Source organism: Paenibacillus sp. FSL R5-0527 (assembly GCF_038008055.1).
Lineage (GTDB): Bacteria > Bacillota > Bacilli > Paenibacillales > Paenibacillaceae > Fontibacillus > Fontibacillus macerans.
This window is the reverse complement of record NZ_JBBOYI010000001.1, coordinates 1464386-1522056: the sequence shown is the minus strand read 5'-3', so window position 1 is coordinate 1522056 and position 57671 is coordinate 1464386. Positions and strand designations below refer to the sequence as shown.

The following is a 57671-nucleotide window of genomic DNA, read 5'->3' as shown; positions in this document are numbered from 1 at the left end:
GCTTTGGCCCGTTGAACGTGGGACATTTGACTGCCGCCGAGCGACGTATGATACATATTCATAATGCCGAGCAGATGCCGGAACAGCTCATCCTTCAGCCTTCCGTCTTCCGGCTGTTCCTGGAGCCAGGGCTGGAGGCGCACCTTCTCCTCCCGGCCGACGGCGCGGAGCGTCCGCTCCAGCCAGCGATGTCCGATGGCCGCGGCCGAATGAAGGCAGGCCCGGAACGATTCGGGCGTGCACTCCGGGTCCGCCGCAAGCGTATCGGCCAATTCCTGCGTCCACGCTTTTAAGGCCATCCGGTCATGGTCCAGCAAAATCATCCCCAGGGCAGTTTCCTCCTCCTGGGTCAATACCGTTTTTCCGCCTTTCCGTCCCGCCAAATCGGCATAATCAAACATCGTCCCCGGCAGCAAATCATGGTATCTGAACGCGGCGGCTGCCGTGACGTAACTCCGATGCGCCTGCTCCTCCCCCGCCACCGTCTCTCCCGCGGCCACCCGCAGCCGGCACTTGAGCAAGCCTTCAATCCGCTCGAAGGCGCCTTTAAACCGCTTGGCCCCGGAAGGCTCACCGGCGGTAAGCGGGACGGCGCAGACGATGAATTCCCGGTAGATCAGCACCGCGGCGCCAGGGATCAAATCCTCCAGCATGTTCTGCACGGCAAACCGGAGCAGTCCGCCGGCCGCTCCGTTCGTCCCCCAGCCGTCGGCGCACAGAAGCAGCACCTGCCAGCGGTCCGCTTGTTTTGCCGCCCTTCTTCCTCCTGCTTCCGCATCTCCGGCGGCAAACGCTTCCCCGGCTAACGGCTCGCCCTCAACGATCCACTTAAGCAGCAGCCGCTGCCGCTCTTCGCGGGCCAGCCGCAATGCCCGCGAATCTTCGGCGCGGCGCTCCGCGATCCGCTGCTTGGCCTGCAGCACCGTCTTGATGATCTCCTCCGGCTTGCTCGTTTTGAGCAAGTAGTCGCCGACCCCTTGGCGGATCGCCTGCTGAGTATAGGCAAAATCCCCATAACCGGACAGGATGACAACCTCCAGCGCGGGGAGCATCCGTTTCGCTTCCTCGGCCAGTTGGAGTCCATTTTTGCCGCTCATGCGGATATCCGTCATCAGAATATCCGGCTTCTCCTCCCGGATACGCTTCAGCGCTTCTTCGGCCGAAGCCGCCGGAGCCAGCAGCGTCAGCCCTAGCTCGTTCCAGGCGATAACGCTCGCCAGTCCGGTCCGGATAATGACCTCGTCGTCAACGATCAACAATTTCATGGCGATACCTCCATGATCGGAATAGAGAACGAAACCTCCGTCCCCTCGCCTTCCCGGCTGTCCACTTCCAGCCCCGAGTCCCGGCCGTAATGCAGCAGCAGCCTTTCGTGCACATTGCCGAGCCCGTATCCGGCGTTGGGGACGGCTTCTCCCGGATCGTCCCGCACGGGATCGGGATCGGGATCAGGATTAGCCTCACTCCGAGCCCTCTGCCCCCCATCGTAACCAGCCTCCTCCCGAGTCTCCCGCACAGCAGGAGCAGCAGCTCCGCTACGAGTCTCCAGGCCCCCGCCGGCAGCTGCTCCTCGGACCGCAGCGCCAGTTGCTCCTTGGGCCACAGCGGCAACTGCTCCTTGGGCCACAGCGGCAGCTGCTCTTTCACGAGTCTCCCGAACCGCAGCGGGAACAGCTTCCCCCCGAGTCCGCAGCTCCAGCATCCGGCGCACCTCGGCCAGCCGCTCCGAGGTCATGCCGGGTCCGTCATCCAGGACCGCCACTTTCATCCGCCTTCCCTCCCGCTGGATCAGAACGGTGATCGTTCCAGGACCTTCGCGTTTCTGGATGCCGTGGATCAGCGCATTTTCCACCAGAGGCTGCAGCAGCAGCTTCAGCATCCATTTGTCCAGCAGCCCTTCATCAACGATATAGTCGACGGTAAATTTGTCGGGAAAACGGATCGACTGCACCCGCGCGTAATTCCGGATATGCGCCAGTTCCTGCTCCACCGGGCAGTACTCCTTGCCTTGATTCAGGCTGATCCGCAAAAAGTCGCTAAGCCCCTCGACCATCTCGGCTATCCGCTTCTCGTCCGCCATCAGGGCGATCCAATGGATCGAGGACAAGGTGTTGTACAAAAAATGCGGGTTGATCTGCGCTTGAAGCGCCCGCAGATCGGCCTCCTTCTTGCGCGCTTCGCCGCGGATGACCTCCCGCTTAAGCCGTTCGATGTGCGCGCCAAGCATATTGTAGCTTCGGCCGAGCCGGCCGATTTCATCGTCCGTGCCAACCGTAAAACGCGGCAGCGGCCGCTCCGGATCGATCCGCGACAGATGACGGGTCAAAACGCGCAGCGGCAGCGTGATCCGGCGCACCGTCAGCCAGATCAGCGCAGCGCAGACCGCCACGGACACCCCTACGACAGCGGCCGTCAGCGTCAGAATGTAGCGGTTTTCGGCGCGGTACTGCTCATACGGCACCGTCCCAAGCAAAATCCAGCCAGTGAGCGGCTCCCGGCGGTACAGGACGGTCGACTTTCCCCTACCTTCGCCGTATATGACGCTGCCGCTCCCGTTCTGCTGCCGGCCGGCGTCTTCCGTCAGCAGTGCGAGCAGGCCGGGCGCATAGGCGGCCAACGGCCGGCCCAGCCGCGACTTGTCGGCGGAGGAGAGAATGGTTCCCTCCGCGCTGATCAGTTCAATCCTGCCCGCCCCCTGGCCGAAATCCGGCTCATTCCAATTCCGCGATAATTCCCGCTCATCCAGGCTGATCGCCAGCCATCCGAGACGGCGGAAATCGTAGATGCTGCGGATCGGCCGAAACAAGGTAATGACCTGCGTATCCCCGGCATAATCGCGAATCCGGTAAACGTCCGACCACCTTTTTCCGCCGGCGGCGATAGCTTCCTTAGCAGCCGCTGGAAGCTCGCTTTCGTACCAAGTGGCCGTGGACAAACCGGCGTCAAACCGCTCCGGATAAACGGCGATGTTGGCGATATAATGCTTGGAGGCGGCCAGGTTCGTCATGCGCCCGACAAGCGCCGTCCGCTCGGCTTCCATATCCTCGTTTCTGCTTAGATAGGCCTGTAAATCGCGCTCCCCGATCAGGAAGATCGACAGCGTCTCGATGTCCTCCAGCATAAACCGCAGGTTAGCGTCCATCTGCTTCAGCATGTCGCTGCCCGTCAGCTTGGTTTTTTCCTCGGTGATGTTGGAGGAGATCAGAAAGGCAAACAGACCAAGCGCCAGCATCGGCACGATCATAGACCCCGCGATCACTACCGACAGCCGCCGCTGCAGCGATGAAGTCAGCCAACCTCGCATGATGCCCCTCCCCTTCTCTCTAAGGTGATATGGAAACCGTCTATTGACGCTCTTCCTGCAAAACAGCCCACGTCCTGCAAGCGGGGGGGCTTGAGACGTTAGTGGGGGCTTGGGACTTTAATGGAAGTAAACACGCTAGAGCTTGGATAATAAGTACACAAAGTACCGCTATTCTGAAGCCGATGATCCTCGTCCCAGTTGACCGCCGTTCCAGACGATATCCGTTCCAGTTAATCCTCGTTCCAGTTGACCGCCATTTCCGGACGATCGCTCGCCCCAGCAGCCGACTGTCAAACCAAACGCCGCTCTCCATGTAGTTAAACTATCGATGTTGAACTATTGATTTGCACGGATCAGGGCAGCCGTACGAAATGTTCTTACCTGCCCCCTATCCTTTCACCGCGCCGGCGGTCATCCCCTTCATCATCTGCTCCTGGAACAGCAAATAAAGCGCGATCGTCGGCAGCACGGACAGCGTCATCGCCGCCAGCGTCAAGCCGTAATCCGTTTGGTAGCCGTCCGCGAAGTTGGCGATGGCCAGCGGCAGCGTTTTGAGCGCCGTTTTGTTGATAAACACGAGAGCGAACGAGAAATCGTTCCAAGCGTGCAAAAAGCTGATGATCGTGACCGTGGCCAGCGCCGGCACCGACATCGGCAGCATGATGCGGAAAAACAGACCCCACAGCCCGGTCCCGTCGATAAACCCGGCCTCCTCCAGCTCGCGCGGCACGCTCGTCAAATACGCCGTCAACACGAAAATCGCCGTCGGCAGCGCAAAAGCGGTATAGGGCAATATCAACGCCCAGTAGGTGTTCAGCAGCGACATCTGCTTCATCAGGATAAACAGCGGCACCAGCGTGCTGTGAATCGGGATCAGCATGCCGACTACGAAAAAGGCGAGCACCCCGCCCTTCCAGCGAAACTGGAAGCGGGCCAGCACAAAGGAAGTCAGCGCCGCGATAAACAGCGTAAGCGCCAAAGATCCGGCCGACACCATCAGCGAATTGCCGAAGGCCGCTCCCAGCCGCGAGCTTTCCCACGCCCGCAAAAAATTGTCCCCGCGCCACACCTCGGGCAGCCCGAAGGGACGGGCATAAAAATCCGCATTCGTTTTAAAGGCGCTGATCACCAGCCAAAAAAACGGGTACAACGTTAAAATGCCATAGATCGTCAGTCCCGTCCATAGAATTCCATTCCTTATTTTTCGCAGAACGCCATGTCCGTCTCGCGGCGGCGCTTCTGCGGATATCGGCGTAGCCGTGTGCATCCCTGAATCCTCCCTTCTTGATTACGCCGTGCTTTCACAGCGTGTTCTCACGCCGCGCTTTTCCTACGGCTCGTCAGCCATTGGCTCGTTCCGATCAGCAGCAAACTGATCACCATAATCGTCGTCGAGATCGCGCTGCCGAAGCCGTAGCGGTAGGTCGAAAACGTCGAGTTGTACATATACGTCGCCAGCAGCTCGGTGGCGTGGGCCGGCCCGCCTTTCGTCATGATGTATACGAGGTCAAACGACTTCAGGCTCCCGGAAATGCACAGGACGACCGCGACCTGAACCGTGTTTTTGATCATCGGCAGCGAAATGGCCCACAGTTTGCGCACCCCGGACACCCCGTCGATTTTGGCCGCGTCGTGGATTTCCCCGGGGATATTTTGCAAAGCGGATATGAAAATGATCAAATACAGGCCCACAAAACTCCAGATCAGCGGCGGCAAAAGTGAATAGATCGCAATATTCCCGTCCGACAGCCACTGCAGCTTCCAGTTCTCCAGTCCAAGCGCATCCAGCAAAAAATTAAGAATCCCGATTTGCGGATGGTAAATGTACTGCCAAATCATCCCGATCACCACCGTCGAAAGCACCATCGGCAGAAAAACGGCCGAGCGCAAGAACCGCTGCACCCCGTTCTCCTTATGCAGCAGCACCGCCAACGCCAGTGCCAGCGGGATTTGCCCGAACACCGAAGCAAGCACGAAAATAATGTTGTTTTTCAGCGCCCGCCAAAACACGGGGTCCCGCAAAATTTCCGCATAATTGCCGAGCCCATTGTATTTCGCCTCGCCGATGCCCGACCAGTTGAAAAAGCCGTAATACGCCGACCAGACGACCGGTACAAACACGAACAGCGCATAGAGAATCACGGCGGGCGCCAGGCCCGTGAAGATAAAACGCCTGCTGCGCAGCGCATTCATAAGTCTCACTTCCCCTTGATTAAAATAACCCCCTCCCCTCAAGGGGAAGGGGTCTAAGTTTAGTTCGCCGCTACGGCAGCCTGCGTATCCTGGATTTTACGGGCGATTGTCTCCGGATTGCCGCCCATCAGCAGCTCCTGCAGCCCGTTGTTGACCACCTCGACCGTGGCCGAGCCGAGCTTGGAATCATAGACCGGCACAATTTTGATCCCCTGTACCAAGTCGTACAGCTCCACGAACAGCGGGTGCGCTTTGCTCTTGTCCAGCTCGATGTTGTAGCTGACCAGGGTGCTGCTGTCCAGCGTCGCCTTTTGTCCGTCCGGCCCGGCCAGCGCGTAAAACAGCTTCATCGCGGCTTCCTTTTTGCCGCCATCCAGCTTTTTGCTGACGCCAAGACCCGTTCCCACGACGCCGGAGGTCGTAGCCGGATCGCCTTTGCCGCCCGCAATCGCCGGAACGATCGTGATATGCGTGTTGTCCAGCACCTCAGGCGGCGCGTTGTTGACCAGGTTGGCCAGCGCCCAGCCGCCGTTAACGACCATCGCCGCGTTGCCCTGGAAGTACAGCTGCATCATCTGCGTTTCGTCCAGACTGTTGAAGCCTTCCTGGAACGCGTTGATTTCCCCAAGCTTCTGGAATGTTTTAAGCGCCTCGATGAATTCAGGGTCGGTAAACTTGGCCCCATCCTGCTCCACCGCTTTCAGGAACCAGTCCGTCCCCGTAATCCGATCCGCCACCGTGCTGAAAAACGTCGACTGCGCCACCCAGTTCGCTTTGTTGCCCAGCGCGATCGGAATCACGCCGTTGTCGTTAAACGTTTGGATCGCCGCCTCCAGCTCCTCCCATGTTTCCGGCACCTTGACGTTGTATTTTTTGAACAGTGTATCATTGTAAAAAATAAAAGAGCTCGGCGCCAGGTTCATCGGTACGGAGTAGATTTTGCCGTCCACGGTGTAACCGTCCAAGGCGTTCGGGATGAAGCCGTTTTTCCAGTCCGGGTTGGCGTTCAGTTCGTCATCGATCGGCTGCAGCAGATCGCCTTTGACGAACTCCTTCGTCATGGCGTCCGGCCACATCACGAACAAGTCGGGCATTTCGTCGGCCGCCGCCACCGTGCGCAGCCGGGTTTTCAGCCCGTCGGTCGGCAGCCCTTCGTCGACCACCTCGATGTCCGGGTTTTGCGCCCGGAAATCTTCAATGATTTTCCGCATCGCTACCGCCTTGGCGTCCTGCCCGGTCCAGTTATGCCAGATCGAGATGCTCACCTTCTCCCCGCCATTCCCGCCGCCATTCCCGCTGCCGCTCCCGGCGGTTTCGCCTCCTCCGCCGCACCCGGCCAGCAAAAGCGCCAGCATGGCGGTGCTGCATATCATAGCGATCCATTTTTGGGTTAGTCTCTTTTTCATATCCGGTAATTCCCCCCTCGTTTTATGCTTAACCCCATTGTAATGTTAGCGCTGTCAATTTTGTAAGGTGACGATTCGCGGCATGAGGGGTGAAAAATTTCGGATGAGGCCCCGCGCGATTGGAGCGATTGATGTGCGGTTTCAACCCGCTGTTAGAGTCAGGTTCTTATCGATCAATCCAAGCAACTGTTGTAAGGCAACCAGCCAATCGTGTGTGCCGACTTCTTCGCACAGCAAATAAAACAAGCCACTGAAGGAACGTGCGTTGTACTTTACCTGGTTTGTGCCTTGTGTCCCTGCCTACTGCCTGCCTTTGCACGATTATTCCTTTCGTTCAGGGAGCAGGGGGGGGCTAAAGCAAGCCATGGGTTCCAAAAAAAGAAGTGGAAAAAACAAACAATGATAAGGAAAAAATGAGGCGGTTCAGGTGAGATTTTTGGCTTGATAAGAGAACGTACGTTTGGTATAATGAAATAAACGGAACTTATGTTCGTATATTCTTGATTCGGGGGCGAGTAAACATGGAGGTCAATACGGGAACGGAACTTCAGCCATTCAGCAGCCGTTTTAACAGCGAGCAGGACTGCATGGAGGCGCTGATCGCGATGAAGTGGCCAAACGGCTTCGTCTGCCCGCGCTGCGCTCACACCCGGTGCAGTCGCCTGACTTCCCGGCACATCCCCTTATTCGAGTGCGGAAAGTGCAAGCATCAAACATCGCCTTTGGTCGGCACGATTTTTGAAGGAACGCATCTCCCCCTGGTGAAGTGGTTTCAGGCGCTGGAGTTGTTCTTGCTCCCTGACGGCATCTCGGCGCTGCGGCTGCGCCAGGTGATCCGGGTCGCCTACAAGACCGCGTGGTCGATGCTGCAAAAAATACGTCATGCCGTGGGGGAGTTCGATGCCCGAGAGCTGCTCTCCGGAGACGTGAAGGTGAACAGCGATCAGTATGGTCGTAATCCGTCCCGGTGTCAGCTTTCGCATCCGTACGCCTCGGCGGTCGTAGCCGGCTGCACGGTCACGGAGTCGGGCGAGCCGGAGCAGGTCAAAATCCGCCTGGTGCCGCATAAGCGGGGAGGCGAAAAAAGGGCGAACCGTCACGAACTCGATGCGTTCATCAACGGGCACGTGGATGTCCATACATCGGCGGTACAGTTGTTCCCTCAGGCCTTTCGGCTTTATACGCCTTTGCGGAAAGTGGTGAGAGAGGCGTGGGAATCGCTGAAGGGTACGTATGGAGCCTTGGGACTGAAGCATCTGCAGGCGTACCTAAACGAATACACCGTACGCCGTCGGCTGCGCCTGCCCGGAGCGGCAGAAACGATGCGGCAGAAGTTGCTGCGCATGTGTGTGGCGATTCCGGCGATCCCTTACCGCCGGCTGATCGCGCGCCAACCGAACCAGCCCCTTGGGGCAGCAGCCTGATCGGGACGCTGGAACGGTGGGGGGAGTTTGATGCAGATCAACTTAATGGGTTCTTGATCTTCTGTCTTGCTCTCTTGTCCGGGTTGTTTCACCTCCCCTAAACCTGATTCCTTCTCCTAAGCCCGTCTAAATTATCTCGAACCTATCTGCTTCTCCACCAAATATTTTTTCTCCCAAGCTTATCTTTCTCTCTGCTTCCTGATTAAACGGGATAATCGTGCAAAGCGCCCGGACAGCGAGCGTTGATCTGACACCCACCCCATTTCCCTGTCCTCAAGCTTTCGGGCGCCCTTCCGCGTTTCTTGCCGCGATCGGTTTTCGGCTTGACTGGCAAGCAAGGATTATAAGGTTGGGCCAGACACCTCTTCTGTCCGCCTATCTTAATTCTTTGAACACCTTCAGTTCAGGGACTCAAGCTGATTTTTGCTCCCCGAAAGTTGAGTTATTAATTCTAAGGTAAAAAAACGAGGCCGCCCAAACGCAGTTCAACACTGCGCCGGGACAGCCCCGCCTTCGAATTAAGGTAGCTGAGTTCTTCCCCTTAAGGATTGCTGGGTTCTTCCCACTAAGGGTTGCCAAGATCCTCCCCATGGGACGCGATGACTTTTTTGTACCAATAAAAGCTTTTTTTGCGGACCCGCTCCAGAGTTCCGTTCCCCTCGTCGTCCTGATCCACGTAGATGAATCCGTATCTTTTTCGCATCTCGGAGGTGGAGGCGGAAACCAGGTCAATGCAGCCCCAACTGGTGTAGCCCCATAGCTCCACCCCATCCTTGATCGCTTCGCCCATCTGCTCGATATGGCGGGCAAAATATTCGATCCGGTAATCATCCCGGATGCTGCCGTCCGCTTCGATTCGGTCGACCGCGCCAAGCCCGTTTTCCACGACGAACAGCGGAATCCGGTAACGATCGTACATCTCCTTCAAAACGAAACGCAAGCCAACCGGGTCGATCTGCCAGCCCCACTCCGAGGATTCCAGATAAGGGTTGGCCAGCCCGGACGACAGATTGCCCGCCGCCTGCCCCGCCCCGCCGCGCACCGCGCCTTCGGGATTGGCGCTGGTCGTGACCGACATGTAATAGCTGAACGCCAGATAATCGACCAGATTGTCCCGCAGGATGACCTCGTCCCCGGGTTGCATCTCAATCGCCACGCCGTGTTCCTCCCAGTACCGCTTGATGAACGACGGGTAAGCGCCACGCACCTGTACATCCGTACAAAACTGCGCCATCTGGTTCTCCTCCTGGGCTTTCAGGATATCCAGCGGGTGGCAGGTGTAGGGATAAATCAGCTTGCGCGCCAGCATGCAGCCGATTTTCGCCTCCCCGTCCAATTCACGGCAGCGTTTGACCGCCAGCGCGCTGGCCACAAACTGATGATGCAGCGCCTGAAAGGCCAATTGCTTCGGATTAACTTCACCTTCCACAAGCACGCCGGCTCCCAAAAAAGGCGCCTTCAAGGTACAGTTAATCTCATTAAAAGTCAGCCAATATTTAACCTTGCCTTTGTAGCGCGTAAACAAAACCTCCGCGTAGCGGACGAAAAGTCCGATCAGTTCCCGGGAAGCCCAGCCGTTGTAGCGCCGCACCAGCTCAACCGGCATCTCGTAATGAGAGATCGTCACCAAAGGCTCGATCCCGTGCTTCAACAGCTCGTCAAACACCCGGTCGTAAAACGCCAGCCCCGCTTCGTTGGGCGCCTCATCGTCCCCGTTCGGAAAAATCCGCGGCCAGGAGATCGACAAGCGGAACACTTTAAATTCCATCTCCGCCAACAGCGCGATATCTTCCTTATACCGGTGGTAAAAATCGATCCCCCGCCGTTTGGGGTAGTTACCCTCCGTATCCGCGATCGCTTCCTCCAGCCGGGCGCGGGTCATGCCAAGCAGTTCCTCCAGGCTGCCGCGCTCCTCCGGCGGAACATAACGGACGACATCGGCGGTCGACAGCCCTTTTCCGGCTACGTTATAAGCACCTTCGACCTGATTGGCCGCAACCGCCCCGCCCCACAAAAAATGTTTCGGAAAAACACTCGCCATAAACGAACCTCACCGCCTTATCATCTAAAAGTTCTAAGCCTGCACCTAAAAGTTCTAAGCCTGCACCGCCGCCTGCTCTCGCTCCTTCGCCTCGGCCGCTTGCTCATCGGCCAGCGCCTCGGCATCGGCCTTTTTAAAGAACGGATAGTACATCGCCACGCTGATCGCGATCAGCACGATTTGGAACAAGCCGACGCGCCAGCCGCCGGTCATCCAGCCGTTGAAAATGATCGGAATGCCCAGCGGAACCTGTACCCCGTTGAGGACGGGCAAGATGCCCAAAGCGGTCAGCAGAATGGCCAGTCCGCTCGTAATGATCGGTGTCACGATAAACGGAATCATCAGGCGCAGGTTCAGCACCAGCGGCAGCCCGAAAATAACCGGCTCGTTTACGCCGATAAAGCTCGGCACGATCGCCAGCCGGCCCAGCGTTTTATAACGTTTGGACTTGGCGAACAGCATCGAAATAATCAACCCAAGCGTGGCCCCGGCCCCGCCGACCAGCACATACACGGGAAAAAACGGCGAGCCGACGATATTCGTGCCTTCCAGCCCCTGCTGGTACGCCTGAAGATTTTCCAGACCAAGCGTTACCCAGATCGGACCAACGACCGAGTAGACGACCAGAGTTCCGTGCACGCCGAAAAACCACAGCAGATGGATGACGAACACGCAGACGAGCATTGCCCACCAAGTGCCGCCGAGGCTGGTTAACGGAACCTGAATGATGTTGAACACAAACTCATGCATATTCCCGTAAGGAGTCGACCGGAAAATAGCCGCCAGAACAAGCAGGATGATTGCTATCAAGAATCCGGGGGTTAGCGCCGCAAACGATTTTTCCACGGTTGGCGGAACGCCCTTCGGCATTTTGATGTAGAACTTTTTCTCCAATACAAAAACGTACACTGTACCCACCAGCAGGGCGACGATAATGGCAACGAACAGCCCTTTCGCCCCCAGCCAGGAGTAGCCAATCGCAGCCGTCGCCCCGTCATCCAGCAGGCCCTTCGGGGTTACGAGCAGAAATCCCATCAGAGCCAGAATTCCCGCCGAAAAGCCCTGCTGTTTCTTTTGCGTGGCAAAATTGTACGCAATCGAAAACGTGGCATAAAGCGCGATCAAATCGGTCGTCACCGTCATCGGCATCGAGGTATACGTTTTCAGTCCGCTGCTTTCCAGAAAAGCCTGATACGCCTCGATCTTGAGCGCATTGATCAGAGAAAATATCGCGCCCAGGATGAGGATCGGCATCAGGGCCATCAGCCCGTTGGAGATCGAGCTGATGTAAATGTTCTTCTGCACTTTGTTGCTGATTTTTTGAATTTTAACTCTCCATTCAGCGCCCCCCGCCATTCTATTTGACTCCCTTCTCCATCAATTCGAAGGCCGTGGCCAGCACTTTCTCCCCATTCATCATGCCGTAATCGGCCATATCGATGGTCGTCACCGGGATTTGCGGATAAGCTTCGGCCAGCTCCGCTTCGGCATGGCCCATTTGCGGCCCGAGCATAATGATGTCAAACGGCGCCTGCGCGTCGATGTCGCTTTCGGCCACGGCGTCGATCAACACTTCGATGCTTTGGGCCCGCGCCGCCTCCTTCATCCGTTCTACCAGCATGCTTGTCGAGAATCCTCCGGCACAGGCAAGCAAAATCTTTTTCATCACTAATTCACCGTTCCTTTCATTTGTTGTTGCAGCGCCAGGCGCGCTTTGATTTCTTCGATCAGCTCCACAATCAGCTCACGCACGGTGAGCGCGTTCATCAAATGGTCCTGTGCGTGGATCATCAGCATGGTCACTTCCGCTTTTTCTCCGCGCCCTTCGGCCTGAATCAGCTTGGTTTGGACTTTGTGCGCGTCCTTGAGCTTTTCCTTCGCCTGCTTGACCAGCTCTTCGGCTTCTTCCAGCTTTCCTTCGCGCGCGATCCGGACCGCTTTTAAGCTTAGACTTCTGGCTTCGCCGCTGCTGGCGATGATTTGCATAACCGTTTGTTCGTATTCCATATGGTTTCTACCGCTCCTATAATAAATTTTCTATAAGGGTAATGAATTGGTCGTAACTGCTGACGTGCAGCAATTTATCGCGAATATCCTCTTTTTCCATGATCAACAGCAGCAGCTTGCTGATCTCCCGGTGCAGAAACAATTGCCCGGGGCGCAAATTAATCAGAAAAATGATCTGCACCGGCTTGTCTTCGTAAACGATGGGCTTCTCGAGCAGGGTGACGTTAATACAGTCCTTGATCGCGCTCATCCGCATCGGATGGGGACCGGCCACGCCGTTTTTGTAGATCGTCGTAAATTTGTGCTCCCTGAACAGGACCTGCTCCGTGAAATCGGGAGCCGAGTATCCCGCGGAAACCACCTCTTCGCAGCGCCGCTGCAGCAGCTCCAGGTATTCGTCCTGTCCCGACAGATGGAACAATTCCCGATGAAAAAGCTCCTTAAAATCCTTCAGTTTATACGATGCATGCACGGGCTGGATTTGCAGGGAGATCGTTTCCTTGATCCGCTGGATTTCCTGATCGTCCAGCCACTGCTTGATGTGGATGACCGGTTTTTTCGTAATCTCGCCCTCCAGCGGGATCGTGGTCAGGATCAAGTCGAGCGGCTGGTCCTGCAGTTTGTCCAGCTCCGTGATGGAAGCCGTGATCACCGAAGCTTTGGGAAAAATCGACTCCAACTTCAACCGGATCAGGTGCGCGCTGCCCCCGCCCGAAGAGCACACGACGGCGATCCGCCGGAACTGTTCAAGCCGCTGCTGCTTCATCCGCTCCAGATGGGTAGCGAAATGAAGGGCCACGTAACCCGCCTCGTCCCGGGACATTTTGAAGCCGTATTTCTCCTCGATAATTTCCGCGAACCGGAACGAAATGACGAAGACGTTGGCGTATTCGCTGTACACGTCTTCCACCAGCGGATTTTTCAGCTGGAGATTGTAGTACAGCCGGTTCAGCAGCGGAAACATATGCATCAGCAGCGCTTCGCGCAGCTCCTCGTCCCGGTTGAAATCGGTCAAAAACTCCTCGTCCAGCCTTTGCAGAATGCGGCTCATCCCGGCGCGGAGCTCCGCTTTTTCCTCGTCCCCGATATGCTGGACGATCGTTTTGCCGGACAAATGCAGCGCCAAATACTCGACCTCGTCCTGCGGCAGCGAAATGGCATATTCGCCGGCGATCCAGTCGGCCACTTCCCTGGCGATTTTTTGATACAGCGGCTCGGGGTAACGCGGCATCATCTGGTCGGCGACGATCAGGTTGCGGCGTGAAACCCGGTACAGCAAAATAAACAGATGGGTCACAATGTTATTCAAATAGACATCCGATATATCCAGCCCGTTATCCTTCAGCAGCTTCAGCAGGCGGGTCTTGAGCTTCTTGGCGTCAAAGCGCCGGCGAAACTGCTGGAAATCCTCGGACTGCTTGATCGTCTGCCGGTTGTTTAAAATGAAATGGGAAAAAGCTTTCCGGAAATTCTGCTCATCGCCCTCGATCTTCATGCCGTAATGGGCTTTGCGGCTCAGCTTCAGCCCAAAGACCTCAAGCTGCTGCTCCACTTCCTTCAAATCGGCGATGATCGTTGAGCGGCTGACGCCGATTTCCTCGGCCAGCCGCTCCATCGACTGAAACGAATCGCTTTGGAACAGATATAACAGCAAATACTGCTGCCGCGCCGCCTTGTTGTTCAGATCGACGTTGTTTTCCCGTTGTTTTTTCATTTGCAGCCGGTAGGCCTTAAAGCTCGTTTCGTCCGTAATCTCCAGCCGGTAACCTTGACCGCGGATCATTCGGATGTGAAAGCCGCTTTTCTCGCCGTCTTTGTTCAGACCTCGGATCAGCTCTCTGACCGTCCGTTCCGCCAGTCCGAGCTGATGTGTCAGCTCGCTCATTTTTACCGGGGCCTGACTGCCGGTCAGAAGGTCGACAATCTTGCGTTCCCTCATGATGCAATCCCTCATTTGCGATACTAGTATCTGATGAAGCAACTCAGCTGGTTATAGCTCTATAGTAGGAGATGACCGCGCATATGAACAGTTTGGATTCTGCAATTTGGAGCGGCAAAAATCACAGGATAGCGCTGGCCGCTAACCGGAACAGGCAAGTTCAGTCCCGTACAGCGATCCTTCCAAGACTGGGCCGGCCCGGAAATAGCGTACTTTTTGGGCGTTATTTTGGCATTGTTCCCCTTCTCGCACAAAATAACGGTAAAAAATGTCATCATTCCCCCTGCAGCCCCCAGAGATACCGCTTTTTTACCGCCCACGCCTAAAATAACGACATAAAAGGGCCCTATTTTGCGAAGGACCGACATATCGCGAAAATAACGCCCTTTTGTTCCGCTATTTCCACCGGCTGGTCTAGCCAGTAAAAACTAGTTTAACAAAAAAGGACCCGCCCCAAGGGCAGGTCCAGCAATTCCAGCAGGTCCAACAGGTCCAAATGAGTTCGCGTACAGCTAATCAAACATCACGTATCCATGCTAATGTCGTCCCACGCTTCGTCCCGGTAGCCGATCATCCAAAACAGCGCCCGGCGCCGCTCCATCACGACGCTTTCGCTCAGGCCGCCCGCGGGCTCCCGGCCTTGAATCCGGTCGTTGACGCAGGCCCAGTGCAGCCGGTAGATTTTGTCGGCCTCGTCCAAAATCTCTTCCGGCCGGCGCAGCGACGTCCGCTCCAGAAACTCGGCAAAACCGTCACAGCTGGAAACCGCCTGAATCGCAAAATCGCAGTCGCATGTATGGTCCGGAAAATCGAGCGAATCCACCATCCCAAGCGCCCACAAAAGCGCCCAATAGGCCTCATATTGCCAGGTCAGGTTGACCGCAGCCTGACGGGCAGGCTCCGCTTGCTCCAGCAGGTCTCTCTCCAATTCGGTCAATTCATCCGCCCCCCCGAACTGGTCCAACAGGCCGGTCACAAAAGCTTTCGACTCTGCCAGATCGCTCTCCTGGGCAACGTCGCACGCATATTGGATAACGATCAGCAGAGCTGCCGCCCGACGGGCGATCTCCTCCCTGGACTTGACCTTAAGCTCGCTTAACGGCGGGAGTTCAGGCAGATGCTCCAAATACGGAATTTGCTTTTCTTTGAGATAAGCCAAATTTCTTTGCTTTCTCTCCGCTCCCTCCGGGGTGGAGCGATCTTCGCCCCGAATTTTTCGCGTGCAGGCTCGCGGACTGAAATCCGCGGCATCGGACCGGCCGTCCGGATACACGATCACCCGGCCGTCCAGGTCCAGCAGCGTACCGTCGGGGATAAACCCGATCCCGTCGACCTTCGCGGCAAGCTTAATGAAGCGTTCCAGGTAGTCCTGGCCGTACTCTTTTTCCGTTTCGATCGCCAGCATCGTGTTGATCACGGAGATTTGGAGCAGCACGCGGCGCTTCAACTCCTCGTCTTCAAACGGAATGCTGTCGTAAAATCCCATCATCCCCGGAATGTTATTATCGAAATAATCCGGATCGGTATCCTCCGAGGCCACGCGAATCGTGATTTTGTTGCTTTTGAACCAGCCTTTCGGCAGGAGCGAAAACTCCGTTTCGCCCGGACCTCCGCCGGTTATTTTAAAGTCGTCCCCAAACGCCTCGTGGATCAGCCCGCCGATATCGCGGATATCGTTCCGGGAGGCAAAAATCGTAAAATAAGGCAAAATGCTTCCTCTCCTTTTACAAAAGCGGCGGTATCGTTCATCACATAAACGGTTTACACGCTAAAATAAAAAAGCGATGCTCCAGGCTCCTGACGTGCCCGTCCCGTTCTACAGCCTCGTGCAGTTCAAGCAACCGTTCAAAGCAGCGGTCCACGGAAAAGCCGGCAAATTCCCATTCGATGATTTTGGCGAAAAAAACAAATGCGCCGACATTCTTAAAGCGCAGCTCCGGGAAGTATTCCCGGCGCTCCAGCACCCCAAACCCGGCCGCTTCCAGTTCGCCTGCGGTTTGGGACAAATTATAGTCCGCCGGAGTCGTCATCGCTCCCTCGCCTAGCAAAAACCGCGACATCTCCCGGTTGTTCATCCCGCCGACCTGCTGGGTGACGAACACGCCGCCCGGCTTGAGGATGCGCCAGACCTCCCGGGTAGAAAACGACTCGTGACGGTTGATCACCAGATCGAACAGACCGTCTTCAAACGGCAAAACGTTATCGTCCTCGACAAGTTTGACTTCGATTCCGCACGCCGGCAGCTTCGTCCGGCACAGCTCATAGTTGGGGAGGTAGCTCTCCGTCGCATATGTCTTGCCCGGCGGCGGCGACAGCGACAGCAGAAACTCTCCGCCGCCCGTGCCCATATCCAGCATGACCGTATCACCGCTCATTCGCGCCTGTACGTTTGCTTTATAATCCCAAGGAAGCTCTTCTTCCTCCATCCGGCCGGCCAGATAGGAGAAATCCCAACCTTGAAAACCTTTCGTTTCTTCCGCTTGCCACAGTTTTCTTAATTCGTTTCGGTTCATTGCGTTCATCGAACAATTGCCCCTCTCTTTTTTTTGAATATAAAAAAACAGAGCGGTGCAGTCGCCTGATAACCCATCAATTAAGCCCGGTGAAGCCGGTTACCAGTTTGTCAACTGCACCGGGCAATTACCGCAGAGCTTACAGCTAATCGTTCAAATCACCTCGCTATATTTAAAATAGTGTCCCCAAGGCCTTACATCTCGCACCTGAATCTAGCTTGACGTCCATCAGCTACCATCTCGTCCCGAGGGCTTGATTTCCAGCTCCGCCTTATAGCCGGCCTCCAGATGGCACGGCCAGGAAGTAAAGTTGATCAACGCATCGTCGGCGTGAGTGAGCTGGTCGATGCCGCCGACCGCTACCGTTTGGCGCAGCGTTTCATCCGCGATCGCCTGCCGGCAGGCCTCGGCATAGCTGCCCGCATTCAGCACGCGATACGGACGCACGGCATCGTTGATTCCGACCTGAAAAGGCGCGACAATGGGAGGAACTTGGGGAGCAACGCCCAAAGCGTTGTGTCTTTCGGCGATCATCACCAGCGCCCCGCTGACCGCCCGGTGCCGATCGGACGGCTCCGTGGCGGCGAGCACCTCGTCGAGAACGGGCCCTAGCGCGGGCGCGATCTGCAGCTTGGAAAATGCAGTGCCGAACCATTTGGAATACGGCCAGTATCGCCGCTCCTGCAAAAAGCACATCTCCATCATGAGCCGGACAAGCCGGTAAGCAATCAATGCCGAACCGCGGACATCGCCGGCCTCAACCGTTCTGCCGAGCAAAGGCTCCGCATTGCCGATGAGATGCCACTGCGCGGCCATCATCCACAGCCAAACGTCGTCAGGGTACTGGGAGAACCGCCGCCGCATTTCGGTGAGCTCGCCCAAATCATCCCGGAACACCTCGCCGGCGGTGAACTGCAGCAAATGCTGCTGCGGCATCGCCAGCCATTTTTCAGGGGTAAGTTCCGTGTGCCGCTCTATGCGCAGCTGGGATAACAGCCAATCGTCCAAAGTCGTCACTTCAACGTGATGCCTGACCGTCCCGGTTTGCCACGAATAAAAACGGACGGGATACCCCTTAAATTCGTCCGGCAAACCGCTCTCTAAGGCTTGCGCCGCCTCACGAAGCCGCGCAGCGCCGACAAAGAGCTGCAGCCGCGGGCCCCAACTGTGATCGGTAGAGCGCGGCTGGTCGTAGCCCATCACCTCCGAACCCTCCCCAAGCAAAGCCGCCGCATGCGGAAAATGGACCAGTTTCCCGACTACATCGGTATAAAACGCGCGTGACAGTTCAATTCCCGGAATAAAAGTATTCAAAATTACCCGATTCCTCCTTGGTATTACGGGGAATCGCGCAGGTTAACGGGCTATTGGTGCGCCTCCCCCATTTTTGAATATCGCCCGATCCATATAATGGCTTCCCATTGGCAACGCCTCCCAATTGTGTATTGCTTTAATCATACCATGCGCATAATGGGGCGCAATAGTCTTGTCGTACGGGCCGCGGCATAACGATATATGTATTGGCTCTGGCATTGTGCCATCCGCTCTGTTGCCCGCTTGATCGTCTACCGCTCCCGTCCGGCTCTCGCCGTTGTACCGCGACTCCCAAAGATCGGTCACGGTCAACGAACACCTTCCCGCGGCTTTAACGCAGCGCTTGGGCCACGATCCATTCCAGCCACTTCCACGGCAGCAGCGCTTTGCTCCAAATCAGCAGGCGAGAGCCCTGCCCCAGCGCATACCGCAGGCGCGGAACGCGCATGCCTGCGATTCGCCCGATCAGATCGGCCACCTCCTGCGGATCGGGCGTCGTCTCCGCCGCCTTGTGCGAATACCGCAGCACCGCCTCAAGCTGCGCTCGGTAGGGTGATCCGGAATCAATGCGAATCTCGCCGATTCCTTTGCTCCAGATCGGGGTACGGTAAGCCCCCGGCTCCACCAGCACAACCCGGACGCCAAACGGCCGCATTTCATGACGCAGGCTTTCCGAGAAGCCCTCGACGGCGAATTTGGAAGCGGCGTAAGGCGCATAACCGGGAAAACCGGCTAATCCGCTGACGCTGGAGACGTTGACCACCAGCCCCCGCCGCTGCGCGCGCATCACCGGCAGCACCGCCCGCGTCACCGCAATGACTCCGAACAGATTCGTCTCCATCTGGCGCCGCCAGTCTTCCAGCGGCACCTCTTCGACGAAGCCCCCGACGGCCATGCCCGCGTTGTTCACCAGCATGTCCAACCGCCCGTACCGGCGGACGATCTCGTCCACGGCCGGTCCAATCGACGCGTGCTCCGTCACATCGAGACGGACGCAGCGGATCCGCTCCGCCGTCCCCTCGCGGGCCGCCCGCTGCTCAAGCTCATGCCTGCGCTCCAAGTCGCGCATCGCGGCCACGACCCGGTACCCTCCGCGGGCAAGCGTCAGAGCCGTAAGCAGGCCGAATCCGTTGGACGTCCCCGTAATGAGAGCGACCGGCAGGCCGCCGCTTTCCAGGGCGGCACCGTCACCCCGCTCAGCTAGTTGCTCCGCCATAAATCTTTCCCCCTGTCTTGGTCTATCCACCCATTGCTACGAACCGCTAACGTAACACGTTCCGGAAATAAGTGATTATAGCCCGGATACCTTCGAGCTTTCCCGCAAAAGCGCAGGCTTTCGAACCGATACTATCGCATGCCGGAAATTTAACGGTTGTGTCAGCCGCTATTTTGCATAAAATGACCTTTCTAATTTCTAACGGTTGTGAGCGCCGTTTATAGCCTCAATCTGGGTAAAAGTAGCCGGGTTTCAGTAAAATAAGCGCGATGGCAACCGTTAGAGTTTGAAATCGGCGTTTTTGGAGCAAATAGTGGCTGTGGCAACCGTTAGAAATAACAATGTTGGTCAGAAACATTCGATGCAATGCATCGCTGTTGCTCTATTCTCTCCAAATGCCTATTCCGCCGCCGAAACAGCGCCATTTTTTTCACTGAAGATTTTGCTTATGCCGCTGTTTGCATCCGTCCCTACCTACCGTCACTCCCAGTGTCACTCCCAGCGTTACTCCCATCCGCCGCCTTTCGTTCCACCCTACGCAGCTTGGTCGCCCCCGGAACGAAGCGGTACGGGCTAAAGCGGACCTCGGGCAAGTCGCTTTCCAGCCTGCGGCTCAGTTCCTGAAGCTGCCTGCTTACTTCGGCCTCAACGTCGGCGCGAGAACTGTTCGCCGCAAGCTGCAACGAGATATCGAGCTCCCCGCCGGCGAGCTGGACAACCCGGTAATGCTCGATCGCAGCCGAGGCGGCAATCACCGCCCGCGCCACAAAATCCGGAAACACCGCGACCGGTTCCCCCCTACGGCTATGGGGAAAATACAGGATATCGTCACAGCGCCCTTCGATCCGCTCGATGGCGGTGAAGGGGCAGCCGCAGAGGCAGGGCTCCGCCGCTTCGGTCAGCACATCGTTCAGGCGGTAGCGCACGATCGGCTGGGTGGCGCGGGAGAAATCGGTCACGATCGGCACAAAGCGCCGGGTGGCCGGGTCGAGGTATTCTTTTTCAATGTGGATGACATCCTCGTTCAAGTGCAGCGTCCCCCGCTCGCACGTCGCCCCCAAAAAACCTTCGGTACACTGGTAGGCCTGATGAACGGTTTGCCCAAACGTTCTCTCGATAACGTCCCGGTCCAGCGGATCCAGCACTTCGGCGACCGAGATCAGCTTGGACGGCCGCGCCGTCAGTCTGCCCGCCGTGAATTCGTCCGCCAGCATTCTCAGCATGGAGGGCGGAGCGACCCACACCGTCGGCCGGTACGCCTCCATGCGCTCCACCAGTCTGCCGACCGGGTCCAGCAGGTCAAAATACCGGAATTCCAGCTTGCCGCGCCGCACCGATTCGTATAGATTGCTGTTCGCCCGCAGGAAAAAGGCGATCTTCGCCGGCTTCCGCAGCCCTCCGGGCAGCAGCTTTGCAAGCACCGTGCCGGTCCAGGCATCCTGCTCCCGCCCGCTCACCAGAAACAGTCCGCGATTGCCCGACGTTCCGGACGACAGCCCGACAGTGATGCCTTTGATCACAGGGCTGAAATTGCGGGAAGCCTCCCCCGACGCGGCCAATGCCAGCGCTTCCTCCTTCAGGATGCCGGCCGTATTGAGCCGGTCGAAATGCTCCATCATCAGCGCCTTGTCCATCAGGGGAAAGCTTCGCCACGCCGAATCCTCAAGACCGTTCCACCATTCGCGGTAAAAAGCAGAGTTAGCCCGAACCCACCGGATGTGGCGAATCACCCGGCGTTCCTGCCAACGCTCAAGACGGACCCGGCTGCTCCATTTTCGTCTCCGGCGCGTAAGCCAGTAATGATATACGATCCGCAGCGTACCCAAGATGCTCAACGTTCGATCGCCTCCGATCCCCACAACCTGAGCGCCTCGGTACAGTGGCTGGGCACGATCCGGATGTCCGGATACTTCCGGTGCAGCTCCGTCAACCGGTCGAAGCTGCGCCCGTATTCCCGCCTGTCCGACATGATGATCCCCGCCGCCGGATGCGGCCTGCGCCCTTCGCGGAACGCCCGGCTGGACCAGACCGCATCCGCGCAGAGAAAATAGTCGGCCTCCTCCGTACTCGCGAACAGTCCGATCATCCCCTCCGCATGGCCGGAAACTTCCACGGCGATCACGCTGCCGTCCCCGAAGAGGTCGAATCCTTCGGCAAAAGGAAACTCCGGCCCCAAGCGGAATCGCTGCGCACCCGTGTCAATGGGCTCCGATCTTGCGGCGAACCGCTCGGGGTCCGGCAGCAGGCCGGGCAGGAACCCGGCTCTGACGGCGGCCAGGGGACGCAGCGAGCGTACGGCCTCGTAGGCTTTGGGCAAATAAATCAGTTTGGCCTGCGGAAAATCTTTGACGCCCGCGATATGATCGGCATGAAAATGCGTCAAAATCACGTATTTGACCTGTTCCGGCTCCATGCCGAACCTCTCCCGCAGCCAGTTCGCGGCGCTGTCGCGCTCCTCGTACACCACCGGCGTAATATACCGGTACAGCGCATTCGGCAGCCGGGCGGTCTCCTCAAAAAAGCGGAAGCTGTACCCCGTATCCACCATCACCGGCCCGTGCCGCGGATGGACGATGCAGGCAAATCCCGCCGGGAACCGGACCGGGCGCAGCCGCCCGCCGCGCAGGGTCAAAAATTCCGGATGAACGCAGTACCCGGCCGCACCCAAATACAATTGCACCCTGCCCTTTGCGGGGAAGCTTGCTTTAGCCTTGGACGCCTCAGGCGGAGGGCTTGCTTGGGCCTTGGACGCCTCAGGCGGAAGGCTTGCTTTAGCCTTGGACGCCTCAGGCGGAGAGCTTGCTTTAGCCTTAGGCGCCCCAGGCGGGAGGCTTGTCAGGACCCCGGCCGCCTTAGCCGGAGCGCCCGTTTGGATGCTCTTCAACATAACCGTCCCCTCCACCATTCCGCAAAACGCCGCAGCCCTTCGTCCAGGTTGACGCGCGGAGCATAACCGAGCAGCGCGCGCGCAGCCGTAATATCAAGCGTCTGGCTGAGGGCGAGCGTCCCGGCGGTATAACGCGTTAGCAGCGGCTCGCCCAGCGCCGGGATCAGCCGGTGCAGCCCTTCCAGCACCGCGGCCGCTCCGTAGGCTTTCCGGTAGGAAATGACGCGGGTTTTCAGCGGCAGGTCCAGCATGCGGAACAGCGTCTCCACCAGCGCGGCGAATTCCCGCGGCTCGCCGTTCGTAATGTTATAGGCCCGGCCCGCCGCATTTTCGGGGGCGTTCCAGGCGTTCAGCAGCGCGTCCACGGCGTTGTCCACGTAGGTCGCGTCGATCAGCGCCTTCCCCCCGCCGATCAGCGGTACGCCGGATTTGCCGCTCGCGGCGACGATGCGCGGGAACAGCGCCTGGTCATTGGGGCCGAATACCGCTCTCGGCCGGATAATGACCGACGGCAGCCCCATGGCGTGATACCGCTCCACAACCTGCTCCGCCAGGCGTTTTGTGACGGCATAATGATTCGCTCCTTTCACCGGCAGCGGCTCGGACTCGCGGATGCCCAGGCGGGGGGCGTAATCGAAATACACGCTTGGGGTCGATACATGAATGAAGCGGCGCACTCCCTCTCGCAGGCTGGCCTCGGCGAGTATCCGGGCAGCCTCCACATTGCAGCCGTAAAAGTCGCGGTATTTGCCCCATGGCGAGGATAACGCCGCACAGTGAAAGACCGCATCCTGCCCGGTGCAAGCGGCGGCGGTGCCGCTCTCGTCGCGCAAATCCTGATTGAGGAACCTGATGCCTTCCGCCTCGAGCCGCCGGCCCTGTTCGGGATTGCGTCCGATGCCGGTTACGTCCCAGCCCTCCCGGACCAGCCGCCTGGCCAGATGTCCTCCCAAAAACCCCGTCGCCCCAGTTACCAATGCTTTCATAACGGTTCACCGTTCCATTCTATGTCGTAAGTTAACGCTTCTGTCAGCGTAATCCCCAGTCTGCGGGCACTGCGGAAGGCATCGTATACGACCAGCGCCTGCTCCAGCCACGGCCTTAAGTCATCCGTCCGGAAGACGGCGTCCCGGGTCCCCCGGGCCGCCGCCAGCCAGGAGCGCGGGTCTCCGCGCAGCAGCTCCCGCCATCCGCAGCCAAGCATCGGCAGAGCCAGCATCGCCTTGCTCCCCGGGCGCGGCCGGATGACGGCGCCTTCGGCCGCCAGCTCCCCGGGGCTGAGCAGCGCCCGTTCCAGGCCGATGCCGGGCTCGAACAGATGAATGCCGCTGGTCGCCCGGGGATTGCATTCGATCCCGTAAAGTTTGCCGCCGTTTTGCTCGATCAAGTCGAAACCGATCTGCCCGCTGAATCCTGTTCCGCCCAAAAAGCGGCGAACCCATTCCTGGGCCTCTTCATGCTCCATATATTCAAAATGGACGCTCGCCCCCGTTTTCCCGGTCCGGTAACGACTGCCGTAGGCGGCATGGGCCACGATGCGTCCATCGTGCACAACGCTGTAGGTGCACACCGCCCGGCCGGCAATATAATCCTGCGCCACCCAGGGCGACGCCTCCGACAGCTCGCTTCCTTCCGGAGGCGGCGGCTGTATGCTCCTATGCGGCATAGCCAGGTCGCCCCTTGGGGGCATTGCCCTGTCGCTCCTTAGCGGTATACTCCCACCGCTCCGTGATGGTATAGCCCCGCCGCTCCCTAGCGGCGTTGTCCCGCCAGGACCGCCTGGCCCGCCACGGCCGTCTGACCCGTCGCATTCGCGAAGACCGCGAGGGCGCTCCCCATGCGGCTCCTCCGCCGCTGGGCTCTTCCACGGCCCCGCTCCCGCAGCCGCCGGCAGGATCACGCGGGAGGCGAAGCGCGAATAGGCCGGCTTCAGCACCACGCTCCTGCCTTCCGCAGCAGCAAGGCCCATCGTCGCCTGCCATGCCTCGCGGCTGTTCAGCAGCGTCGTACGCGGGACGGGCAACCCCAGGGAAGCGGCGCGCTGGATAAAGCGGTATTTATGGTGCCATTCGTGCAGCAGCTCCAGCGGCGATACCAGCACACGGCAGCGGATCTTCAACCGCTCTGCCCCGCCGGCGATAACGAAGATCTCTTCGCATAGCGGAATCAACAGGTTGATGTCCCACTGCCCGATCACCGTCTCCAGCGCGGCCAGGTAATCCTGCGGCTGCTGCCGCGGAGGAGGAACGTAAAAGCTCCGCTCCACCGCCGCGGATCGCCGGCACAGGTGATGCCGCGCGCTCTCGGCCGCGAATACCCGGTGCCCGGCGCGATGCAGCAGGCGAGCAAGCTCCAGCGCAATCGGGGCCCGGCCTCCCGTAAGCAAAATCCGCAGCGGCCTAGTAGTCAAGCAGCAGCCCTCCCAGCGACAGGCCTGCCGCCGTCCCCAGCATCAGCTCCCGGTCGCCGCGACGGATGCGCCGCTGCGCAATCGCTTCATGCAGCCCCATCGGAATGGAAGCGGCGATCGTGTTCCCATGGTTCCGCGTATTATCGAAGAAGCGGTCCTCCGCGATGCCCAGTTTCTTGCGCAGTAGGCGCATCGCCATCGCGCTGCCCTGATGCGGAATTACGAGCCGGATATCCTCCAAGCGGGTCCCCGACGGAGCCAGCAGACCGTCCAGAAATTCCGGAAGCAGCTTGGAGGCCATGCGAAAAATCGCCTGCCCGTTCATGCTGAACAGGAACGGCTCGGGGCGATCCGCCGAATATTGCGACGCATGGCGGCGGGTTCCGCCGCCGGCGATCTCCGAGTACCGGGCGCCGCGGCTGTATGTTCTCATGGAGGCGTATATGATCCGCGAGGCCTCCCCGGGTTCGGCCTGGCCGATTACCACGGCGGCCGCCCCGTCGCCGAACAGCGCCGCACTTTCCCTATCGGCCCAATTCAGCCCGGCCGAAGCAATCTCCGTCGCCACCAGCAGCACCCGCCGGTACCGGCCCGAATCGACCAGGTACGACATAACGTCAAGCCCGTTCAGGAAGCTTAGACAGGTGGCGTCCATATCAAAGGCCGGTACCCCCGAGTCCTCCTCGCCCATGGCTTGCTGGATGAAAACGGCCGTGCTGGGCAGCGGCTGCTCCTTCGTGCCGCTCGTGCACACCAGGCAGTCGATGTCGGCGAAGTTAAGCCCGGCGCTTTCCAGCGCCATTTCCGCCGCCCTCGCTCCCATATAGGACGACGTCTCCCCTTCGGCCGCATAGCGGCGCTCGCCAACCCCCGTGATTTTGCCGGTCCATCCGGCCGGAACGCCAAGCAGACGGTCCATCTCCTCATCCGTGACGCGCCGCGAAGGCATGTATTTTCCCGTGCCGAGTATTTTTACTTTTCTAAGCTGCATTTCCCCATCTCCACTTCTTGTTGTCCATAACTTTTGCAAGTCGTCCATACCCCTCGCCCAAACAATAATAGACGAAGCGGTCCGATTCCGGGCAGCCTTGCCTCTAAGATTCAGTCTTGATCCCGGAATGGCCCATCCTGACGAGGGTTCCTCTACCTTCTAGTTGGAAAAATCCAATAGATTGCCGGGAATCGAACGCCACTTTAAACTCTCATTGGAAATATCCAATAGATTTCGCTCAAACCGGCCATTTTGCGCCCTGCCGAACCTCATCTATTGGAAATATCCAGTCAAGTTGATTTAGTTTCTACCAAGTTTCCATTCTATTGGATATTTCCAATCAATCCATTGAATTTATCCAAACCTTTTAAAAACGGCAGGGACAAACACCGGTCTGCCCCTGCCATCGGCCGTATCTTCCCCAATCGTAAACCCGCGTGCCAAAATAGTTCGGCCCAAAAGCCGACAGTTCCGCCCAAGCGCGGGCGAATACGTTCAGCACGTAACTAAAGCCGCTATCGCGACACGATCTCCTTTAATGCCCTATCCAGTGTTTCGTATTTAAAAGTGAACCCTTCCCGCAGCAGCCGTTCCGGCAGGACCCAGCGGCTCTTCAGCACCAGTTCGGTCTCCGTGCGGATAAGCCGCGCCCCGAGCTCCAGCATCCAGCGCGGCGCCGGCAGCCCGATGGGGATGCCCATCGCCCGGCGCAAGCCGGCCATCAACTCCCGATTGGTGACCGGATGCGGCGCGGAAGCGTTAAAGACACCATCCAGCTTGGGATGCTGCTGCAGAAACATCACGATCCGGAACAAATCTTCCATATGAATCCAGCTGAACTGCTGCCGCCCGGAACCTTGCTGCCCGCCGAGCCCGAAGCGGACCAGATTGCGCATCGGCCCCATCACCCCGCCGTCATCCAGCACGATGGCAATGCGGAGCGCAACCCGCCGCGTGGCCGGAAGGTCAAAAGCGAAGAAAGCCTGCTCCCACGCCTTGGCCACATCAACCGAAAATCCCGCGCCGATTTCGCCGCCTTCCTCGGTCATGGGACGGTCTTCCGCATGCCGATAGATCGTTGCCGTACTTGAATTGATCCACAGCGCCGGAGGACGGCGGCACGCCAAAACGCACTCCCCGAGCAAGCGCGTGGTCTCCGTTCTCGACTCCAGGATCAGCCGGCGGTTTTCCGGAGTATAACGGCAGTTTACCGATCTGCCAGCCAGATTGACCAGCAAATCGGCCCCTTCCAGCGCCTGCGTCATTCCCGTCCGGTCATTCCAGGAAATGTGGGAAGCCTGCCTGGAAATCATGCCGATCTCATACCCCATTTCCCTAAACCGGCGCTCGAAAGCCCGGCCGACAAACCCCGTGCCTCCGGCCAGTACCACTTTGGGCATCGTAATCCACTCCTGTCGCGATAAAATGGAAAAGTCCGTGCTATATTCTCGTCATTATACCATGGTTTCGGAGCTGAATTTGCCCAAAGCCGCCAACCGCGCAAAATGGTCCGCCAGACCCATCGGTTCTGCTTTGCCAAACATTGCTAATCATTAAATTTTAAGCGATAATTTAGGCTATCCGAATTACAGCCCAAACGATAACGGAGGGATTTGCCGTGAGCAAATACGGAATGTACGCCAAGTTTACCGCCAAACCCGGGGAGCGCGACAAGCTGGCCGACATCTTGTTGGAAGCCGCCGCCGGGGCCAAGCCGGTCGAGGAATGCGAATTATATATCGTCAACATCTCCGATGCGGAACCGGATACCGTGTGGGTGACGGAAGTCTGGAGCAATAAGGAGGCCCATGACGCCTCACTCCAACAAGAAGCGGCGATAGCGTCCATCCAGCGGGCCATGCCGCTGATCGCCGGCGTGGAATCCATCCAAATCCGCCCTATCGGCGGCAAGGGCATTTAACTCCGAAAAAAGGGGGCGACACGCGAATGGATATTCAACATGATCCGTATATTCGCAGCGATCGGGAGCGTGGGCGCTTGCTCAGGCTGGAGGCGCTCGCGGCGCGGTTTGCGGACCGGGCCGCGGAGCATGACCGGCTTGGCACGTTCCCGCATGAGAACATCGACGATTTGCGCAATTTTGGCTATATGAAGCTGACCGTACCCGAGGCGTTTGGCGGCGACGGCATTTCTTTATATGAAATGGTACAACTGCAGGAACGGCTGGCGATGGGGGACGGCTCCACGGCGCTGGCTGTCGGTTGGCATGCCGGCAAGGTGCTGAACTTGCGGGAAAGCCGCAGTTGGCCTGAACCGCTATGGGCGGAGCTATGCCGGGACATTGTGAAAAAAGGCGTCATGATCAACGCGTTCGCCAGCGAGCCGGCGACCGGAAGCCCGAGCCGCGGCGGCCGGCCCTCGACGACGGCTATAGCGGCGGAGGGCGGCTGGGTGCTGAGCGGCCGGAAAAATTTCAGCACGCTGTCACCCGCGCTCGACCGCTGCATCGTCACCGCTTATTGTGAAACGACCGGTAAAACCGAAGAGTTCCTCGTCATGATGCAGGACGGCGTAACGATTGAGGAAACCTGGGACACCCTCGGCATGCGGGCTACGGGCAGCCATGACATCATCCTCGACCATGTTTTTGTACCGGAAAACCATTTGCTGAAACCCAGCGGCGCTGCAATCGACGATGGCGGCGGATGGCTGCTGCACATTCCGGCCTGCTATATGGGCATTGCCCTGGCCGCGCGGGAATTCGCCCTGCGCTTTGCCGCCTCCTACCGCCCGAACAGCATCAAAGGCCCGATCGCCGAACTGCCGAATATTCGCCAGCTCATCGGCCAGATGGAATTGGAGCAGCGGACGGCCCGGCAGATGCTGTACGCTGCGGCGGACCGTTGGGACCGCCATCCCGAGCTAAGGCCGAAGCTGCGATCCGACCTCGGGCTCGCCAAACTGGCCGCCACCAACGGCGCGATCCGGATCGTCGATCTGGCAATGCGCATCGTCGGCGGAACAAGCTTAGCGAAAAGCCACCCGCTCGAGCGTTACTACCGCGACGTCCGCGCCGGCCTGCACAATCCGCCGATGGACGATGCGGTTATGGCATTGCTGGCGGGCGAGGCGCTGGAGGGGAAGCTGGAACGGAAGGAGTGCTAAAAAATGATTCAACCATGCGTTGTCCGCGGAAAAAAACTGCATGTCGAGATTTTCGGCAAACAGGGCTCGCCCGCAGTACTTTTTTTGCACAGCGGGCCCGGGGAAAGTTGCTACGAATTTGTGTATCACCAAGCGGAGAAGCTTGCGGCAGAACTTTTTGTCATTGCCATCGATCAACGTGGAGTATGCCGTTCCGACAAGATTTTGGAAGACGAGCCTTTTGGCCTTAAGGATCTCATTGACGATTGCGAAAATCTCAGGCAGCAACTCGGCATCAAGCAATGGTCGGTGATCGGCCACTCGTTCGGCGGTTATTTGGCTTTGATCTATGCAGCGGGCCATCCGGACTCTGTTGCGAACGTTATTTTTGAATGTCCCACGTTCGATTTTAAATGGACCGCGCTAAGCCTGCTGACGAAAGCAGCGTCTATTTTCAAAACTCTGGGCGATGCGGAGCGTTCCGAACAATGTTTGCGATTGGCGGCGAGTAACCTTTCCGCGGAGGAGCTTTTTGACCGGTACATTCAGTTTGGAGAAGAACTGGGCGAAAAGAAAGAGCTCATTTACTCCCCATATGAGACGCTGACGGATGATTCTTTGTACACAGAAGAAGAATGGGACGAATTCGGAGAAAGAACGGATATTCACCTCAGCCGTCTAAGGGAAGAAGGGAAAATATTTGAATCTGCAGTTCCGCTCCTGTCCCGGTTGTCAGTTCCATCCCTCCTTATTCTGGGTGAGCACGATCCCGTCACATGCGAGCGTCATATTCGGGCGTATAAGGAAGCCGCGCAAGGCGAGGTCATCATGATGAAGGGCTGCGGGCATACACCGCATAAGGAACAGCCTGCACTATACAGAGATACGATCAGCAAATTCATTCTTACAAAGTCGAAAACCGATCGAGGCAAGAACCACGGAAGGGCGCCCGAAAGCTTGAGGATAGGGAAATGGGGTGGGTGTCAGATCAACGCTCGCTGTCCGGGCGCTTTGCACGATTATCCCGTTTAATCAGGTAGCAGAGAGAAAGACAAACTCGGGAGAAAAAAATATTTGTGGAGAAGCAGATAGGTTCGAGATAATTTAGACGGGCTTAGGAGAAGGAATCAGGTTTAGGGGAGGTGAAACAACCCGGACAAGAGAGCAAGACAGAAGATCAAGAACCCATTAAGTTGATCTGCATCAAACTCCCCCCACCGTTCCAGCGTCCCGATCAGGCTGCTGCCCCAAGGGGCTGGTTCGGTTGGCGCGCGATCAGCCGGCGGTAAGGGATCGCCGGAATCGCCACACACATGCGCAGCAACTTCTGCCGCATCGTTTCTGCCGCTCCGGGCAGGCGCAGCCGACGGCGTACGGTGTATTCGTTTAGGTACGCCTGCAGATGCTTCAGTCCCAAGGCTCCATACGTACCCTTCAGCGATTCCCACGCCTCTCTCACCACTTTCCGCAAGGGCGTATAAAGCCGAAAGGCCTGAGGGAACAACTGTACCGCCGATGTATGGACATCCACGTGCCCGTTGATGAACGCATCGAGTTCGTGACGGTTCGCCCTTTCTTCGCTTCCCCGCTTATGCGGCGCCAGGCGGATTTTGACGTGCTCCGGCTCGCCTGACTCCGTGACCGTGCAGCCGGCTACGACCGCCGAGGCGTACGGATGCGAAAGCTGACACCGGGACGGATTACGACCATACTGATCGCTGTTCACCTTCACGTCTCCGGAAAGCAGCTCCCGGGCATCGAACCCCCCCACGGCATGACGTATTTTTTGCAGCATCGACCATGCGGTCTTGTAGGCGACCCGGATCACCTGGCGCAGCCGCACCGCCGAGATGCCGTCAGGGAGCAGGAACAACTCCAGCGCCTGGAACCACTTCACCAGGGGGAGATGCGTTCCTTCAAAAATCGTGCCGACCAAAGGCGATGTTTGATGCTTGCACTTTCCGCACTCGAACAAAGGGATATGCCGGGAAGTTAGGCGACTGCACCGGGTGTGAGCGCAGCGCGGGCAGACGAAGCCGCTTGGCCACTTCATCGCGATCAGCGCTTCCATACAGTCCTGCTCGCTGTTAAAACGGCTGCTGAATGGCTGAAGTTCCGTTCCCGCATTGGCTTCCATATCCGCTTACCTCCCGAATCAAGAATTCACGAACATAAGTTCCGTTTATTTCATTATACCAAACGTACGTTCTCTTATCAAGCCGAAAATCTCACCTGAACCACCTCATTTTTTCCTTAGCTTTTTTGTGTTTTTTCTTCTCTTTTTTTGGAACCCTTGACTTGCTCTAGCCCCACCCCCTGCTTCCTGCTCCTTAACGAAGGGGATAATCGTGCAAAGGCAGGCAGCAGGCAGGGACACCAAGACACGAACACCAAGACACGAACCCTTTAGACAGCCCCCTCACCTGGCGTCGATTTGTGACACTGCTCGAAACGGCCACGGTGCAAAAGGTAGATAAGCTGACCCCGCCGGATCGTAACGTCTCTACATCGTTGACGCTTCCATAGTTGCTCGACTTGATCACCGAAGCAGCCTAAAAAGCCGGGAATACGCTGTCCACCTCTGATTCAGCGTCAACACCGGCAATGGATTGCTGCTTTATCCGGCTACATCAAGGCTTGTCTGCCGATTTTTTGCTCCGAAATTTGAGTTACTTAGACCTTTAAGCTGCCACCCCCGAGACGTCGCTTTGCCCTTGGCCTTAAGATCCGGCCCCCTAATCCTTAAGCAACTCCCGCAGCATCCCTTCCCGGTTGTTTAAAAATTCCTTCATAACAATGTAATGATCGGTGTCTTCAAGCTTGACCATGCGGATGCCGTCCGCCGTCAACTGGTAGATCGCGCTGTCGGGATAAGCCATTAGAACCGGCGAGTGGGTGGAAATGATAAACTGGGAATGCGTACGGACCAAATCGTGGATGCGCGACAGCATCGCCATTTGCCGGTACGGCGACAGCGCCGCTTCCGGCTCGTCCATGATGTAAAGGCCCCGGCCCCCGAAACGGTTCATAAACGCCGCGAAAAAAGACTCCCCATGCGACATCATATGCAGCGACCTCCCGCCGTAAGACGCGATCACAGAGCCCCCACCCGGTTCACGGTCGAGTGTGTCGATTTCCGTGGCCAGGTTGTAATAGCTCTCCGCGCGAAAAAAGAACCCGTCCCGCGGCCGGACCGCCCCGCGCACCGTGCGGATGTAGCGGTGGAGCTCGGAGTGCGTCTCCGCCGTCGCGAAGTTGAAGTTCAGCGTTCCGCCTTCCGGATTGAAGCCGAGCGCGACCGCCACCGCTTCCAGCAGCGTCGATTTTCCCATCCCGTTTTCACCGACAATGTATGTGACCTTGGGATGGAACTCCAGCTGATCCAGCGAAGCCACCGCGGGAAGGTGAAACGGATACCGCTCAAACGAGGGCACTTCCTCCCGCCGCAAGGCGATTTTTCGTAAATAAGCGTTCATATCCAAAACATTCTCCCCCTCCGTCCGAATGCGCCAGACTCATCCATTTTTCACATTTAATCAACATGCCTGCAACACTATGCCGTTCCATTATAAAACAGATCCGACGGCTAGTGTAACCGCTCCCTTGTCCCGGCAGCTTGTTCGTCCATCATGCGCATGCGCCGTGTCATTGGAAAAATCCAATGAGGATGCCGAATACACAAAACCTGTCAGCGACTACCGTCCCATTACCGGTTCAAGTGTAATCCACAACTAAAAACGCCTGTCCCAAAAACGGCCAAGGCCGCCGGACAGGCGTTGCTGCTATTAGTATGTTACATGAGTTCCCTGGGGTCTTACGGACTCTAAACTTCGACGCCGACGCCCTGCACGAATTGGAATACGGTTTCGAGCTTCTCTTCCGTCAGGTCGCCGCTGTTGTCAAAGACATAAATCGATGAGGACGGGATATCCCAGCCTATCTCCGGCACGAATTGGACGCGGTGTTTGAAGTCGTCCCAGTGCTCCAGCTTCCACGTATCGCGCTCGGTTTGCCGCTCGATGATCCTTTCCTTTTGCGTCTCCATATCCTTTAAAGTGACGACAACGACCTTGACGTCCACCTCGCGTTTGCTTAACCCCGCCGCCTGAAGCACCTCTTCAATCCAAGCTTTGTTTTTAAGCTCCGCCGTAAACGGGGAGATCATAAACACATTTTGGCCCGCAGCCAAATTTTCGATGCAAATGTCCTTGGTCGTGTCATACTCCAAATCACGAAGATGATGTTTGTAAAAATCAGAGTCCCGGTCGTTAACGTCCAGCCCGTTCATCTCCAGTATCTTTTCGACGAAACGTCCGCCGACCGTATCGCGGTCCAAAAAAGCCGCCGGCATGCGAAACGCCAGCTTGCGGGCCACCGTCGTTTTCCCCGTTCCGGCGACGCCCACAAAAAAAACCAACTTCTGCATGATGTAGCGATCCTCCTTAAGTGTCTGCCTATTGCCTAATCCCATTGTACTATACAATTTTGAATCGGCACACCTGCAGTTGGACGGGGCATGACGGGCGACTTGCAACGGTCTGCCCGCAAGGCAAGGCATCCGAGTGAAACGCCAGCGGGCAAGACAAACGGGGAAGGCCAGCGAACAAACCAACGACGGACAAACCAACGGACAAGACCAGCGGGCAAGGCCAACGCAACAGCGAGGAGAGCCTTACTTCTTGTTGCCGGGCTCCCTTTACGCTTCAGCGTCGTTGCCGACGATCCGGAGCAGTTCGTCCCCTTCGCGAATCTCTCCCTGCCGAAGCGGGAGCACATCGGAATAATCGAACGTATTGGTGACGATTACCGGGGTAACCGTATGGTAGCCGGCCTCGCGGATCTTGTCCAAGTCGAATTCCAGCAGCAGTTGGCCGGCCGCTACACGATCGCCTTCTTTGATATACGAAGTGTAGTATTGACCATCCAGCTTGACCGTATCGATCCCGACATGGACCAGAATTTCCGCGCCGTTATCCGAGACGACCGCCAAAGCGTGCTTCTTCTTGAACGCCACGGTGACGGTTCCGTCAAACGGAGCAACGACCCGGCCCGCGGCCGGCTCGATGGCCACGCCCTTGCCCATCGCCTCCGCGGCGAAGGCCGGATCGGGTACCTCCGACAAAGGAACCACCGTACCGCCTAACGGGCTAAGCGCCATGTCGCTGGGTTTATCGGAAGCTGGGCCTTGTTCCTGATCCCGGGCCGGTTCGGCCGAAGCGCCGGCTTTGCCTTTGTCTTCTTCTTCAACCGGGTCTTTGAAGCCCAGCACATAAGCCAATACTGCGGACAGCAGGAACGAAGTCGTAATCCCGATGATCAACCCCGGGAAGCCTTGGCCGCCCGGTCCGTAGAAAATCGGCAAAGTCAATAGGCCTGGCGCGCCGGAAGCAAATGCCTGGGTACCGGCCTGGCCGATGATAGCTCCCCCGACGGCGCCGCCGATCAGCCCCGCGATAAACGGACGCTTCAGCGGCAGGGTTACCCCGTACACCGCCGGTTCGGTAATGCCGAACAGCGCGGAAAGCGTAGCCGAACCGGCCAGCGCCTTCAGCTTTTTGTTTTTCGTTCTCAGCATAACCCCGAGAGCAGCGCCCGTTTGCGCAAAAACGGAAGCGGAAGCGGCCGGCTTGATGCCGTCTTTGCCGTAAACCGCGATGTTGTTGATGAACACCGGGATCAGGCCCCAGTGTACGCCGAAAATAACGAGCAACTGCCAGGATGCCCCCAGGATGGCGCCGGCGATCAGCGGGCTGAACGCGAAGGCTACCAACAGTCCGTCGGCGATGGCGTTGCCGACATACACGCCAAACGGTCCGAACACGATCAAGGTCAGCGGAACCATAACGACGAGTGAAATCAGCGGCGTCACGAAGTTTTTGACGCTCTCATGAATCACGCGGTTGCAGAACTTCTCCAGCTTGCTCATCACGATTACCGCTAAAATAATCGGAATGACGGTCGACGAATAGCTCATCATGATCACCGGGATGCCGAAGAAATGCGTCTCCGTTCCTTCCGTTTTCAACTGGATGATCTGCGGATAGAGCAGCGCTCCGGCTATCGCCAAGGCCGTAAACATATTGCCGCCGAACTTTCTGGCCGTTGTAACCGCGAGCATCGCCGGCAGGAAATAGAACAGGCTGTCCGCCGCCGCATAAAGGATGATGTAGGTCGTATCCGTCGTCTGCAGCCAGCCGAAATTGCTGGCGATCAGCAGCAGCCCTTTGAGGATACCGGCTCCCGCCATGACCCCAAGCAGCGGAGCGAAAATGCTGGAAATGACGTCAATCACGGCTCCAAAGCCTTTTTTGCCGCCCTTCGTTGTCTCCTCGGGCTTGGCGTCGCTCAAAATCTTGGAAACCCGGCCGATGGCGTTGTAAACCTCGGGCACCCGGTTTCCGATGACCACCTGGAACTGCCCTCCGCTTTCCTTGACCGTGATGATCCCGTCGGTCTTCTCCAGCTTGGCTTTGTCCGCTTTCGATGTGTCCTTCAGGGTAAAACGCAGTCTCGTCGCACAGTGGACGAGCGAAACGACATTTTTTTCGCCGCCTACGCCCTGAACAATTTCTTTAGCTAAATTCTCGTAATTCATGCTGTGCACCCCCACTATTTTGAATAAAAGCAATAATTTGGTGATTTTTGGCAAATAAAAAACCTAAGCCTTGAAAAATAGTAGACCGCAATGTCTCGCTATTTTTCACGACTTAGGTTTTGCCTGCATCACCAGTAACAATCCCATTAAGATGCTGATATGGTTTTGATGGCTCTATAATATACCGCTTTCTTCTCTTTGTCAACGCTTTATTAACGGTTTACGACCCGTTCGATATGCACCGTCAAATAAAGCATTTCCTCGTTGGTTAATTTGTGGCTGTACTCTTTTTCCACGAACTTTTTGATTTTCTCGGCGCATAACGCGGCCTCCCTATGCTTCTCCTTGATCAAATCGAACAGATTGTCATAGTTTTCCTTATAGTGCGTTCCCTTGAGCACCCGCTGGGCAAAAAACTTCAGATGCGTAATAAAACGCAAATAGCTCAGCGAATCCTCTTCAAATTCCGTCCCGAAATGATATTTGACGATATTGATAATCTGCTGGATGAACTTGGTGATGTCCATCGTGGTGCCGACTTCTTCGTTCATCTCCGCATTGACGATATGAATGGCGATAAAGGCCGCTTCGTCCTCCGGAAGGTCGATGCCCAGCTTAAGCTTGATCCGCTCCAGCGTCTTCAGGCCAATGCGGAATTCTTCCTTGTACAGCTGCTTGATCTCCCACAGCAGGGCGTTTTTGATCTCTAACCCCTGCTGATGCCGTTCCACCGCAAAGTTGACGTGGTCGGTCAAGGACACGTAGATATTTTCGTTCAGCTTCTTGGGGAGGTTCTTCTTGGCATAATCGATAATTTCCTCAACGATGACGATCAGTTCGATGGGCACCTCGCGCAGCAGCATTTTGAAATTATCGGAGGTCTGCTTGTTTTTGAGCGCAAACACCTTCTCGATCCGGCTCTCGTCGACCTTATCGCCGGGCTTCTTTTTAAAGGCGATCCCCCTGCCCATGACCACCAGCTCCGCCCCGTCCTCCTGAAGCACGCTGATGACATTGTTGTTAATGACCTTGGCTATTTTCATATGACCCCCCGTCCTTTATAGCCGGCCGACAGCCGGCTCATGCCCTCTTCGTTATATCATTTTCTCCGGTAAAAACAGAAAAAAACCCGGCACGTCAAAACGAATCAAGATCGCTTCGATCTTGACCTTTGGCGGCTTAGGTTTTGCCTGCAGCGCAGTAACAATCCTAAAAGATCTTTATTCGGCTTGGATTCAACTCAAGTGTAGCTGGCGAACCTTGAATTGTCAACGCTTTCAGCGTAAAAAGGGAAGCCCCGGGCACCCGGGACCTCCGATTTTCCATTTTCAGCAAACCGGCGCGGTTACTCGCCGAGATTTTCACCGTTCGATTGGATGACGTTTTTGTACCAGCCGAAGCTTTTCTTTTTGATCCGCTTCAGCGCGCCTTTGCCTTCATTGTCCCGGTCCACGTAGATGTAGCCGTAGCGTTTTCTCATTTCCCCGGAGGAGGCGCTGACGATGTCGATCGGCCCCCAGCTCGTATAGCCGAGGATCTCGCATCCGTCCTGGATCGCTTCGCCCAGCTCGGCCAGGTGGCGCTTCAGATAGTCGATCCGGTAGTCGTCGTTCACTTCTCCTTCCGGAGTGACCTCGTCGTGCGCGCCAAGCCCGTTCTCCACCACAAACAGCGGCTTCTGGTAACGGTCGTGGAGCTGGTTGGCCGTAATGCGCAGGCCGAGCGGATCGATGGTCCATCCCCACTCGGATTTGTCCAGATAAGGGTTGGCGACGGAACCGAATACATTGCCGCTGGTCATTTTTTTGTTTACTTCGGGATCCGTGCTCGTCGTACGGCTCGAATAGTAGCTGAAGCCGATATAGTCTACGGTATGTTTTTTCAGAAGCTCCGCGTCGCCCGGCTCCATCTCGATAGTCAGGCCGTGATCGCGGAAAAAGCGTTTGGCGTACCCCGGGTATTCACCGCGCGATTGCACATCGATGAAGAAATAGGATTCGCGGTCTTTTTCCATGCCCTGGTACACGTCCTCCGGGTTGCACGTATACGGATAAAAGCTGCCGGCTGCGAGCATGCAGCCGATTTTAGCGTCCGGAATCAGCTCATGGCAGGCTTTGACCGCCAGCGCGCTGGCAACGAGCTGATGGTGCGCCGCCTGATATTGAATTTGCTTGACGTTTTCACCTTCCTTAAAAACGAGGCCCGCGCCCAAAAACGGCAGGTGCAGCAGCATATTGATCTCGTTAAAGGTCATCCAATATTTCACTTTGTCCTTATAGCGTTCCAGCACCGTCTTGGAATATCTTTCGAACAGCTCGACCATTTTGCGGTTTCTCCAGCTGCCGTATTTCTCGATCAAAGCCACCGGCACATCAAAATGGGCCAGGGTGACAACGGGCTGAATGCCGTTTCTCAGCAGTTCGTCGAACAGGTCGTCGTAAAATTTCAAGCCGGCCTCATTCGGTACGGCGTCTTCCCCGGTAGGGAAAATACGCGCCCAGGCAATCGAGACGCGCAGCGCCTTAAAGCCCATCTCCGCGAACAGAGCAATGTCTTCCTTGTAACGATGGTAAAAATCGATCGCTTCGTGGGACGGGTAAAATTCGCCGTCCAGCGGCTTAAACGACGGAACGCTGCCTTTCATGATGCTTCTTCTCTGCTCCCCCGTCGGCAGCAAATCCACCAAGGTAAGGCCCTTGCCGCCCTCCAGATAAGCGCCTTCAGCTTGGTTTGCGGCAATTGCCCCGCCCCATAAAAAGTTGTCCGGGAATCTAAAACCGGTCATGTTCATGCTCCTTTCTTCTTGCTGGCATTGCAGGGACGAACCTGTCGTAACAAAAAAACCCGAACAACCCCGGCCGCACGATCGGTGCGTACTGGAGCGTTCAGGTTATGCCCGAGTGGTAACATCCCCGTGTCATTTTTGATTATGCTTCAACTTTAACAATCATTCGGGGAGGATGTCAACCAAAGAAAGCCGGGTGCGCGGCTTCGGGCCGTGGAACGGAAGGCTAAGACGACTGCTGGCGCAGCTTCGTTTCCCGCACCAGTTCCTTCACGTTCTCCTCCAGTCTTAGCTTTAACTCCTCGGCGATTTCGTATCCGCCCTCTTCCTTACGGACCACTTGCGAGTCGACCGTATACACCCCGCCCAGGATGTAGCGGGCGCCCAGCACGGACAATACCGGCTTTAAAGCGTAATCGATCGTCAGCAGGTGAGCCAGGCTGCCTCCGATGAACAGCGGCAGCACAACCTTGCCGGCCAGCCCCTTTTGCGGGATCAGATCGAGAAAAGTTTTGAGCACGCCCGTATAGGAGGCCTGGTATACCGGGCTGGCCACAATCACCGCGTCCGCCTCGGCCACCATCGCATTCGCCTTGACGATCGCCGCGCTTTCGAATTTGGTATGGATCAAATCTTCCGGCGGCAGCTCGCCCACATTCAAATTCCGGACCTCGAACCCTTCTTTGCCCAGCAGCTCCTCCGTCAGGGAAAGGACAGCCGTCAGCCGGGAGCCCGGCGTGGGACTGCCGTTAATGATCGTAACTTTTGCCATATGGATTCTCTCCTTTATGCAACAGATGGTTTATTTTCAAAATCGGTATACGAACCGCCATCAGACCAAACGGCCTGCCGCATCAAGTGTAATGTGCACTAGGTGTACTGAGTGCTAGGTGTACTGCGCACTAGGCGTACTACGTGCTAGGTATGCTGTGTGCTAGGTGTGCTGCGCACTAGGCGTACTGCGTGCTAGGTGTACTACGTGCTAGGTGTACTGTGGACTATGTGTACTGCCGGGCTATGTGTACTCGCGCTAAGTATACTGCACACTAGGTTTACTGCCGCCATGTGTACTGTCGCACTAAGTGTCCTACCGCACCAGGCGGTCCGTCACACCAAGCCTTCTGTCAAATTCCGATGAACCTGCTAGGTTTAAAAAAATGCTATCAATATTTTAAGAAAAAGTCAATGAAGCCGCTTAGGAGCTGCTGCCGTCTGGGCACATCCCCATGGGCGGTTGCATACGATGAAGCAAAATTACCGTTTTTAGGAAGGGGCCTGTTAGTAATCATGAATCCCGTGTATCCGTATATCGGCAAAAAAACGGTCTGCAAGGAGCAGCCGATCGCTTTTCCGCCGCAGCATCAGGCAAAACAGCCCGGTCTGGAAAGCTTAATGCGTCCGCGGCCGATTTTCGAAAATCCCGAATACCGCGGCAGCGGCAAATTGCGGGGGAAAGTAGCTGTCGTGACCGGCGGCGACAGCGGCATCGGGCGCGCCGTGGCGGTGGCGTTCGCCAAGGAAGGGGCGGACCTCGTCATCCCTTATTTATGGGAAACCTCCGACGCGGAGGAAACGAAAAGGACAATTGAAGCGCTGGGGCGGCGCTGCCTGCTCATTGAAATCGATTTGCGCCGCAAAGCCAACTGTGAGCGGGTGATCCACGAGACAATGCGCCACTTCGGGCGGCTCGATGTCCTGGTGAACAACCACGGTGTTCAGTACCCGCAGCTCAGCATCGCCGACATCTCCGAAGAGCAGCTGTACCATACGTTTCAAACAAACATTTTTTCGTACTTTTTCCTTGTGCAAGCCGCCCTGCCCCATCTCCGGCGCGGCAGCTCGATCATCAATACCGCTTCCATCGTCGCTTACAGAGGACACAAAACACTGATCGATTACTCCGCCACCAAAGGTGCGGTCGTTTCGTTCACCCGTTCCCTGGCCCTTTCCCTGATCGATTTCGGCATCCGCGTCAACGCTGTCGCCCCCGGCCCCATTTGGACGCCGCTCATCGTCTCCAGCTTCTCCGCCGAGGAAGTTGCCACGTTCGGAACGGACACCCCGATCCGCCGCGCCGGGCAGCCGTATGAGCTGGCTCCCGCCTACGTGTACCTGGCCAGCGGCGACTCCTCCTACGTCACCGGCGAAACCGTGCACGTGAACGGCGGCGATATGGTAACAACCTAGATAGAAGGACGCCAAGGGGAGGCGCCGAGAGAGGACGCAAGGGGGGCGCCGAGGGGGCAGCTCGACCAAAATAACGCCCTTTTTGGACCTCTGTCAAGAAAGTGGACACCCTTTAAGTGAAAAATACTAGGCCGTCTTTTTAAAACGTGCAGCAAATTGAACCGGTGACAAATAACCGATCGAACTATGGATTCGTTTGCGGTTGTAGAAGAATTCAATTTACCGAAAGATGGACTCGTATGCTTGCTGCTTGGTCTTGAATCTTGTACGGTAGATGAGTTCTTTCTTCAAGATGCTGTGAAAAGATTCGATACATGCGTTGTCGTAACAGTTCCCTTTACGACTCATGCTGGCCTTCATAAAGAAAGCCTCTAGTTTATCCCGGTAGTCTTTGGATGCATACTGTGAGCCGCGGTCGGAGTGGTGAATCCCCCCCCTGCCCGGCTTCTTTGCTTCGTACGCAGCTTCCAGTGCGTCTAGGACGAGATCTGTCGTCATCCGATCATGAAGACGCCAACCTACAATCTCGCGGGGTACACAGGTCCATTACGCTGGCAAGGTACAGCCGGCCCCCTCGGCACGGAATATAGGTAATGTCCGCTACCCACACCTTGTTTGGCTTAGCCGTGGCAAATTTCTGCTCTAAGATGTTCGGAGCAATAGGTAAGTCGTGGTTGGAGTCGGTTGTCTGCACTTTGTACTTCCGGGAGACGCAAGAACGCAGTCCCAACTCTTTCATGTAGATGCTGACCGTACGCTCTGAGATCTGAATGCCTTCCTCCCATAACTTACGGGTAATTTTCGGACTGCCGTAACACTCATCATTGTCCTGAAAATGGTAGGCAATCCGTTCCAACACCTTTGCCTTCCTCAACTCCCGCTCACTGGGCGCCGCCTTTCTCCACTTATAAAATCCGCTCCGGGACACTTGCATTACTTTGCACATCTTCTCCACTCGAAACTTGGAGCGATGGTCTTCGATGAATTGGAACCTCAGTTCCGTTCTTTGCTGAAGATGTGCAGAGCCTTTTTTAAGATCGCCAGCTCTTCCTGCAAGTCCTCTTTTTCCCGTTCCGACGCCTGCAAACGTTCTTCCAGCTGACGGAGTTTCTCTGTATTCACAATGGGTTCATTTTCAAATGAACGATACTTCGTCATCCAATTCTTCAACGTTCCCACGGGAATGTTCATTTCCTCGGCGATCTCCGGCAAGGTCTTCGTCTGCTCTTGAACATATTTTACGGCTTGCTTTTTAAATTCCTCATTGTATCGTTGACGCTCTCCCACGACGGACACCTCTTTCTTCGTTAAGTCCTATTTTCCACATCACTTAACGTCGTGTCCACTTTTTATTCTAGCTCTATTTTTGCCGTTATTCTGGGTAGGCGATGCCGTGACTTTCCTTTTGCAATATCCAGGTAGGTGATACCGTAACTTTCTTTTGCTATGTCCCAGGTAGGCGATGCTGCGGCTATTCTACTTCAGTCTATCCCGGTTGAGCGATGCTGCGACTTTCTTTTGCTATTTCCGGGGCTACGATTCTACGAGAGCGGCAACAGGCTTCCCGAGTTTTCGCGGTTCTTGGGGAGCCGTTCGACTAATGACAAATGATCTTCCGGAAGGCAAAAAGAGTCAATAGATTCGGCCGCTTACAGCGCTTCGATGATGTCTCCGGCCAGCAAAGAGGCGGGAGATCCAGGCCGGGCGGCAGCGGCGCGTTCGCCGGCGAGGCCGTGCAGGTGCACGCCAAGCGCCGCCGCCTGAACGGCGTCCAGGCCCTGGGCCAGCAGCCCGGCGATGATGCCCGTCAGCACGTCCCCCGATCCCCCGGTGGCCATGCCGGGGTGCCCGGTGACGCCCACGAAGACGCGGCCGTCCGGGGCCGCTACAACGGTGCGCGCTCCCTTCAGCACGAGCGTGACGCCGTGCTCAAGGGCGAAGCGGCGCGCCAGGCCGATGCGGTCCCGCTGCACTTCGGCCGTCGCCAGCCCGGCGAGCCGGGCCATTTCGCCGGGATGCGGCGTCAAAACCGTCGCCGCGTCCCGGCGCTTCCACGCCGCCAGGCCGCCGGCCGCGGCGAGAATGTTGAGGGCGTCCGCGTCCACCACCAGGGGACGCGGAGCGCCCTCCCACAAGGCGCGCAGGAAGGCGTCCTCGCCCGGGAAGCGGCCCAGCCCCGGGCCGACCGCGAGCACATCGCGCGCCGACAGCAGCCGCAGCACTTCGCCCGCTGCGGCTGCGTTCCAGGCGCCGGCGTCGCCGCTAGCGGCCGGCGCCAGCATCAGCTCGGGCACGGCCCCGAGCACATGCGGCAGCAGCGCCGCCGGCAGCGCCCACGTCGCCAGCCCGCAGCCGGCGCGGAGCGCGGCTTTGGCGGCGAGCAGGCCGGCGCCGCTCAGCGGCAGGCTGCCCGCGGCGAGCAGCACGTGCCCGTACGTGCCCTTGTGGCCGTCGGCTGCGCGCCGCAGGCCGGGGTCCACCCCGAGCTCGCCGCGCAGCGTCTCCTCGGTAAGGACAAATCCCGCTGCCTCCACGCCCTGCGGCAGCTCCCGGGGGATGCCGATATAGCGGACGATCACATCCCCTGCCATCTTGGCCCCCGGATACTGCGTCAACCCCGCCTTCAAAAAGGCGAGGCACACCGTAATCCGGGCCCGGATGCACGGGTCGTGCGCTTCGCCCGTATCGGCGTCCAGCCCGCTGGGGATGTCGGCTGCGACGATCGGCAGCCCGCTTTCGTTCGCCTCCCGGATCAGGGAGGCGTAAGCGCCGCGCGGCGCGCCTTTGGCGCCGGTGCCGAGCAGCGCGTCAACGATCCCGGTCACGCCTCGTGAGCGGGCCGACGCCACGGCACCGGGAGCGTACACCGCGCCCGCAAGCCCCAGCGCTTCCGCAATGCGCTGCTGCAGCGCCGCTTCGCCGCCGAGCTTCTCCGGCGCTTCGGCGTACACCAGGCTTACCCTTACGCCCGCATCGGCCAAATGCCGGGCGCACACCAGGCCGTCGCCGCCGTTGTTCCCTTTGCCGACCAGGATCAGCCAATGCTCCGGATACCCGTCCGTCGCGCCCAGCTCGCCAAAGCCTCCGGCGTTAGGGCAAACCGGCCCAAAAGGCGGCTCGCCGCCCTCAAACGCACTTCGTCCATGCCGTACGTCTCCCCGTATGGACCCGCCCACGCGGACATCCGATCGGCCCGCCCGCGCAAGCTGATGAATGGGAGCGTTACCTCCGTCTCCGTGTCTGGCCCCACTCTCGCGGGTGTCCGGTCCAAATGCCTGCAAAGGCTTGTTCGCGCAAATGTCCCATCCGTCTTCGTAAATTCGTTCAGCAGCGGCCTGATCCACGCTCCACTGTCTTGACCATTTCCCGGCTTGTTGCCGGCGCTCCCGACAAAACGCCAGCACCTCTTCGGCGATCGCCCGTCCGGCATTTTCCATTAACGCGGCCGACGGAATTCCCATATGTACAATCGCATGCCGGTCAATCTCCCGCATTTGCTCCGCTGTCACAAATCTCATCCCTGCTCCTCCCTTCACATCCAGCCGCCAAATCCGCGATCAACGGAATTGGCCGCCTTCCCCGAATTTACTGCCTATCGCCGGCGTAACTCTGGCGTAACTCTTTAGCAACATCCTGTTTATGCACAGTTTTTTCCGGTTCGTCTTCTTTCCGCCATCCATCCCGCACGCCAGTGCTCCCCAGCACTCCAATCGCATTCCGATTTCCATACCGCGCTTAAAGCTTTAATCGCATTCGATTTCCATGCAGCGCTTAAAGCTTTAACTAGTTCCTCTCTTAATAAGCTACGGTAAACCTTGCGCCCTGGAACTGCGGGTCTTCGACCTCGTCCAGCAGCGCCACCGCGTAATCCTCGACGGTGATCCGGCTTTGGTCCCGTTCATCCGTGATTAAACGATCCAGGCCGATCCGGAACTGCCCCGTCCGTATGCCGGGTTCAATGACCGCCGGCGGACAAATTACCGTCCAGTCCAGGTCAGAAGCTCGATACAACGCCAGCGCTTCGTTGTGCGCCCGGGCCAGCGGACGGATCTCCTCCGGAAACTCCGGCGTATCCATCAGCCGGACGCCCGGCGCAACCTCAAGGCTTCCCGCGCCTCCAACGGCGATCAGTCTGCGGGCGCCGCCGCGTCTCGTCCCTTCGATCAGGCAGCGCGTCGCCTCCTGCAGCTCATCCTCATCCCCGAAGCGCGGACCGTAAGCGCTGATGACAACATCCTGCCCCTCCGCCGCCTTGGCGATGGAATCAGGCATCAAAATATCCCCTTCCATCACGCTCAGCGTTCCCCGTTTGCCTTTCGCCGCTCCCGTTCCCGTTTCCTGCAGGTCCGCTTCGGCAAGCCGCGACGGATCGCGCACCACCGCCGTCACATCATGACCGCGCCGCAGCGCTTCGCTCAAAATTCTTTTTCCAATCGTGCCCGTGGCCCCAAACAATGCGATATTCATCGGTTATCCATTCCGTCCTCTCTACGCTTGTCGTCAACCCAATTCGGCTGCTCTTATTATAATCATCCCAAAACGGCAGTTCAAAACACCGCCTGCTCCCGGTTCCACCAAATTATGTGGTTCCCCGACATATGGTTCCCCGACCGTTTCCCTGCTGTATAGTGTCCAATAAAGCGGGCCTGCTTTTAGAGAGTCTATTATGGAGACACGTTGGATATTTCCAATAGAATTTGTTGAAACTCCTTTTTCCACGCATCGCTCATTGGAAAAATCCAGTAGATTTCGCTCGAATGCTCCGTTTTGCGCCTTGCCAAGCCTCATCTATTGGAATTATCCAATCAAGCCACTGTATTCGCCATCATGTTTCCATTCTATTGGATATTTCCAATCAGAACGTTGTGTCAGGGTGTCAGGCCGCAGGGAACCTGTCAGCTAACCATGCCGATGTCAGCTAACCTGCCGATGTCAGCTAACCTGCCGATGTCAGCTAACAGCTTGCCGTTCCCAACCGTTTCTGCCTAACCTGAAATGATAGCTTCCGGCTGTTCTTTTCGGCCATATAAGAAAAACGCCTATCGACGTACTTTCAAGGGAGCCAGACCGCGTTTAAAGGTAGTTTTTCCCCCGCGATTATAGAATCGTCCAGATCCGCTGAAAATTTATAGACTCTATAATCTTAAAAAAGCTCCCGGCACTTCTGCCAGGAGCTTAACCAGTCTGTTCGCGGGGCCGTTCAACCGGCCGTTCTTGCCATTTCCTTCAGCCCGCTTTGCCGAGCAAAAAACTTGCGATCAAAATGACGAAAACAACCGCCGTGATCAGCACGAAGCGGTAATCTTTTTCCGCCAAAAACACAAACAGCGAAACAAACACGCGGAGCACCGGGGTCAGGATCAGCAGCAGCAGCCCCGCCTGAATGATGGCGGCCGATTTCAAAGCGATCAGCCCGCCCGCGATGTCCCCAAAGCTTGTCGGGTACGTGTCTCCCGGGTAGCCGCTGTCGCCCGTCACCAAAAATAGCAGCAGGCCGGCGATGATCACGGCGGCGGCCACGATGACGCCGATCCGCAGCATTTTGCTGACGACGATCTCCGCTTCGATGGCGCGGTTTTTTTCCGCAGGATGACCTTCGTTCATGTTAACCCCTCCATCCTTGGTAGATCATTTGGCAGGCGATATAAATCATGACCGGAATAAACAGCTTGCGGATCGTTTTGCTTTTCAGCCGCTGCATGATCCGCGACCCTACGGTGGCCCCGACGAGAACGCCCAGCGCCACCGGGGCGGAAATGGTCGGAATGATGTCTCCGCGCAGCAAATAAATGCCCGCGCTGGCCGCCGCCGTAACCCCCATCATAAAGTTGCTGGTGGCCGTGGACACCTTCAGCGGCATTTTCATAAACACGTCCATCGCCATCACCTTGAAGCTGCCGCTGCCGATCCCGAGCAAGCCGGAAACGACGCCCGCCCCGTACATGACCCCGAAGCCTTCATAGACCCGGTCGATGTTGTAGGCTACGCTTTTGCCGATCGCCTTGTCGTAATACTCTCCCTGCAGCCCCAGCTTTTTCGCGACGGGATGAAGCCGGACGCCCTCCGGCACTTCCTCCTTGCCTTTTTTGATCATGGAATAAGCCGAATAAAGCAACAGCAGGGCAAAAATGAAAAATAAAACCCGCGGCGCGATCAACGCCCCGACAAAAGCCCCCGTGATTGCGCCGACGGTCGTGGCGATCTCCAGAAACATGCCGACCCGCAAGTTGGTGATCCGATCGCGCAGGTACGCCACCGCCGAGCCGCTGGACGTGGCGATGACGGATATAATGCTCGCCCCGATCGCATGGTTGATGTCGACGCCAAACAGCAGGGTGAGCGCCGGCGTCACGATAATGCCCCCGCCCAGGCCCAGAATTGAGCCCACGATCCCCGCCAATATGGCGATTAGAAAAATTTCAATAACGATCGTTGTCAAAACTGCATCTCCTTTGCTGATCATTTTTCCGTGACGATTTGCAGAAATGCTGACCACGATGCGCAACGTTGGCGCTAACCGGCGTATGATGCGCGCGGGGAATGGCCGATAAGCAAATTCTGTACTGAGCAGGTCTTTCTTAATATTTTACGCCCGGTTGCCGATCCGCATAAACATGCCGTGCGACTGGGGTGCCGTGTATTCAAAACCGAACTTCCGGTATAAGCGGTCCGCCGGCGGATCGGCGATCAGGCTCACATAGGCCAGCGGCGGCGCGCTTGTCTCCAAGTAACCGACGATTTCCCCCACGATTCTACTTCCCAGCCCTTGCCCCTGGGCATCCGGCCGGACGGCGATATCGACGACCTGCATAAAACAGCCCCCATCACCGATCACCCGTCCCATGCCAACCAATCCTTCCGGATCATACAGCGATACGGCGAACAGTGAGTTCCTTAACCCGACTTCCGCTCCTTCCGCGCTGCGGGGGCTTAATCCCGCTTGCTCCCTGAGCTTGACGTAATCTTGTACGCTCGGTGCGTCCCGGATGACCCGGATCTCCTGGTTCTCCTGGTTCAATTCCATATGTACACTCCTTCCGATAACCGAAAAAAACGCCTGCTCCTATCGTCAGCTACCAAGTATAACACTTTGCTTTTCAGACTTCACCCTCAATTTCCGGGAATTGCCGCTTTTTTGACGAAGCGCCTTGAAATTCGCCATGCTCCTGTGCAATAGTGGAAGGAGGAAAATGGAAAGGGGGATCACGGTGTCCTTTTCGGAGTGGATAGCTTGGTTTCGGCTGCATCAGGGGTCCGCTGTAACCGCCTTCCTGGCGCTCGTGATTTTTCTCTGGTTGTACGGAACCGCCCGCCGCAGAGCGGCGTTTGAAGAACATAAACGGCTCGAGCAGTTGAAAATCAGCCTGGAATTGTACGCGGCCGCGGTGGCGGCGCTGCTGCGCGCTTTGGACAAACCCGCACTCTCGGGAGCGGGAAAACGCTTATTGTTGAACAAATTGCTCTCCTTGCGCGCCGCTCCTTACGCGACGGAAAACGCGCTGGCGCAAATTTCGGTCTACGCCGCCGACGGCGACGCCGCCCGGCTTGAACTGCTGCTGAAGACGCTGGAAAGGGAAAGCGAGCAGTTGATCGCCGAACGGGACAAGCTGCTGCGCCAGATGGAGCAGCCGGGGTGGGGGCAGTGGTTGTGGCGCTATTTTCGCCCTTCGCTGCCGTTTCTATTTGCGGCCGGGTTGTTTTTCACCTTCTTATGGCTGCTGCGGCTGGTGGACGAGTCCTTTCCGGCCCCGGCCGTAGGGGCAGACCGCTGGCGTCTTTGGGCGTCATGGATCCAGCTCGTTTCAACCTGGCTTGCGCTGGTAGTGTTTTATCCGGCAGTGATGAGCCTCCGCCGCCAAAACGAAAGCTCGGCGCTCGCCCGGATTCTTGCCGCGCTGATCGGCTTATTGGCCTTGTTCCATCTGGGCGGATACGTGTTCGCTCCTTATATATTAGGCCTGCAGCTGCTGCTTTTCGGCTGGGGTTATCGCCTGAACGGCCGCAAACCGCGGAAATCGCGCCCGTATGTCGGCCATCCATCGGCGGCTTCCGGCGACGGCAGCGGCGGCAGCGACGGCGGCCACGCGGACGCCAAAAAGGACGACGAATCGCGTGACCGATAAAAGTGTATGGGCAACTCCCGGCGCTCACGGCGTCGGGATGCCGTCAGAATACACCGTCAGAGCCAGGCCGCAAACAAGTTTCCGCGAAATGCAAAAGTGCAGGCGATTTTTGTCAAAACGCCCCGAAATGGTCACTCGAAATGCAAAAGTGCATGTCACATCCGCCTATATGACCACATTTTTCCATATTGACTCCAAAAAGATGCACTTTTGCATTTCATTCGCCTCCGAGAGGGAAATTACACCATATGAACTGCACTTTTGCAGTTGGCTGCAACATAAAGAGGCGACGCGCAACAGATACGTATGAGACGTGTATAAGAAAAACATCTACCGGTGTACCCTCAAGGAAGCCAAACCGCGTTTACGCGTTTAGCGGAAGTTTTTCTTGCGATTATAGAATTGCTCAGCTCCGCCGAGAATTTATAATTCAGCTTTCGCAGTATGTAATTGGCAAGTAAGAGTTGATATAACTGGACGAAGCAGCTATCCAGTCCTGAAGTTGACACTGAAAAACTATTCCCGGTTGTCGAGGCGACTTTGTGGATCGGTTCCAACAGTTGTGGCAAAGCGATCGCTCCATCCGAGCGTACCTGTTTCGTACTCCAGCTTTCTTGGTCTATTGTTGAAAGGAATAGTTGCAAATTGTACAGTTGCTTATCCGGAAATGCTGCCACAGCGCTTGATCAAGTGTAAAACCTGCAATTACTCCGCTATATTTCGATAAAGAAGCACAGAGTCGAGGATGTAGTTGTATGAAATGCAATTAAACAAGTGATTGGGTAAAAAGATGTAAAGTTAGTTGTATGATTTGCAGTTCATGGTCAAGGTTAAGATTTTATTCGTAGTCCATCTGTACAGTATCAGCGGTTAAGCCGATTTTCGTTCTGCGAAAGTTGAGTTATAATTCTTTAATCTTAAGAAAAACATCTATCGACGTATCCTCAAGGAAACCAGTCCGAGCTTAGCGGTAGCTTTTCTTGCGGTATCAGGCAACCGATTGCACGAAGTTTATACTTAAAAACCCCGCTCCTGAAGCAGCACGGCGTGTGGCCTTCGCTGCCTGGAGCGGGGTTGTTTAACAATATCAGTTCGGCACGGATCCCGATTCGCGTAAAGACTTGACTGCGTGGCGGGACGATTTGGCAGTTCTGGCCGAACTGGCCGAGCTGCCCGAGCTTAATTCGTACCGCTTACGTTCCGTGCGTTCGACTTGCACGATTTGCCCCTCGTGAACGACGATGTTCAGGGAGCCGAATTCCATTCCGCCCAACAGTCCGGCAATTCGTTCCAACCAGACATCATCTACCTTTAGTGGTCTTGCCATTTTTATCGCCCTCCCGTTCTTTAGCGAATCTTGGGACTCGCGCCTTGTTTTAATGGCTGCTTTTGCGGGTAAACCAGCTTTTGAGCAGCAGCGTAACGAGCGCCAGCATCAGCAGCAGGGACGCCACCGCAAACGAAGCGGAAAACTGGTATTCGTTATACAAAATTTCCACGTGCAGCGGCAGCGTGTTGGTTTCCCCACGGATATGGCCGGATACGACGGACACGGCGCCAAATTCCCCCATCGCTCTCGCATTGCACAAAATAATGCCGTACAGCAGTCCCCACTTAATGTTCGGGAGCGTCACTTTCCAGAAGATCCGGAAGCCTCGCGCGCCCAGCGTTACCGCTGCTTCTTCCTCCTGCTGTCCCTGATCCTCCATAAGCGGAATCAGTTCCCTGGCGACGAAGGGGAAGGTGACGAACAAGGTCGCCAAAATGATGCCCGGCAGCGCAAAAATAATCTTTATGTCATGCTCCTGCAGCCATGGCCCAAACCAGCCGTGAACCCCGTAGACGAGCACGTAAATGAGGCCGCCGATGACGGGCGAAACGGCAAAGGGCAGATCGATCAGCGTCACGAGCAACTGCTTGCCGCGAAATTTAAATTTAGTGATCGCCCAGGCGGCCGCCACGCCGAAAATCGTGTTCAGCGGAACGGTGATGACGGCGACGAGCAGCGTCAGCCGCAGCGCCGACAAGGCGTCGGGGTCGCGGATGGCTTCCACGTAAACCCCCCAGCCTTTTTTCAGAGCTTCCGTGATTACGACGGCCAGCGGCAATACGATCAGCCAGATCAGCACCAGCGCCGCAAGGGTGACGAGCACCCATTTCACGGCGCCCGACCCTTTTCGGGTCTGGCGATCGGGCGCAGTAGGCTTATGGGCAGCTAACGGTACAGAACCCGCCATATGATTTCCTCCTCCATGACTGAAATCTCCTGTTTGACCCGTTATCTCGCGGTTTTGCGCACCCGGCGCTGCAGCGAGTTAATCAGCAGCAGCAGCACGAACGAGATGAGCAGCAGGATCAGCGCCACCGCCGTCGCACCGGCGTAGTCAAACTGTTCCAGCTTCGACATGATCAGCAGCGGGGCGATTTCCGTCTTCATCGGCATGTTGCCGGAAATGAACACGACGGAGCCGTACTCCCCGATGCCGCGGGAAAATGCCAGCGCAAACCCGGTGAGCAGCGGCGGCAACAGCTCGGGCAGCACAACTTTGCGGAACGTGCGGAACCGGCTGGCGCCCAGCGTGGCCGCGGCCTCCTCCACTTCGGCGTCGAGGTCCTGAAGCACCGGCTGCACCGTCCGGACGACGAAAGGGATGCCGATAAACATCAGCGCCAGCGTAATCCCTATCGGCGTAAACGCAATGCGGATGCCCAGCGGCTCAAGCAAGGAGCCGATCCAGCCGTTCGACGAGTAAATCGCCGTCAGCGATACTCCCGCCACCGCGGTGGGCAGCGCAAAGGGAAGATCGATCATGGAGTCGAACAATCTTTTTCCGGGGAAATCGTATCTGACCAGCACCCAAGCCAGCAGCAGCCCCAGCACGGCATCGATCAGGCCGGCGGCCGCCGCGGTCAGGAAGCTGACCCGATAAGAGGCCAAGACCCGCGGATCCGTGGCGACATCCCAAAACTTTTCCCAGGTAAGTCCCGTAGAATTCAGCAGCAAGGCGGAGAGCGGGATCAGCACGATCAAGCTCAGATAAAGCACGCTGTATCCCATGGTCAGCCCGAATCCGGGCAGTACTCCGCGCTTTGTGGCGCTACTGTGCATGTTTACTTCATCCTTTCTCCTGTTTCAGGCCCGGGGAGCGGCTCGGCGGTTTGTTCGGCCCGCCTCTCCCGGGACCTATCCTCCGCTTGGTACGGTCGGTTACTTAGGAACGTAAATCTGGCTGAAAATGCCTCCATCGTTAAAATGCTTCTGCTGCGCCTGCGCCCAGCCGCCAAACTCTTCGTCAATCGTAAACAGCTTGATGTCGGGGAACTGGTCGGCAAACTCGGCTTTCACGCTATCCAGCGTCGGCCGGTAATAATTTTCCGCCGCGATCGTCTGTCCTTCCTCCGAGTACAAGTATTTCAGGTAAGCTTCGGCGACTTCCCGGGTTCCGTTCTTGTCGGCGTTTTTGTCCACGACCGCCACGGGAGGTTCGGCCAGGATGCTTTCCGACGGGTAGACGATATCGAATTTGTCCGGGCCGAGCTCTTTTACGGAGAGCCAGGCTTCGTTTTCCCAAGCGAGCAGCACATCGCCGAGTCCGCGTTCGACGAAGGTCGTCGTCGCCCCGCGGGCGCCGCTGTCCAGAACGGGAACGTGCTGGTACAGCTCCTTGACGAATTCCTGCGCTTTGGCCTCATCGTTATTATTATGGTGCAGGGCGTATCCCCATGCCGCCAGGTAGTTCCAGCGGGCGCCGCCCGAGGTTTGCGGGTTCGGCGTAATAACCTCCACCCCGTCTTTGATCAGATCGTCCCAGTCCTTGATCCCTTTCGGATTGCCCTTGCGCACCAAAAACACAATCGTCGAGGTATAAGGGGAACTGTTATGCTCAAATTTCTGCTGCCAGCCCTCGTTGATCAGGCCGCTTTGCTGAATGGCGTCGATATCGTAACCCAACGCCAGCGTAACCACATCCGCCCCCAGGCCGTCGATCACCGCCCGGCTCTGCTTGCCCGAGCCGCCGTGCGACTGCTTGATCGTAACTTTTTGACCCTTCTCTTTCTCCCAATAAGCGGCAAAGGCTGTGTTGTATTTTTCGTAAAGCTCCCGGGTCGGGTCATAGGATACGTTCAGCAGTTCCACTTCCTTAAGCTTCTCCCCGCCGCCTGCAGAACCGGCTTGCGCACTGGCCTCCTCGCCCCGCTTATTATCCGCCGAGCAGGCCGTCATCACCGTCAGCATCGCCAGCACCAAACCCATTAGAACCCCTTGTTTCCACAGTTTGATCATCGTATCACTCCCCTTGCTCTCCTGATAATTTCTTGAAACGCCGGCAAGCTTTATGCCTCCGGCACAGCCCTAAAAGGAGGACGGAGAAACGCCCCAATCCCTACGGTCAAACCGAGCCGCTACCCGTGTCTGCCAAGGCAAGTAGAGCGTTCCTCCGTCCGTACGGTTAGAACATTTTAAATTATTCCTACCTGTTTAGTATGCTATGGTGTTATTTTATTATCGGGAGCCTAAAATTGTCAAACATTTTATTCAAAAAAACCAAATTATTTATAAGCTCCCCTTATATTGCGAAAAGCGAATGTACGAGCCGCAAAAATGGGGGCTGGATATTCGGTGAAATGTAGAGTTTGACGTGGGAGGATCTTCAGCGTTTCGCATGTATGCGTACCGAAGATAAGCCTGGCTAGATATGGTATATGTGGTTAGCAGGTGTGATCGGATTGGGTCAGATGTGGTCAGGTGTTGTCAGGTGTGGTCGGATTGGGTCAGGTTCGCTTAGGGGGGACAGCCGGGTTGGAGTGAGCGGCCGGATCAAACATAGTTGCAACCACAATAGCGGTAAAAAATGTCGCTATATCTCGCTTTTCACGGTCAGCGGGAAAATAGAGGAATTTTTTACCGCTATACTTCGTCCGACGCGTACATTTACTTGATTTCAACCCGTTTCCGAGCACATAGCGACATTTTTTTCCTCTATTTCAACAATGCAGCTCAAATCGAGGAAAATAACGCCATAAATTACCGCTATTCTCAAACGGGGGCGCGGAAAGGACGCAAACGGAATACGCGCCACGCTCCTTCCCGGCATCCCCATTCCCTGCCTCTACAACGCTCCCGGGTTCAGCGGCTCGATGCAAGCGACCTTGGCGATGGCCAGTTCCCGGCCTGCGGGCGACAGCTGGCCCGTTTCCGCATCCCGCCGGAATGCCGCGATATTGCCGCTGTATTGGTTCGCTACCAGTACGTAGCCGTCCAGCACGGCGAAGTTCCGCGGCCAGTTCCCGCCGGTGCCGGTCCATTCCGGGTCGTTAAGCTTGCCGCTGCCCGGATCGATGCGGAAGCGGACGAGGCTGTTGTGCCCCCGGTTGGAGCCGTACAGGAAACGGCCGTCCGGAGACAGGTGAACGTCGGCCGGATAGTTTTCGCCCCGGAAATCCCCGGGCAAAGTACCGACATGCTCCAAGGGCTCCAGGCACCCTTGATCCGGATCGTAAGCGTATACGGTCAGCGTGTTGTTTAATTCGTTTATCCCGTAGGCGTACCGCTCGGAAGGATGAATGGCAAAATGGCGCGGTCCGGAGCCGTCCGGAAGCCGTACCTCCCCGTGCTTGGCAAGCTTTCCGTCCTCCAGCCGGTATATAACGATCCGGTCGGTTCCCAAATCGGAGACGTAAACATACTTCCCGTCCCGGCTGGGAACGGCGCTGTGGGCATGTGGCCCCTCCTGCCGTTCCGGAAGAACGCCGCCGCCTTCGTGCTGAACGTTCGATCGTATCCCCGCCAGCGCTCCATCCTCGCCCAGCGCAAAGCTGTTCACATTGCCGCTGGAATAATTGGAGGCGAGCAGGCAGGCCCCGCCGGCCTTCGCCAATGCGAGATGGCAGGGATCCGCCCCGAGCGTCGGAAGCTCGTTCAGCTTGGTCAAGCCGCCGTCCGCCGGGTCGATCGCAAAACTGACCGCTTTCCCTTCACTCTGTTCGCTGACCGCATAAAGCCGCCATGCCTCCATATCCGCGACCAGGAAAGACGGGTTCGCAATCCCGTCCGTTTGTCCGAGAATACGCATTGCGCCGCTGCGCAAGTCCAGCTCGCATAAATGAATCCCCGGGTCGCCCATCTCCGCGTAAGCGCCTGCAAAAAACAACCGGGAATCCGTTCGCTTAAAAATACTCACCCCATCATTCCTCCTTTGGCTTCCCGCGCTTCCAACAGACCCTCCAGACCCTTCGTATCCTTCAGACCCTGCTTATCCCGCATATTCTGCATATCCTGCATATTCTGCATATTTACCCGTTCCTCATATTTCCCCGTGCAGCGATCTCTTCCGGCCTGGCTGCCGGTTTCGTCCACCATCCGTTTGACCTCCGACAAGGAAAGCTCATCGAAATACGACTCCAGTCGCTGCTCTCCGCCGCTGAAAATCCGGTCCATGACCGTATGCATGTTGGACGATATTTGGCAGGAGGACTTATCGCTGCCGGAGCACCAGCCCGGGTGCAGCGAACCGCGGGCAAACAGGCGGTACAAATCGCCCAAGGTGACCCGCGCAAGTTCCGTGTTGAGCTGGTATCCCCCGCCGGCCCCCTCCTTCGTGGTCACCAATCCGTGCTTTCGCAGCGAACTAAGCACTTTGCGCACGCGGGCCGGATGGGTCGCGACGCTGCAGGCGATTTGCTCGCTGTTGGCCATTTGCTCTCCTTGATTGTCCAGAAACAACAGACAATGGACCGCAACCGTAAATTCGCTATTCATTTTCCTTCCCCCTTACCTTGCAGGTTTGAAACATGAGCGGCCGATTATGTTATAATGTTCTCGCGAAATACTATTAGAGGTTGTTCAAAAAGTCGTCTTTTGATCACGAAGCAGGTCAGGAAGTGGTCTCGACATCGAATCTTGGATTCAGCCGGGCCTTCCGTTGCTCACGTACCCAAAACGTACGCTCCGCTACTCAGTCCCTAGCTTCATCCAACCTTCTCGGTGCTGAAAACCCGACTTTTTGAACACGCACTATTAACAAGTATTTAGTTTTGTCAAACAATAACTTCCTTATATAGAAAGGGATCGATCTCCCATGCATGCGATTAATCCGTCTTACATGCAAATCGCCTTTACCTTCGGCGCCATGGCCATGGCGATTGCCGTGCTGTTTATCCGCCTTAAGGCAAGCCGCAGGCCCGTGACGATCAAGAAAATCATCATCCCCCCGCTCGGCATGACGACCGGGTTCATGATGTTCATCGTTCCCGAGACGCATATTCCCGTCACTTGGGGAATCATCGCCTTTGCTCTCGGCTGGCTGCTGTTCTCTTATCCGCTCATCCGGACCACGAAATTCGAGAAGGTGAACGGGCAGGTTTATGCCCAGCGCTCGCGCAGCTTTATTTTTATTCTGATCGGCCTGCTCGCTGTCCGCATGCTGCTGCACGAAGCGGTGGAGCAATATATCTCCGTGATTCAGACCGGCGCCGTCTTCTTTCTGCTGGCCTACGGAATGATTGTCCGCTGGCGGCTGTTTATGCTGAAGCAATACCGCGCCATGACGGCAAGCCTCGACAACCCTTCCGATTCCGCTTAAAGCTCCGCGGGCTGCGATTCCGTCCAGCCTTCGACCACAGACCGGTTGCGGCCGGCCTCCTTGGCCTTGTACAAGGAGCGGTCGGCGCTGCCGATCAATTCCTGCCCGTCGACCGGATCAAACGGCTGAATGCAGCAGCCCCCGATACTGATCGTGACTGAGCCGGAAACCGCGGAAACTTCGTGGGGGATGGCCAACCCGGACACCGCCCTGCGAAGCCTCTCCGCTATACTCCGGGCTTCCCCGGCGCCGCAATCCGGCAAGATCACGACAAATTCCTCCCCGCCGTAACGCGCCGCAAATCCGCCCATCGCTTGCACCCTCTTGTGGATCGCTTGGGCGATGGAACGCAGCACCTCGTCTCCGCCCTGATGTCCATAGTGGTCATTGTAGGCTTTAAAACAGTCCACATCGATAATCAGCAGCGACAAGGACGTCGATCTATCCCCCGGCGATACCATTTCCCGCGACAAAATCTCATCAAACCGGCGGCGGTTCGGAATTCCGGTCAACCCGTCCAATTGGGTCAGCCGGGTTAATTTCTCGTTGGCCTTCTCCAGTTCGATGCCGGACGCAATCAATTGCCGATGCTGTTCCGAAAGCCGGATAAAAAGCCGGTTTACTTCGTTAACCACCGAGCAGATTACGACCGTTGCCGCTACGACCGAGTTGATTTTGGCCATGTACCAGCCGAGCGAAAAGCGGGTGCCGGCCAGCAAGGTCAGCGTCACGTCCATCAGAAGCCCAATGATCGCCACCGTCAGCCATAAGTGCAGGACCGTGTGGCCTTTGTTTCGCAAGGCCATCACGAGCAGTGCCGCCAAGTTCAGCAGCCATACGGCAGGGCCGAGTCCGGTCGAATTTAACTGCCGGTAATCGCTGTATCGAATAATTTCGGGCAAGGCCCGCTCCCCAAAGATCGACAAATCAATGAGCCCAAGCGCAAGCAGCAGAGTAAACGAAATCCCTGCCACGCCCCAATTGAAAATATGCTCCTTTTTCCCGATCGGCTTCGGCCATATCGATTGCGTGAGCACGTACAATAATATACCCAAAGAAAAACCGCTATGCCAAAACACCCACAACCATCCCGCGGCCTGGCTGCGCTCGCCAAAATACCAGGCATCGGAAAACAGGCCCGGAAACGTAATGATATGTGCGGCGGTAATGATTCCGGTAAACAGATAGGTACAGGACAAGACCAGCAGCGACGGAATCCCGGACGCCCGGTATTGGCTGTAGGCGATAAAGGCGGTAAGCAGATCCCCGAAGATCAGCCAGGCGATGGCGGCGGCAAAAAAAAGCTCCAGCCCGGGCGAATTTCTCAAACCGAGCGGAATCGCCGCCATCGACATGGCCACGATCAAAATGGCCAGAAAAACCGCGAATTTTCTTTGCTTGCTTCCGGAGGGAATGTCGAAAACCTGCGATGCCACCTTGTAATTTCCATGCATAGGCGGGCAAATTCCCCCCTTCTGGTTGTTTTTCGTGTAGTACCTCCAACATAGTGGATTTTAAATGGAGATGCAATCTTTTTCTCCCGGCTGCCGCAAAACGGCAAACAGCCGCATTCGCTTTGGGGCGAACACGGCTGTTTGGGGGCAAGCAACGGTATTTATACAAAAATCGGATTAGCCTAGGAAGACGT

51 protein-coding genes and 1 pseudogene (2 of these 52 running past the window's edge) are annotated in these 57671 nt (G+C 57.0%); 8 read left to right on the top strand and 44 right to left on the bottom strand.

Annotation, left to right across the window (positions count from 1 at the left end; all coding sequences use genetic code 11):
• The 5 genes from NYE69_RS06640 to NYE69_RS06620 form a co-directional block, all read right to left on the bottom strand.
• On the bottom strand, positions 1-1265 hold the 5' portion of the coding sequence (locus tag NYE69_RS06640) for a helix-turn-helix domain-containing protein (protein WP_340925318.1). It extends 319 nt beyond the left edge of the window; 1265 of the gene's 1584 nt are visible here — the first part of the coding sequence; its start codon is at positions 1263-1265; its stop codon lies beyond the left edge, outside the window.
• On the bottom strand, positions 1262-3304 hold the full coding sequence (locus tag NYE69_RS06635; RefSeq protein WP_340925316.1) for a sensor histidine kinase: 2043 nt from the start codon (positions 3302-3304) through the stop codon (positions 1262-1264). The genes NYE69_RS06640 and NYE69_RS06635 overlap by 4 nt, the downstream gene beginning before the upstream one ends.
• Before the next feature lie 388 nt (positions 3305-3692).
• Complete coding sequence (locus NYE69_RS06630; protein ID WP_340925314.1) at positions 3693-4571, bottom strand: carbohydrate ABC transporter permease; 879 nt, start codon at positions 4569-4571, stop codon at positions 3693-3695.
• A 47-nt stretch (positions 4572-4618) separates the two neighbouring features.
• Positions 4619-5497, bottom strand: coding sequence for a carbohydrate ABC transporter permease (locus NYE69_RS06625; RefSeq protein WP_340925312.1), 879 nt, complete (start codon positions 5495-5497; stop codon positions 4619-4621).
• A 59-nt stretch (positions 5498-5556) separates the two neighbouring features.
• Entirely contained in the window at positions 5557-6903 is a 1347-nt protein-coding gene (locus NYE69_RS06620; protein ID WP_340925309.1) for an extracellular solute-binding protein, read from the bottom strand.
• Positions 6904-7424: 521 nt separating this feature from the next.
• On the opposite strand from NYE69_RS06620, the gene NYE69_RS06615 reads away from it, so the two are divergent.
• Positions 7425-8327 carry an IS1595 family transposase gene (locus NYE69_RS06615; RefSeq protein WP_340925306.1) on the top strand — a complete coding sequence of 301 codons (903 nt, stop codon included), beginning with the start codon at positions 7425-7427 and terminating at the stop codon, positions 8325-8327.
• 565 nt (positions 8328-8892) lie between these two features.
• On the opposite strand, the gene NYE69_RS06610 is transcribed toward NYE69_RS06615, so the two are convergent.
• The 15 genes from NYE69_RS06610 to NYE69_RS06540 form a co-directional block, all read right to left on the bottom strand.
• Positions 8893-10368, bottom strand: a complete 1476-nt coding sequence (locus tag NYE69_RS06610) for a glycoside hydrolase family 1 protein (protein ID WP_340925304.1) — start codon at positions 10366-10368, stop codon at positions 8893-8895.
• 54 nt (positions 10369-10422) lie between these two features.
• A complete protein-coding gene (locus NYE69_RS06605) occupies positions 10423-11724 on the bottom strand; it encodes a PTS sugar transporter subunit IIC (protein ID WP_340925302.1) in 1302 nt (433 codons plus the stop codon).
• A 1-nt stretch (position 11725) separates the two neighbouring features.
• Complete coding sequence (locus NYE69_RS06600) at positions 11726-12034, bottom strand: PTS sugar transporter subunit IIB (protein WP_340925300.1); 309 nt, start codon at positions 12032-12034, stop codon at positions 11726-11728.
• Between the two features lie 2 nt (positions 12035-12036).
• A complete protein-coding gene (locus NYE69_RS06595; protein WP_340925298.1) occupies positions 12037-12375 on the bottom strand; it encodes a PTS lactose/cellobiose transporter subunit IIA in 339 nt (112 codons plus the stop codon).
• Positions 12376-12391: 16 nt separating this feature from the next.
• Complete coding sequence (locus NYE69_RS06590; protein WP_340925296.1) at positions 12392-14314, bottom strand: BglG family transcription antiterminator; 1923 nt, start codon at positions 14312-14314, stop codon at positions 12392-12394.
• Between the two features lie 523 nt (positions 14315-14837).
• Positions 14838-16022 (bottom strand): DUF4272 domain-containing protein, encoded by a 1185-nt coding sequence (locus NYE69_RS06585; RefSeq protein WP_340925294.1) that lies wholly within the window; start codon positions 16020-16022, stop codon positions 14838-14840.
• A 40-nt stretch (positions 16023-16062) separates the two neighbouring features.
• Positions 16063-16836 carry a class I SAM-dependent methyltransferase gene (locus NYE69_RS06580; protein WP_340925292.1) on the bottom strand — a complete coding sequence of 258 codons (774 nt, stop codon included), beginning with the start codon at positions 16834-16836 and terminating at the stop codon, positions 16063-16065.
• Positions 16837-17055: 219 nt separating this feature from the next.
• The gene (locus NYE69_RS06575; RefSeq protein ID WP_340925290.1) at positions 17056-18141 is read right to left on the bottom strand and encodes a DUF4037 domain-containing protein; all 1086 of its coding nucleotides are present in this window, start codon (positions 18139-18141) and stop codon (positions 17056-17058) included.
• Between the two features lie 331 nt (positions 18142-18472).
• Positions 18473-19357: an SDR family oxidoreductase gene (locus NYE69_RS06570; protein WP_340925288.1), complete on the bottom strand. Its 885-nt coding sequence runs from the start codon at positions 19355-19357 to the stop codon at positions 18473-18475.
• Between the two features lie 470 nt (positions 19358-19827).
• Positions 19828-21186: a F390 synthetase-related protein gene (locus NYE69_RS06565; RefSeq protein WP_445744821.1), complete on the bottom strand. Its 1359-nt coding sequence runs from the start codon at positions 21184-21186 to the stop codon at positions 19828-19830.
• Positions 21187-21188: 2 nt separating this feature from the next.
• Positions 21189-22244 carry an MBL fold metallo-hydrolase gene (locus NYE69_RS06560; protein ID WP_340925283.1) on the bottom strand — a complete coding sequence of 352 codons (1056 nt, stop codon included), beginning with the start codon at positions 22242-22244 and terminating at the stop codon, positions 21189-21191.
• Positions 22238-23230 carry an NAD-dependent epimerase/dehydratase family protein gene (locus tag NYE69_RS06555; RefSeq protein WP_340925281.1) on the bottom strand — a complete coding sequence of 331 codons (993 nt, stop codon included), beginning with the start codon at positions 23228-23230 and terminating at the stop codon, positions 22238-22240. Before NYE69_RS06555 ends, NYE69_RS06560 begins: the two co-directional genes overlap by 7 nt.
• Positions 23227-24654 (bottom strand): ATP-grasp domain-containing protein, encoded by a 1428-nt coding sequence (locus tag NYE69_RS06550; RefSeq protein WP_340925279.1) that lies wholly within the window; start codon positions 24652-24654, stop codon positions 23227-23229. The genes NYE69_RS06555 and NYE69_RS06550 overlap by 4 nt, the downstream gene beginning before the upstream one ends.
• Complete coding sequence (locus NYE69_RS06545) at positions 24644-25645, bottom strand: beta-ketoacyl-ACP synthase III (protein WP_340925277.1); 1002 nt, start codon at positions 25643-25645, stop codon at positions 24644-24646. The genes NYE69_RS06550 and NYE69_RS06545 overlap by 11 nt, the downstream gene beginning before the upstream one ends.
• A gap of 515 nt (positions 25646-26160) precedes the next feature.
• Positions 26161-27045, bottom strand: a complete 885-nt coding sequence (locus tag NYE69_RS06540) for a TIGR01777 family oxidoreductase (protein ID WP_340925275.1) — start codon at positions 27043-27045, stop codon at positions 26161-26163.
• Between the two features lie 218 nt (positions 27046-27263).
• On the opposite strand from NYE69_RS06540, the gene NYE69_RS06535 reads away from it, so the two are divergent.
• The 3 genes from NYE69_RS06535 to NYE69_RS06525 are packed head-to-tail and all read left to right on the top strand — an operon-like array spanning position 27264 to position 29782.
• Complete coding sequence (locus NYE69_RS06535; RefSeq protein ID WP_340925273.1) at positions 27264-27566, top strand: putative quinol monooxygenase; 303 nt, start codon at positions 27264-27266, stop codon at positions 27564-27566.
• A 26-nt stretch (positions 27567-27592) separates the two neighbouring features.
• On the top strand, positions 27593-28771 hold the full coding sequence (locus NYE69_RS06530) for an acyl-CoA dehydrogenase family protein (protein ID WP_340925271.1): 1179 nt from the start codon (positions 27593-27595) through the stop codon (positions 28769-28771).
• Positions 28772-28774: 3 nt separating this feature from the next.
• Entirely contained in the window at positions 28775-29782 is a 1008-nt protein-coding gene (locus NYE69_RS06525; protein ID WP_340925269.1) for an alpha/beta fold hydrolase, read from the top strand.
• Between the two features lie 202 nt (positions 29783-29984).
• On the opposite strand, the gene NYE69_RS06520 is transcribed toward NYE69_RS06525, so the two are convergent.
• Complete coding sequence (locus NYE69_RS06520; protein ID WP_340925266.1) at positions 29985-30887, bottom strand: IS1595 family transposase; 903 nt, start codon at positions 30885-30887, stop codon at positions 29985-29987.
• Positions 30888-31276: 389 nt separating this feature from the next.
• Here NYE69_RS06520 and NYE69_RS33645 point away from each other — a divergent pair.
• A pseudogene (locus tag NYE69_RS33645) lies at positions 31277-31418 on the top strand (IS4 family transposase); the annotation flags it as partial.
• Between the two features lie 67 nt (positions 31419-31485).
• Here the strand turns inward: NYE69_RS33645 and NYE69_RS06515 are convergent.
• The 6 genes from NYE69_RS06515 to ssuE all read right to left on the bottom strand — a co-directional run bounded on the left by NYE69_RS06515 (position 31486) and on the right by ssuE (position 38902).
• Entirely contained in the window at positions 31486-32226 is a 741-nt protein-coding gene (locus tag NYE69_RS06515; RefSeq protein WP_340925265.1) for an AAA family ATPase, read from the bottom strand.
• Between the two features lie 347 nt (positions 32227-32573).
• Positions 32574-33176 carry an AAA family ATPase gene (locus NYE69_RS06510; protein WP_340925263.1) on the bottom strand — a complete coding sequence of 201 codons (603 nt, stop codon included), beginning with the start codon at positions 33174-33176 and terminating at the stop codon, positions 32574-32576.
• A gap of 270 nt (positions 33177-33446) precedes the next feature.
• Complete coding sequence (locus NYE69_RS06505; RefSeq protein ID WP_340925261.1) at positions 33447-35345, bottom strand: PTS beta-glucoside transporter subunit IIBCA; 1899 nt, start codon at positions 35343-35345, stop codon at positions 33447-33449.
• Between the two features lie 212 nt (positions 35346-35557).
• Positions 35558-36388 (bottom strand): BglG family transcription antiterminator LicT, encoded by an 831-nt coding sequence (gene licT, locus NYE69_RS06500; RefSeq protein ID WP_328271844.1) that lies wholly within the window; start codon positions 36386-36388, stop codon positions 35558-35560.
• Positions 36389-36690: 302 nt separating this feature from the next.
• Entirely contained in the window at positions 36691-38130 is a 1440-nt protein-coding gene (locus NYE69_RS06495; RefSeq protein ID WP_340925258.1) for a 6-phospho-beta-glucosidase, read from the bottom strand.
• Positions 38131-38356: 226 nt separating this feature from the next.
• Complete coding sequence (gene ssuE, locus NYE69_RS06490; protein ID WP_340925257.1) at positions 38357-38902, bottom strand: NADPH-dependent FMN reductase; 546 nt, start codon at positions 38900-38902, stop codon at positions 38357-38359.
• Positions 38903-39417: 515 nt separating this feature from the next.
• Here ssuE and NYE69_RS06485 point away from each other — a divergent pair.
• Complete coding sequence (locus NYE69_RS06485; protein WP_340925254.1) at positions 39418-40317, top strand: SDR family oxidoreductase; 900 nt, start codon at positions 39418-39420, stop codon at positions 40315-40317.
• Positions 40318-40443: 126 nt separating this feature from the next.
• Here NYE69_RS06485 and NYE69_RS33640 read toward each other — a convergent pair whose 3' ends face one another.
• The 9 genes from NYE69_RS33640 to NYE69_RS06455 all read right to left on the bottom strand — a co-directional run bounded on the left by NYE69_RS33640 (position 40444) and on the right by NYE69_RS06455 (position 47341).
• Complete coding sequence (locus NYE69_RS33640) at positions 40444-40536, bottom strand: IS3 family transposase (RefSeq protein ID WP_445744820.1); 93 nt, start codon at positions 40534-40536, stop codon at positions 40444-40446.
• Positions 40537-40842 (bottom strand): DDE-type integrase/transposase/recombinase, encoded by a 306-nt coding sequence (locus NYE69_RS33635; protein ID WP_445744819.1) that lies wholly within the window; start codon positions 40840-40842, stop codon positions 40537-40539.
• Positions 40820-41299, bottom strand: a complete 480-nt coding sequence (locus NYE69_RS33630) for an IS3 family transposase (RefSeq protein WP_445744818.1) — start codon at positions 41297-41299, stop codon at positions 40820-40822. The genes NYE69_RS33635 and NYE69_RS33630 overlap by 23 nt, the downstream gene beginning before the upstream one ends.
• A gap of 11 nt (positions 41300-41310) precedes the next feature.
• The gene (locus NYE69_RS06480) at positions 41311-41604 is read right to left on the bottom strand and encodes a transposase (protein ID WP_328272439.1); all 294 of its coding nucleotides are present in this window, start codon (positions 41602-41604) and stop codon (positions 41311-41313) included.
• Between the two features lie 362 nt (positions 41605-41966).
• Entirely contained in the window at positions 41967-43835 is a 1869-nt protein-coding gene (locus tag NYE69_RS06475) for an NAD(P)H-hydrate dehydratase (RefSeq protein ID WP_340925250.1), read from the bottom strand.
• Positions 43836-44112: 277 nt separating this feature from the next.
• Complete coding sequence (locus tag NYE69_RS06470) at positions 44113-44784, bottom strand: NAD(P)-dependent oxidoreductase (RefSeq protein ID WP_340925248.1); 672 nt, start codon at positions 44782-44784, stop codon at positions 44113-44115.
• Between the two features lie 759 nt (positions 44785-45543).
• A complete protein-coding gene (locus tag NYE69_RS06465) occupies positions 45544-45921 on the bottom strand; it encodes a DUF1634 domain-containing protein (RefSeq protein ID WP_036626474.1) in 378 nt (125 codons plus the stop codon).
• Position 45922: 1 nt separating this feature from the next.
• Positions 45923-46756, bottom strand: a complete 834-nt coding sequence (locus NYE69_RS06460; RefSeq protein ID WP_196427616.1) for a sulfite exporter TauE/SafE family protein — start codon at positions 46754-46756, stop codon at positions 45923-45925.
• Between the two features lie 147 nt (positions 46757-46903).
• On the bottom strand, positions 46904-47341 hold the full coding sequence (locus NYE69_RS06455; RefSeq protein WP_340925244.1) for a GNAT family N-acetyltransferase: 438 nt from the start codon (positions 47339-47341) through the stop codon (positions 46904-46906).
• Between the two features lie 166 nt (positions 47342-47507).
• Here NYE69_RS06455 and NYE69_RS06450 point away from each other — a divergent pair, with 166 nt between their 5' ends.
• Positions 47508-48440, top strand: coding sequence for a hypothetical protein (locus NYE69_RS06450; protein WP_340925242.1), 933 nt, complete (start codon positions 47508-47510; stop codon positions 48438-48440).
• A gap of 1087 nt (positions 48441-49527) precedes the next feature.
• On the opposite strand, the gene NYE69_RS06445 is transcribed toward NYE69_RS06450, so the two are convergent.
• The 6 genes from NYE69_RS06445 to NYE69_RS06420 form a co-directional block, all read right to left on the bottom strand.
• Positions 49528-49767 (bottom strand): YezD family protein, encoded by a 240-nt coding sequence (locus tag NYE69_RS06445; protein ID WP_340925240.1) that lies wholly within the window; start codon positions 49765-49767, stop codon positions 49528-49530.
• Between the two features lie 49 nt (positions 49768-49816).
• The gene (cysW, locus tag NYE69_RS06440; protein WP_124332791.1) at positions 49817-50677 is read right to left on the bottom strand and encodes a sulfate ABC transporter permease subunit CysW; all 861 of its coding nucleotides are present in this window, start codon (positions 50675-50677) and stop codon (positions 49817-49819) included.
• A gap of 41 nt (positions 50678-50718) precedes the next feature.
• Positions 50719-51549, bottom strand: coding sequence for a sulfate ABC transporter permease subunit CysT (gene cysT / locus NYE69_RS06435; RefSeq protein WP_124332792.1), 831 nt, complete (start codon positions 51547-51549; stop codon positions 50719-50721).
• Between the two features lie 99 nt (positions 51550-51648).
• Complete coding sequence (locus NYE69_RS06430; protein ID WP_340925234.1) at positions 51649-52725, bottom strand: sulfate ABC transporter substrate-binding protein; 1077 nt, start codon at positions 52723-52725, stop codon at positions 51649-51651.
• Between the two features lie 826 nt (positions 52726-53551).
• Positions 53552-54622: a lactonase family protein gene (locus tag NYE69_RS06425; protein ID WP_340925232.1), complete on the bottom strand. Its 1071-nt coding sequence runs from the start codon at positions 54620-54622 to the stop codon at positions 53552-53554.
• Positions 54619-55200, bottom strand: a complete 582-nt coding sequence (locus NYE69_RS06420; protein ID WP_340925230.1) for an Rrf2 family transcriptional regulator — start codon at positions 55198-55200, stop codon at positions 54619-54621. Before NYE69_RS06420 ends, NYE69_RS06425 begins: the two co-directional genes overlap by 4 nt.
• Before the next feature lie 319 nt (positions 55201-55519).
• Between NYE69_RS06420 and NYE69_RS06415 the strand changes: the two genes are divergently transcribed.
• On the top strand, positions 55520-56023 hold the full coding sequence (locus NYE69_RS06415; protein WP_036626484.1) for a CcdC family protein: 504 nt from the start codon (positions 55520-55522) through the stop codon (positions 56021-56023).
• Here NYE69_RS06415 and NYE69_RS06410 read toward each other — a convergent pair.
• Both NYE69_RS06410 and NYE69_RS06405 read right to left on the bottom strand, forming a co-directional pair.
• Complete coding sequence (locus NYE69_RS06410; RefSeq protein ID WP_155621405.1) at positions 56020-57477, bottom strand: GGDEF domain-containing protein; 1458 nt, start codon at positions 57475-57477, stop codon at positions 56020-56022. The two genes, NYE69_RS06415 and NYE69_RS06410, sit on opposite strands and share 4 nt — an antisense overlap.
• Before the next feature lie 182 nt (positions 57478-57659).
• A protein-coding gene (locus NYE69_RS06405; protein ID WP_036626486.1) for a cold-shock protein crosses the window boundary here: on the bottom strand, positions 57660-57671 show its final stretch. It continues 201 nt past the right edge of the window; the window shows 12 of its 213 coding nt (coding positions 202-213); its start codon lies beyond the right edge, outside the window; the stop codon is at positions 57660-57662.

What these genes read in the sequence shown, in the direction of transcription:
- cysT (WP_124332792.1), bottom strand. Translation starts at nt 51,549, where the DNA reads ATGCACAGTAGCGCCACAAAGCGCGGAGTACTGCCCGGATTCGGGCTG.
- NYE69_RS06420 (WP_340925230.1), bottom strand. Translation starts at nt 55,200, where the DNA reads ATGAATAGCGAATTTACGGTTGCGGTCCATTGTCTGTTGTTTCTGGAC.
- NYE69_RS06580 (WP_340925292.1), bottom strand. Translation starts at nt 16,836, where the DNA reads ATGAACGCAATGAACCGAAACGAATTAAGAAAACTGTGGCAAGCGGAA.
- NYE69_RS06415 (WP_036626484.1), top strand. Translation starts at nt 55,520, where the DNA reads ATGCATGCGATTAATCCGTCTTACATGCAAATCGCCTTTACCTTCGGC.
- cysW (WP_124332791.1), bottom strand. Translation starts at nt 50,677, where the DNA reads ATGGCGGGTTCTGTACCGTTAGCTGCCCATAAGCCTACTGCGCCCGAT.
- NYE69_RS06510 (WP_340925263.1), bottom strand. Translation starts at nt 33,176, where the DNA reads ATGCAGAAGTTGGTTTTTTTTGTGGGCGTCGCCGGAACGGGGAAAACG.
- NYE69_RS06470 (WP_340925248.1), bottom strand. Translation starts at nt 44,784, where the DNA reads ATGAATATCGCATTGTTTGGGGCCACGGGCACGATTGGAAAAAGAATT.
- NYE69_RS06530 (WP_340925271.1), top strand. Translation starts at nt 27,593, where the DNA reads ATGGATATTCAACATGATCCGTATATTCGCAGCGATCGGGAGCGTGGG.
- NYE69_RS06540 (WP_340925275.1), bottom strand. Translation starts at nt 27,045, where the DNA reads ATGCCCAAAGTGGTACTGGCCGGAGGCACGGGGTTTGTCGGCCGGGCT.
- NYE69_RS06485 (WP_340925254.1), top strand. Translation starts at nt 39,418, where the DNA reads ATGAATCCCGTGTATCCGTATATCGGCAAAAAAACGGTCTGCAAGGAG.
- NYE69_RS06410 (WP_155621405.1), bottom strand. Translation starts at nt 57,477, where the DNA reads ATGCATGGAAATTACAAGGTGGCATCGCAGGTTTTCGACATTCCCTCC.
- NYE69_RS06570 (WP_340925288.1), bottom strand. Translation starts at nt 19,357, where the DNA reads ATGGCGGAGCAACTAGCTGAGCGGGGTGACGGTGCCGCCCTGGAAAGC.
- NYE69_RS06590 (WP_340925296.1), bottom strand. Translation starts at nt 14,314, where the DNA reads ATGAGGGAACGCAAGATTGTCGACCTTCTGACCGGCAGTCAGGCCCCG.
- licT (WP_328271844.1), bottom strand. Translation starts at nt 36,388, where the DNA reads ATGAAAATAGCCAAGGTCATTAACAACAATGTCATCAGCGTGCTTCAG.
- NYE69_RS06595 (WP_340925298.1), bottom strand. Translation starts at nt 12,375, where the DNA reads ATGGAATACGAACAAACGGTTATGCAAATCATCGCCAGCAGCGGCGAA.
- NYE69_RS06495 (WP_340925258.1), bottom strand. Translation starts at nt 38,130, where the DNA reads ATGACCGGTTTTAGATTCCCGGACAACTTTTTATGGGGCGGGGCAATT.
- NYE69_RS06465 (WP_036626474.1), bottom strand. Translation starts at nt 45,921, where the DNA reads ATGAACGAAGGTCATCCTGCGGAAAAAAACCGCGCCATCGAAGCGGAG.
- NYE69_RS06430 (WP_340925234.1), bottom strand. Translation starts at nt 52,725, where the DNA reads ATGATCAAACTGTGGAAACAAGGGGTTCTAATGGGTTTGGTGCTGGCG.
- ssuE (WP_340925257.1), bottom strand. Translation starts at nt 38,902, where the DNA reads ATGGCAAAAGTTACGATCATTAACGGCAGTCCCACGCCGGGCTCCCGG.
- NYE69_RS06600 (WP_340925300.1), bottom strand. Translation starts at nt 12,034, where the DNA reads ATGAAAAAGATTTTGCTTGCCTGTGCCGGAGGATTCTCGACAAGCATG.
- NYE69_RS06625 (WP_340925312.1), bottom strand. Translation starts at nt 5,497, where the DNA reads ATGAATGCGCTGCGCAGCAGGCGTTTTATCTTCACGGGCCTGGCGCCC.
- NYE69_RS06630 (WP_340925314.1), bottom strand. Translation starts at nt 4,571, where the DNA reads ATGCACACGGCTACGCCGATATCCGCAGAAGCGCCGCCGCGAGACGGA.
- NYE69_RS06475 (WP_340925250.1), bottom strand. Translation starts at nt 43,835, where the DNA reads ATGAGATTTGTGACAGCGGAGCAAATGCGGGAGATTGACCGGCATGCG.
- NYE69_RS06615 (WP_340925306.1), top strand. Translation starts at nt 7,425, where the DNA reads ATGGAGGTCAATACGGGAACGGAACTTCAGCCATTCAGCAGCCGTTTT.
- NYE69_RS06560 (WP_340925283.1), bottom strand. Translation starts at nt 22,244, where the DNA reads ATGTTGAAGAGCATCCAAACGGGCGCTCCGGCTAAGGCGGCCGGGGTC.
- NYE69_RS06445 (WP_340925240.1), bottom strand. Translation starts at nt 49,767, where the DNA reads ATGGCAAGACCACTAAAGGTAGATGATGTCTGGTTGGAACGAATTGCC.
- NYE69_RS06455 (WP_340925244.1), bottom strand. Translation starts at nt 47,341, where the DNA reads ATGGAATTGAACCAGGAGAACCAGGAGATCCGGGTCATCCGGGACGCA.
- NYE69_RS06555 (WP_340925281.1), bottom strand. Translation starts at nt 23,230, where the DNA reads ATGAAAGCATTGGTAACTGGGGCGACGGGGTTTTTGGGAGGACATCTG.
- NYE69_RS06545 (WP_340925277.1), bottom strand. Translation starts at nt 25,645, where the DNA reads ATGCAGCTTAGAAAAGTAAAAATACTCGGCACGGGAAAATACATGCCT.
- NYE69_RS06515 (WP_340925265.1), bottom strand. Translation starts at nt 32,226, where the DNA reads ATGAACGCTTATTTACGAAAAATCGCCTTGCGGCGGGAGGAAGTGCCC.
- NYE69_RS06525 (WP_340925269.1), top strand. Translation starts at nt 28,775, where the DNA reads ATGATTCAACCATGCGTTGTCCGCGGAAAAAAACTGCATGTCGAGATT.
- NYE69_RS06450 (WP_340925242.1), top strand. Translation starts at nt 47,508, where the DNA reads ATGGAAAGGGGGATCACGGTGTCCTTTTCGGAGTGGATAGCTTGGTTT.
- NYE69_RS06635 (WP_340925316.1), bottom strand. Translation starts at nt 3,304, where the DNA reads ATGCGAGGTTGGCTGACTTCATCGCTGCAGCGGCGGCTGTCGGTAGTG.
- NYE69_RS06620 (WP_340925309.1), bottom strand. Translation starts at nt 6,903, where the DNA reads ATGAAAAAGAGACTAACCCAAAAATGGATCGCTATGATATGCAGCACC.
- NYE69_RS06610 (WP_340925304.1), bottom strand. Translation starts at nt 10,368, where the DNA reads ATGGCGAGTGTTTTTCCGAAACATTTTTTGTGGGGCGGGGCGGTTGCG.
- NYE69_RS06520 (WP_340925266.1), bottom strand. Translation starts at nt 30,887, where the DNA reads ATGGAAGCCAATGCGGGAACGGAACTTCAGCCATTCAGCAGCCGTTTT.
- NYE69_RS06505 (WP_340925261.1), bottom strand. Translation starts at nt 35,345, where the DNA reads ATGAATTACGAGAATTTAGCTAAAGAAATTGTTCAGGGCGTAGGCGGC.
- NYE69_RS06605 (WP_340925302.1), bottom strand. Translation starts at nt 11,724, where the DNA reads ATGGCGGGGGGCGCTGAATGGAGAGTTAAAATTCAAAAAATCAGCAAC.